Consider the following 55811-nt stretch of genomic DNA (forward strand, 5'->3'; position numbering starts at 1 on the left):
CCCCCCCCCCCCCCCCCCCCCCCCCCCCCCCCCCCCCCCCCCCCCCCCCCCCCCCCCCCCCCCCCCCCCCCCCCCCCCCCCCCCCCCCCCCCGCTTCCGGCTGTCAGCCGAGGGAGGTGACGATGCCGGCGAGCACCTCGGGCATGGAGAGGAACGGCGAATGGGAGGCGTCGAGCGTGACGACGGAGGTCGGGTTGCCGGGGAAGGCCGCGTCGGCCTCGGCGACGAACTTCGCCTGCAGGGCTGGAGTGATCGCCCTGTCCCTGGTGCACGTGACGTACGTGCGCCGCACCGAACCCCAGCCGTCGCGGGTCAGGGTGGTCGTGCCGAGCATGATGCCGGCCGGACCATCGGGCGTCAGCAGGCCGGTGGCGGCGTCGGCGAGGGCACGGTCCACGTCACCGTAGAACGCCTCGTAGAGCCGCTGGCGGTAGACCGGGTCGTCCGTGGCGAAGTCCAGCCGGATCGCCCCTGTCCGGGCGGGGTCGCCCTGCACCAACGGCACGGCCAAGCCGTCTGCGGCCTCCGGCATCTGCGAGTACGCCGCCGCCGGCACGCCGGACGCCGGCATGTACGCGGCCACGTACACCGCGTGCGCGACCAGCTCGGGCCGCTGCTCGGCCACGCGCGTCAGCACGGGGCCGGCCGCGCTGTGGGCCACCACCGTGACCGGCTCGCCGCCGCCGATCTGCTTGAGCTGCGACGTCAGCAACCCGGCCGCGTCGTCGAGGGTCACGTTCGCCACGGGCGAGACCTCCGTGCCGACGGCCTCTGGATCGTAGGGCTGCTCGGTGAACCAGCGGGGCCGGCGGGCGTACAGCCCGTGCCCCGCCATGTCCACCGCGACGGCCAGGCGGCCGGCGGCCACCACGTGGGGGACGACTTCGCTCCAGCACCAGGATCCGTGCCAGAAACCGTGAACGAACAGCAGCGTGGAGGTGGCGGGCATGGATGCTCCCTGGTGGTAGGGCGACGGATACCAGATGCCGGGTGGCCGAGACGCGTGCACCGGATCAGGGCGCGAGCCTGACGGGCAGGGCGCGGTACCCGTTCGAGACGAACGACTCCAGCGGCGGCAACGCGCCGGGCTCGGCGGCCAGGGCGAGATCGGGATAACGCTCGAACAGGGCGGGCAGCGCGATCCCGGCCTCCAGCCTGGCCAGCGGCGAGCCGAGGCAGCGATGCACGCCGTAGCCGAAGGCCAGGTGGTCCTTGACCGGGCGGGTGACGTCGAACCGGCCGGCGTCCGGCCCGTGCACGAGCGGGTCACGCCCGGCGGCGCCGTAGCAGGCGAGGACGGCCTCGCCCGCCCGCAGCGTGACGCCGTCGCCGACGTCGATGTCCTCGACGGCGAAGCGCAGCGGCATGTTCGGCACGGGCGCCTGGTGGCGCAGCGTCTCCTCGATCACGTCGTCCCAGGTGGCGCCCCCGCCGCGGACGAGGGCGAGCTGGCCCGGGTCGGTGAGCAGCGCGACGACGGTGTTGCCGAGCAGGTTGGCGGTGGTCTCGTGGCCCGCGCTCACGAACAACGCCAGCGTGTCCACCAGCTCTTCCTCCGACAGCGGCGAGGTGTCGTCGCGGGCGGCGATCAGGGCCGAGGAGAGATCGTCACCGGGTCGTTCGCGCTTCTCCGCCACCAGGTCCCTGAGAATCCGCTGCAGGCGCGGAAAGGCCGCGGCGCTCTCCTCGGGGGCCTTCCCCACGTTGAACAGCAGGTCCACGCAGCGGGACACCTCCACGCGGGTGGCCTCGTCGGCGATGCCGAACAGCTCGCAGATCACCTTGATCGGCAGCTGGTGGGTGTAGCGGTCGCGTAAGTCAACGGGACCGTCCGCAGGCAGGCCGGCCAGGTCGTCCAGCAGGTCGCCGGTGATCGCCTCGATGCGTGGCCGCAGCGCGGTGACGCGGCGCGCGGTGAAGGCGCCGGCGATCAGCCCGCGCAACCGGCGATGGTCGGGCCCGTACGCCGTGAGCATGTTACGCACGGCCACCCATGGAAACAGCGGCCAGTCCGTGGGGATCTCACCCCTGATCCAGGCCGGCCAGTGCTGGTAGGCGTCCTTGGACACGCGCGGATCGACGAGCAGGCGCCTGAGAAGCCCTTGGTCGCTCACCGCCCAGGCCCGCACACCGCCGGGCATCTCGACGCGGGTGACCGGGCCGAGCGCGCGAATGCGTTCGGCCTCGCCGAGGACGTCGCTACCGCTGGGATCGATGACGAAGGGATCGTTGTCCATGCTTTCCTCCGGAGATTTCGGAAGCGGGCCGCACGGCCACGCAGGAAGCCGGCCACGCCCAGCCGGTTAGAACGACATTCTGATAAGCGTGCCGTTTCATTTCGGCCAGACGCTGGTTCGAGTAAACCCTGCGAATGGCGGCTTCCTCCCGTGCGTGTGACGTAGAACACTCATGCCCTCGCCATGAAATGCGAGAATCATGTGGCGCATGCGACCGGGACCGTGAAGTTTTCGTGAAGCGGTCAGGCGCTGAGGCTGCATGTTCTTTCGCGAGAAGAGACGCTTCACGAAAGCTTCACGGCGTACCCCGCATATGACACACGATCCTTTAGTTCCATTTCGAAGCGTAGGCCGGGAATTCGACTTCGAAAGGCTGGCGAATGGAACGCAGGAGTTTTCTCAGGACATCGGCCGCCGCGACGGGCGCCGCCGCGCTCGGATCGCTGGCGACGCCCGCGGCGTGGGCCGCGTCCCGACCGAAGCGCGAAGGGCCGCTGCGGGTCCAGATCCTGATGTTCGAGGGGGTGGAGGTGCAGGACTTCGCGGGCCCGCTCGAAGTGCTGGGTCTCGTGCAGTCCGGCGGCGGGCCGATGCGGGTCACCCTGGTGAAGCCGGGCGCGCCCGGTCAGGTGACCGCGGCTCTCGGCCTCACGGTCGACGTCGCGACGGCGTGGAACCCGACGGCCGCCGACGTGCTCGTCGTGCCCGGTGGCGGCGGCATCGGCAACCGTCCCGGCATCAACACTTTGATCAAGGACAGGCAGGTCCTCGCGAACGTCGTACGGGCGCACAAGGCAGGGGTGATCATGACCGGTGTCTGCAGCGGAGTCATGCTGCTCTCGGCCGCCGGCCTGACCCGGGGCCGCCCGTGCACGACCCACAGCGCCTCCAAGGCCGAACTCGCCGCCCAGGGCGGAAAGGTCATCAACGCCCGCGTGGTCGACGACGGCGACCTCATCACCTCCGGCGGGATCACCTCCGGTCTCGACCTGGGGCTCTGGCTGGTCACCCGCGAACTGGGCGCCGACATCAGCATCCAGGTCGAAGCCGCGATGGAGTACGAACAGCGCGGCGTGGTCTGGCGACGCTCCTGACGGTGCGGCGGGCCAGCGGCACGGCGCTCGCCGAGGGAGCGGTCCGAGCCGGCTCAGCCGCCGCCGGGCAGGCGGTCGAGCGTGCGGGTGAGGGCGGCGCGGCCGGCGCGCAGAGCGGCGGCGGGGCCGGTCCCGGCCTGGCCTTGCCAGCGGAGCTGGACCATGGTGGTGCCATGGCGCACGCCCACGGCGACGTGCGCGACCCCGTCGAGCGGGGTGGGACGGCCCAGCAGGTCGGTGCGGCGCTGCAGGTCAGGGCCGCTGATGGCGAAGGTTCTCATTTCACCCTTCCACGGCCCCCGGTTGAACGGCTGCAGGACGGGTTCGATGCTGAAGAGCATCCCGCTGCCGGCATGGCAGGGCACGATCTCGCCGTCGTCGTCCGGGAAGCCGCCTCCTTCCCAGCTGAGCGGCTGGGCGCGCGCCTGTTCGGCGGCCTGCTCGTCGGGCAGGAACAGCACGTCCTCGCGGACGGAGACCTCGCCGATCAGGCGGCGGGTGACGGCGGGCGCGCCATCGTAGGCGATCTGCTCGTGGGAGCTGTCCCAGCAGGCCAGTTCGTGCGAGTGGAGCGAGTTCTCCGGACTGGTCCACGTCGTCATGGTCCTGCCGTACGCCGACGGCGGGGGCAGGGCCGCGGCGATCTCGGCGGCAGCCGACCGCGTCGTGGCAGCGGCGGGTGCCGGCCCGGCGCGGTCGCCGCCCACGGCGGCCAGCACCGACGCCGCCTTCACGGTGCCCCGGAGCAGCGGGCGCCGGTCCGGTTCGCCGCCCGGTTCGAACGGCCAGGCCCACGTGACCTCGGCCAGCAGCCCGCCACGCGCGGCCACGATCGTCGCGCCGGCACCCGAGTCGCCGTGCTCCGTCCAGTAATCGGAGGTGACCAGGGCCTGCACGCCGTGCCACCCCCAGCGGTCGAAGTCCGTCACGTCCCTGAGCCTGTCGTCGTCGGAGTGGCCGCACTCCTCGGTGCCGCGGCGGGCCGCGGCCACCCCGCGGGCCGCCTCCTCCGGCGAGGTGATCCAGAATCTCGCCGCCAGCGGCTCGTCCATCTCCGGGAGGAGCAACCTGCCGCTGTAGGCGGGCAGGCCTTCGGGCGGCAGCCGCGCGTCGATGCTCTCCGGCCAGCACCACGGCAGGAGAGGGGTGCCCGGGGTCGTGACATAGGGGGCGTAGGTGACGTCGCCGTCCACGTAGTGGCGCAGGCGCGCGGCGATCTCCTCGACCGAGGCCACCGCCCGCTGCGGCATCGGCAGGACGGGCGTCCTCAGCTGGTCGAAGGCGCCGAGGGCGAATAAAAGGGTGACAGCCGCGACCGCGATACGCAGCCCCCGGCGCCTGGCAAGATCCACATCTGGTACGACGCCGCGCACCCGGCAGTGGTTGGCCTGGGTGCCCTCCTTCGCGATCGCCGGGAAGGTTCGCGGTCGCGATGAGAGCCGTCACCGGCGTGGGGCTCACCCGGCTGCGGGCGCCACCGGTTGCCTGAGCATCGTCCTGGGCCGAGGATCGGTGAAATCGCTCAGGTAGATCTCGTGGTGCAGCCCGTGGGGCACCAGACCATGCCCAGCCATGAACGCTTCCATCACGTCGAGGGACGCCTTCTCCTCGCTGTAGGGCCCCTCGTGGAGCAACTCCACGCACTCGCCTTCGGTGAAGGTGACGACCTGCACGCGGTCGACGGCCGCACCGGACGCGCGGGCCTGCTCGCGCGCCGCCTCGGCCGTCCCCGGCTCGGGTACGTCGGTCAGCGGCAGCGTCAGATGCCACCGCCACTGATCACGCGGCACCTCCAGCGGCGGCCGGGAGGTGTCCTCCACCCACCAGCGTCCCTCCAGCGGCCCCGCCGGGCCGCCCATGGCGGAGGCCACGGCGTACAGGGCGCCGATGGCGGAGACGTGCTCGGCGCCTCCGGGCTCTCCCATCCCGGTGACGTTCAGGCAGGTGACGGGTCCGCAGTGGACCACTTTCGGTGTCACGGCTCCTCCAGAGGAATCATCAGATGGGTGATCAGCCGATCGGGCGGGGTGGTCGCCGGGTCGGACACGTACACCTCGCGGATCGGGCCTCGGACGGGGCAGAGCCGCTCGGCGCACCAGGACAGCAGCGCGTACGCGGTCAGCCCGATCTGGTCGTAGGGACCGACGTGCGTGGCGCGGGCGAACCGGCCGCCTGGCAGCACGTCGAGCTCGGCCCCCGCCACCCGTTCCTCGCTGACCAGGGCGACGGTGATGGTGACGGGCTCGCCGAAGTCGAGCGGGAACAGGCCGATGAGCTCGGGAGCGGCGTCCGGCGGCCGGGCCCGCAGCAGGCCGGCGATGGCGGCCGAGGTGGCCGCGCCGATCTGTGACGGGTCCGCCGCCGCCGTCGTGAGCACCGCCACGCGCCGCGCCGGTTCTGTGACCACCGTGACCGGGGTGGACGGCAGGCCTTCCGCCATGACGCGCTCCAGGGCGGCCAGCGTCGACCGGCGCCTGGCCAGCTCGGCTTCCAGCCGCTCGTGCACCTCCTCCAGGACGCCGGACGTGCCGGACAGCACCTGCGCGATGACGGCGAGCGGGACGTCGAGCGAGCGCAGCAGCCCGATCGACAGCGCGTCACGCGCCTGCTCGTGCCGGAAGTAGCGATAGCCGGTGTGCTCGTCGACGTACGCGGGCACCAGCAGCCCGAGCTGGGCGTAGTGCCGCAGCTGTTTGACGCTCAGCCGGCTGAGCCTGGCGAACTGCCCGATCGGCAGCAGTTCCTCGTCCATGCCCCCAAGCATGGTGTCTCCCCTTGTGGGAGGGTCCACCCGGGCGGGGCGGGTGGTCGGCCTGCGCCGGCACGGCGGGTCGGCGCAGGAGCGGCCGGACCGGTGGTCAGCCGGCGCTTCCTGGGGCGGGTACGGCGTGTTCGGCGGCGCGGCTGACCTGCTCCCAGCCGGCCCAGGTCTCCATCCGCCGGCGGGAGATGTCGAAGGCCAGGTCGTAGACCATGCTGCCGAGCAGCAGCCGCAGCGGCGGGTCCGCGCTGTCGACCAGCTTCATCAGCGCTTCGGCGGCCAGCCGCGGCTCGCTGTCGATCGACCCCTCGGCCCACTGTTTCTCCAGCTCGGCGCGCAACGGGCCGTACTCGGGCGCGGGCGACGTCGTCGTCATGCTGGTGTAGAGGCCGGTCCAGTAGCCGCCGGGCTGGACGATGCTGAGCTTGACGCCGAACGGCGCGGCCTCCATCGCCAGCGCCTCGCTCATGCCCTCCAGCGCGAACTTGCTCGCGCTGTACATCCCCGTGCTGGGGAAGCCGCCCAGGGCGCCGATGCTGGAGATCTGCACGATGTGGCCCGAGGCCTGGGCACGCAGGTGGGGCAGGACGGCCTGGCAGACCCACATCGCCCCGAAGAGATTGACCTCCAGCTGGGCGCGCGCCTCGGCCTCGGTGAACTCCTCGATCATGCCCGAGGACATGGTCCCGGCGTTGTTCACCACGATGTCGAGCCGGCCGAAGTGCCCGACGGCGGTGTCGACGGCGGCGAACACCTCGTCGCGATCGGTCACGTCGAGGGGCAGGGTGAGGAGCCGGTCTCCGTAGCGTTCGTCGAAGTCGTGGCGCGCGATGGTCCGGGCGGCGGCGGCCACGCGGTCGCCGCGCTCCAGCGCCGCGAGGGTGAACGCCCGGCCCAGGCCGCGGCTGGCTCCCGTGATGAACCAGGTGCGGGTGGTGACGGTTTCCGGGGTGTGCATGGGCGGAACTCCGATCGGGGTTGTGTGCTCCGTACGATACGAGACGATCCGTCTCGTCTTGCGAGGACAGTACAGGCTCCCCTCTCGCCGAGTCAATACGGACCGTCTCGTCTCTATTTGTTAGGTTGACGGCATGACGACGCAGCGCAAGTCGCCCTCTCCTGCGCCCCGCCGGAACGAGGCCTCCCGGCGGGCCATCCTCGCCGCAGCCTTCGAGCTGGTGCAGGAGGTGGGATACGCCAAGCTGAGCATCGAGGGCATCGCGGCGCGAGCCGGTGTCGGCAAGCAGACGATCTACCGCTGGTGGCCTTCCAAAGGGGCGGTCCTCTTCGACGCCTTCCTCATGCTCAGCGAGCAGCCGGACGGCGAAGCGAGCGCCCTGCCCGACACCGGCGATCTCGAGGCGGACCTGAAGGCGGTGCTCAGAGCCACGATCGAAGAGCTCAACGATCCGCGCTACGACGAGCCGATGCGCGCCCTCAACACGGAGATCACCCACGATCCCGCGCTCGCCGCCCTCTACGCCGAACGGCTGGACGGCCCGATGAGAGAGCTGAAGAAGGGGCGGCTGCGCAGCGCCCAGCGGGCCGGGCAACTGGCCGAGGACCTCGACCTCGACGTGGCCGTCGACATGATCTGGGGGCCGCTGCTCAACCGCTGGCTCCAGCGCGCCGGAGGGCTGACCCCCGGCTATGCCGACAGCGTCGTCGAGACCGCCCTCAACGGGCTGCGCCCGCGTCGCTGAGTCGTACGCCGTCCGGGACGGGCTCGGCGAGCGGATGGAAGCCGCCGACAGGGTAAGGTCGTCGGCGCGCCAACGTCCGGAGCGAGACGTGAGGTCGGCGGCGCGTCGACGACACGACCGAGGCGGCCGATGACCAGCACCGCACACGAGTCCCTGCCGGGGGCCGAGGGCCGGTTACTGGTGCCCTCATTGATGTTCATCGCCCTGGTCGTCGCAGTGGTGGGCAGCCTGGGGGCACCGCTGATCACCGAGGTGGCGGGTGAGTTCGATGTCTCGCTTGCCGCCGCGCAGTGGACGCTCACCGCCCCGCTCCTGGTGGGGGCGGTCGCCACCCCCGTGCTCGGGCGTCTTGGCGCCGGGCCGCGCAGGCGCCGGGTCGTCCTTTTCACTCTCGCCGTGGTGGTGGCCGGCAGCCTGCTGACCGTGGTGCCGCCCTCGTTCGGCTGGCTGCTGGCCGGGCGGGTCGCCCAGGGCGCCGGCCTCGGCCTGCCCGCGTTGATGATGGGCGTGGCCCGCGACCACCTGCCGGGGCAACGCTCCGGCGCGGCGATCGCGCTGCTGTCGGTGGCGTCCACCGCCGGCATCGGCATCGGCTACCCGCTGGCCGGGCTCCTCACCTCCGTCGCCGGGCTGCGGGTGGCGTACGGGCTCGGCCTGCTGATCACCGCGACCGCGCTGGCCACCGCCTGGTGGGCTGTGCCGCAGCCGCCTCCTGGCCGGTCGGCGGCCGTCGACGTGCCCGCGGCCGCGCTCCTCAGCGCCGGTCTCGTCGCCCTGTCCCTGGCGATCAGCCAGACCACCCTGTGGACCGGGTACCCGGCGCTCGCCGCCGCGCTGCCGGTCGCCGCGGCCGTGCTGCTCACCGCCTGGGTACTGCGCGAACGCCGGTGCGCCGCCCCGCTGGTGGACCTGTCCCTCCTGCGGCACCCCGCCGTGGCCGGCGCCAACGTGATCATGCTTTTCGGCGGGGTCGGCATGTATCTACTGCTCTCCCTGGTCACCCGCTACGTGCAGACACCCGAGCCGGCCGGGTACGGCTTCGGCGTGGACGTCTTCGTCGCCGGCCTGGTGCTCGTGCCGTTCTCGGTGCTGGGCTTCGCGGGCGGCAAGCTGGTGCCCCGGCTGCGCGGGCGGGTCCAGGTCATGACGGTCCTGGCCGGCGGTGGCGGCGTGGTCCTGGCGGCGCTCGTGGTGTTCGCGCTGGCCCGCGGCCAGCTGTGGCTGGCGTTCGCCGTGATGGGCCTGCTCGGGGTGGGCGTCGGCGTCTTCTCCGCCGCGATGGCGGCCACGATCCTGGCCGCCGTCCCGCCGGAGGAGACCTCCAGCGCGATGAGCGTCAACCAGGTCGTGCGCAGCGTCGGCTTCTCCATCGGCAGCGCGCTCGCCGGGCTGGTGCTCGCCGCCCACACCGGCGCCGGCGCCACCTTCCCCGCCGAGACCGGCTACACCACCGCCGCCTGGGCGGGGACGGCCGCGATGGCGTCGGCGATCCTGATCAGCCTGGTGCTACGGCGTGCCGCCAGGGCCCGCCCGACCTGACAAAGACCCCCACGAAAAGACCTGCATTCGCATGACCATGCGGCTCGGAATGCATCCCAAGAAGGACGGCCGCACCTCGCGCGGGCCAAAGGCACGCTCTTCGGTATTTATTTGATCCTAAGGTGTGCAACCGTTTGAGCGAGACGAACGCCTGACGGCGTCGGCATCGGAGCGCTAAAGTTTGGCCAAATGCTTCTCACGGAGGTGGCTGAATGAGCACACGCGCGGATCTTCGTACACCTTGGGGGTTGGGGCGGATAACGGTGAACGGCCCCGAAGAAGGTCCGTGGTACGAAAGAGCAATCCTCGACCCCGCGACCCAGGTCAGTCGCTTCTACAACGCGAACGGGGAAATCCTTCCGCTACACATGGGTACGACTGTCACGAAATCCAAGGGAGGAGGCGGGGACGGCTCGGGTGGTGCTGCCGAGGTCGCCGACGACAGCCAGAACGACAGCTGATCAGGCGGGAAGATGGCGATCTCGTCCAACGTGATCCTGGTGATCACATCGCCGGAAGACGTCACCGCGAACCGGGTCATCGAAGCATTGAATGAGCGGCAGGCACGCGTCGCGCGTGTAGACCCGGCCGACATCGGTTCCGGCCTCATGTTCGGCGCATGCATGGGAGATGGCCGGACGCAGTGGGAAGGACGTCTCCGGACACCGAGCCGAGACATCGCCATGGGCGAGATCGGGGCGGTGTACTACCGCCGCCCCACCCCATACGCCGCCCGCTTCTCCCACCTGCCCCGGCAGGCTCGGGACTTCGCCGCCACCGAGGCTCGACACGGGCTCGGCGGGATTCTGAACAGTCTTCACAACGCTACGTATGTCAACCACCCTGTCTCCGTCACCCGCGCGGACTACAAGCCTGCTCAGCTGCACATGGCCGCTCAAAAGGGCCTATCCATTCCGGTCACTCTGATCACCAATGATCTGGCGCAGGCTCGTAAGTTCGCCACTGAATACAGTCCCGTCATCTATAAATCCTTCCGGGGAGCGCCGAGTCCGGCAGAGGGCAATACGGCCGCTATATGGACGCAGCGCATCGGAGCAGAGGACCTTGACGATTCGGTTTCCCTGACCGCCCACATGTTCCAGCGGGAGGTGAACAAGACAGCGGACGCCAGGGTGACCGTGGTTGGGCGATCAGTATTCGCGAGCCGGATCACCACGCCTGACGGAGCTCTCGACTGGCGGCGCGGCAATTGGGATGAGCTGGTTCACGAACCCATCGCCGTTCCCGAAACTGTCACGAGGGCGCTGCATGCCTATCTCGACGGCTTCGAGCTGGCATTCGGATGTTTCGATTTCGCTCTGGAGCCTGTTGACACGCACGATCCCGCGTCGGAGGGGTGGACGTTCATCGAGTGCAACCCGAACGGGCAGTGGGGATGGTTGCCTGACTCCGACGCGATAGCGCGCGCCTTCGCTGACGTGCTCACGGAAGGATGGTGGCGATGAGCGACACGGCCACGGAACTACGGCTCGCCCTGGCCGCCCGCCTAGGGTCGCCAGGTTGGCGTGAGGCACTGCGGAGGGTGCCCCGCGAGCCGTTTCTCGGTGAGGCCGTATATCGCGCTGATGGGAATCGTGCCGATCGGTGGGTCCCCGTCCGGCGGGCGGAGATGGGTCAGGACGACTGGCTGAGCCTGGCCTACGCCGACCAGACGTGGGTCACCCAGGTCGGCGGGATTCTCGCGGAGAACGCCCCTGACGTCGTGGTCGGGCAGCCGGGTTCTTCCTCCACGCTTCCGAGTCTGGTCGTGCTGATGCTGGAGGCGGCTCGCATCAGTGAGGGTGACAAGGTCCTGGAGATCGGCACCGGTACCGGCTACTCGACGTCTTTGATGTGCGCGCGGCTCGGCGAGAAGGCGGTGACCACGGTCGAATACGATCCCATGGTGGCGGCCAGGGCCGAGAAGGCGATCTCTGCTGTCGGATACGCCCCCACGTGCGTGGTGGGAGACGGTATGAACGGCTACGCCGCGAACGCCGCATACGACAAGGTGATTTCTACATGTTCGGTGAGGATCATCCCGCTGCCGTGGCTGTGGCAGGTTCGAAGCGGTGGGACCATTACCACCCCGATGTGGGGCTGGATGGGCGGGGTCGCCTTCGCGCATCTCACCGTGGCGGACGACGGTACGGCCAGTGGCCGCTTTCTGGAGGACGATCTATGCTTCATGGCCGCCCGCACCCACCTGGCACCGCCGCGCCCGCCAATCATCACCGGCATCGGCCAGGCCCGCCCGTCAAGGATCGACCCTGCGATCCTCCGGAATGACACGGCCCTGTGGGTGGCCCAGCTCGCCGCTCCCCAGGCGCAGTGTTCCTGGGGTGAGGACACCACCATCCTGCTCGATGTGGGCACAGGATCACGGGCTGACACAAAGCCGGCTCCCGCAGGCGGCTGGACGGTCTACCAGCACGGCCCGCTCCGGCTCTGGGACGCGGTCGAGGAGGCGATTCTGACGTGGCAGGGCGCGGGCAGCCCGCACCAGTCCGGCTTCGGTCTCACGGTCAGTACGGACAGTCAGCGCGTGTGGCTGGGGACGCCTGGCGGGCCTGACTGGCGGCTTCCCGCATAGGCCCATGGGCCGGCTGTGCTCGGCGAGCCCTCGACCTGGCCGAGCTGGAGGCGAGGGCGGAGGGACATGACCGTGGGTGGGGACACCGTTCGTGACCCGCGGGAACTCCAGCTTCTCCGCGTCGGCGGAGCCCGCGGCCACCGTGTAGACGACGAGCCGGACGTCGCAGCCCGGGACGGCGAGCACGTCGCAGTCGCACGTCACGCCTCAGGGCCGCGCTCGCCCTGCCCCGGAGCCGGCGGCGCCTAGCCCTCGATGATCCGGTCGAGCCAGTCGCCCAGCAGCTGGCTCTCGGAAGGGCTGAGGACCTTCAGGTCTCCGAGGGCGGCCTTCAGGGTGATGGCGCCAGCCACGACATCGCCCCCGGCCCGCGCGGAGCCGGCCCGCGCGGAATCGGGGGCCGGGGCGGGCTCGGTGATCGCGTGGATGACGGCTTCGCGGACGATGCGGGCGGCCTCCATGTCGCGGTCGGCCTCAGGCGTGGCGATCAGGGCCAGCGCGGTGCCACGGCCGGCCGCGTGGATCACACGTGCCGCCCGCTCCTCCGGGACGCGGAGCCGGCCGGCCAGGGCGACGCGGTGCACCAGCCCGGCGAGGATCTCCGCGGCCTGCTTGGCCCCCTCCGGCTCGGCGCCCGGTCGCGAGCTGCCGTAGATCAGGGAGTAGAGGGCGGGCTCGGCGAGACCGAATCCGATGTGCGCGTCCCAGCCGCGCCGCAGGTCGTCCACGGGATCTCCGCTGGGCGTGATGCGGCGCTTCTCCGCGATGTACGACGTGAGCCCCCGGCTGGCCACGGCGTCCAGCAGGCCCTGCTTGTCGCCGAACAGCCGGTAGAGGATGGGCGCCTGCACGCCGGCGGCCTTGCAGACAGCCCTGGTCGAGACGGCGTCCCTGCCTTCACGCGCCAGCAGGTCCGCTGCGGCGTCGAGGATCGTGTCCCGCTTGCTCGAGCTAGCCATGTAGCGATGCTAACAGGCGTTCACCCTTACCGATAAAACAAGTGCTAACAGCATCTTGTTATCGACTTAGCAACAGTGCTAACTTGTTTCTGTTAGCAGTTGAGCAAGGGGAATGTTCATGGACACCGCATCACGTACCGCCATCGTCACCGGAGGCTCGCGGGGGATCGGCCGCGCCGTGGCCGCCAGGCTCGCCGCGGCGGGCCAGGACGTCGCCGTCCTCTACGCCTCCGACGCCAAAGAGGCGGACGCCGCCGTCGGCGAGATCGAGGCGGCCGGCGCCCGCGGGATCGCGCTCCAGGCCGACGTGGCCGACGAGGACGCGATCGCCGGCGCCTTCGACACCGTCGAGCAGCGCCTCGGCCCCATCGACGTCGTCGTCAACGCAGCAGGGATCATGGCGCTGCAACCGATCCGGGAGCTGGACCTGGCCCAGCTGGACCGGCAGTTGCGCACCAACGTGCGGGGCACGTTCGTCACGGCCAAGGAGGCCGCCCGCCGGATCCGACCCGGCGGCGCCTTCGTCGCCTTCTCCACCAGCGTCACCCGCCTGCACCTGCCGGCCTACGGCGCGTACGCCGCGACCAAGGGCGCGGTGGAGGCGCTCATCCCGATCCTCGCCAGGGAAATGGGCGACCGCGACGTCACGGTCAACGCGGTCGCGCCCGGCCCCACGGCCACGGAGCTGTTCTTCGAAGGCAAGTCCCAGCAGATCATCGACCGGATCGCCGGCCTGAGCCCGATGAACCGGCTCGGCACCCCGGACGACATCGCGGAGCTCGTCGCCTTCCTCGCCGGGCCCGGCCGCTGGATCAACGGCCAGATCGTGTTCGCCAACGGCGGCGCCGCCTGACGTCGCACGCAGCCATCGAGAAGGGACCACCACCGTGGAGACGCACATCAGGACCGCAGCGCAGCACGCCGTGGACCGGCAGGACACCGGCCGGTTCGTCACCTACACCGCCATCGCGGCCGTGGTGGCCGCGGTAGCCGCCTACACCAGCACCGCCCTGGGCCTGGAGGCCTGGGTCATGTTCGCGGGCTGGGTGGCGTGGTTCACCCGGCCGGCCTCGGTCCGCCTCGGCATCCACGCCGTCATCTGCCTGTGGCTCGGCATGGCGCTCGCCGTGCTGGGGCACACGATCGTGGGGCTGGCCACGCCTTTCGCCGGCGCCCTGGCGCTGCCACTCGGGGTCTTCGTCCTGGCCTCCGTCGCGGTCGGCCTGCGTACGACACCCGTCGTCAACAACATGCTCGCGTGGTTCGTGGGCCTGGTCACCTTCTTCGCCGCGGAGCCCGAGCACGTGCTCCCCGGGCTGCTCACCCTGGTCGCGGGCACCGCTCTGGGGGCCGTCGCCGGCTTCACCTGCCAGCGGCTGCAGCACCGGTTCGCCACGTAGCGGCCGCAGCCGGGGGCGGCGTGCCGTCCCCGGCTCGCCGTGCCTGACCGACATGAAGGACGGATCAGCCATGCTCCTCATCCCACGTACCGGCGGGCGCCTCAGAGCCGCCACCGCTCTCCTCTGCGTCATGACCACGCTGCCCGGCTGTGCCCCACCGGAGCCCGGCACCGCGCAGAACAGCGCCTCGCGGAACGGGGCCTCACAGAACAGCGCCTCGCGGAACGGGGCCACTCAGGGCACCACGGCTCGGGTCACGCGCGGGCTCGTCCCCGGCGAGGTCACCGAGATCGCCCGCGGCCTGGCCATGCCCTGGGGCCTGGCGTTCCTGCCGGACGGCTCCGCCCTGGTGTCCGAACGGGCCTCGGCCCGGATCCTGCACCTCCGGCAGGGCCGCAACCCCACGCCGGTCGGCACGGTGCCCGGCGTCGAGGTGAGCTCCGAGGGCGGCCTCCTCGGACTGGCCGTCTCGCCGTCGTTCGAGCGGGACCGCACCGTGTACGCGTACGCGTCCGCCTCGCCCACCAACCGCGTCGTCGCCCTGCGCCTGGCCCCTGACCTGCGCTCCCTGCGCCAGGAGCGGGTGATCCTCGAAGGCATCGAGACCGCCGACCGCCATCACGGCGGGCGCCTGCGCTTCGGGCCCGACGGCAACCTCTGGATCGGCACCGGAGACGCCTTCTCCCCCGAGAACGCGGCCGACGACGAGTCGCTGAACGGCAAGATCCTGCGGATCCGCCCCGACGGGTCCATACCGCCGGACAACCCCTCGGGCACCGCTATCTACTCCAGCGGCCACCGCAACGTGCAGGGCATCGCGTTCGGCCCCGACGGGACCGCGTACGCGTCCGAACTCGGTCACCGGACCTGGGACGAGCTGAACGTGCTGCGCCCGGGACGCGACTACGGATGGCCCGAGTCGGAAGGGCGGGAGGGCTCTCACGGCGAACGCCCGATCTTCACCGTTCATCCCGACGACGCCTCGCCGTCCGGCATCGCCATCGCGGGCGGAGCGGTGTGGATGGGCGCGCTCGGCGGGCAGCGGCTCTGGCGCCTGCCCGTGGACGGACCCCGAGCGGCCGGCGACCCGGTCGCCTACTTCGCCCAGCGTTACGGCCGGATCCGCACGGTGGAGGCGGCACCCGACGGCTCCCTGTGGATCACGACCTCGAACACCGACGAAGCGACGTGGGGCGGCACCGATCCCCGGCCGGGCGACGATCGCATCCTGCGCGTCGAGCTCGTCCGCCCCGCCTCCTGACCCTTGACCAAGAACGGAGAACACGCCATGTCCACCGTCCTCATCACCGGCGCCGCCACCGGCATCGGCAACCTCACCGCCCAGGCGCTCACCCGGGCCGGGCACACCGTGTGGGCCAGCATGCTCGATCCGTACGGGCGGAACGACGTCCACCGCCGTGAACTGCTCGACGTCACCGCCGAGTACGACGGCGCCCTGCGCGTCATCGAGCTGGACGTCACCTCGCAGGAGTCGGCCGACGCGGCGGTGGCCACCGTGCTGCGCGGCGGCGGCGACTTCGACGTCGTGATCCAGAACGCGGGCCACCTGTACGTCGGATACACCGAGGCGTTCACCGCCGACGACGTCACCCGGCTCTTCGACGTCAACGTCATCGGCGCCCACCGGGTGAACCGGGCGGTCCTGCCCCATCTGCGCGGCCGCGGCGGCGGCACCCTGCTGTACGTCGGCAGCACCATCATCGTCACCACGCCGCCCTTCCTCGGCCCGTACGCGGCGTCCAAGGCGGCGTTCGACACCCTGGCGGTGGCCACGTCGTACGAGGCGAACCCGTTCGGCATCGAGACCTGCATCGTCATGCCCGGCGCGATCACCAAGGGCACCCAGCACTTCCCCAACGCCACCCGAGCCGGCGACACGACGGTCGCGGCCGCCTACGCCGAGCTCGACCCGATGGTGGCGCGCAACGAGGAGGTGACCTCCGCGCTGTTCGTGCCCGGGGTCGACCCGAGCCCGGTCGGGGTCGCCGAGGAGATCACCCGGATCCTGGCCCTGCCGCACGGCGCCAAGCCGTTCCGCAGCGTCGTCGACTACACCGAGTCCGGCGTGGACGCGGTCAACGAGGTCGCTCGCGGCACGCGCGAGGGTTTCGTGCACCGCATGGGGTTCGGCGAGTTGCTGACCCCGCGGCCACAGCGGAGCACCGGCACCGAATCCGAGTGACAACCCGCATCGCTCGGCAGGGTCGATGAGTCCACCCATGCTGGGCGGCGGACGTCCTCTGGCGAGTGCTCACGCGGCAGGGGCCGTGCCGAACAGCGGAAACGTCTGGGAAACACGCCCGCCGCGACGATACCGGCCATGAGAGAAACGCTAAGACACCGGGGAAGGTCCGCGACGCGGCGGGCCGCCGTGGCGTCGGCCGGCGTGGCGAGCGCTCTGCTGCTCTCGGGCTGGGCCTTGCCGATGCAGAGCCCCGCCGCGCCCCAGCCGGCCCAGGCGCCCGCCGTCCGAGCCGCCGCGTCCCTGGCGGACGCCTGCACCCCCGGGCAGCCGCCGGAGTCGCCGGAGCTCAAGCCCACCACACCCGAGACGCTGGAACAGGTCTACTACTGCATCCTCGCCAACTCCTACGCGGGTCCGGCGATGGACCATCGGGACCTGCTGGCGGTCGCCTTCACCGCCTTCGCCGAGGAGCTTCACCGGCGCGGCATGGACCAGGCGAACGCCACCACGCCTCCCATGAGCGGCGACCGCGACCGCGACTGGCAGGCGTTCGTCGACGTCTACGAGCGGGTGAAGGCGGACGGCGACACGCAGCAGGCGCTCGCCGCGGCGGTGGTGAACGGCATGGTCGCCAGCCTCGACGACAACCACGCCAAGTGGCGGCGCCCTGAGCGGGACGAGGACGGGCCACGCGGACTCGGCATCTCGGTGTCGGGAGCGCGCAGGACGAACCTCGATCCGGCCGCCACCGAGCCGCTGTTCGTGACCGAGGTGGTCGAGAACAGCGCGGCCGCCAAGGGCGGCGTGCGTCCCGGCGACGTGATCGTCTCGGTCGACGGCGCGCCGCCCTTCCTCGGCGGAACGCTCTCCGAGGGCGTCATCACCCGGCTGAACGCTACCGACGGCGAGCCGGTACGGCTCACGCTGCGGGACCCGGTGAGCGGGCGCGAGCGCAGGGTGTCGGTCGAGTTCGGGCCCCTCGACCCGCCGCCGCTGAAGGCGTCGGGCAAGCTGGTGGACGGCGACGTCGCCTACGTCGAGCTCCCCGGGTTCTACCGGGGTTCGGCCGACGACACGCTGGCGGAGGTGCAGCGGCTGCGGGCGGGCAAGGAACTCCGCGGGCTGGTCCTGGACCTGCGCGGGAACATCGGCGGAGGAACAGACGAGGTCACCCGGCTGCTCGGGGGCTTCGCCCACGGCAAGATCACCAGCTACCAGTGCGACGTCCACGACGAGTGCACCGCCAGCCGCACCGACGACAGCGTGCCGCTGCTGGGCCTTCCCCTCGTCGTGCTGGTCGACCGCGCCTGCGTCTCCGCCTGCGACGACTTCAGCGCCGCGGTCAAGGGGCTGGGCATCGCCCCGCTGGTCGGCACCCGCACCGCGGGCTTCGTGGCCGGCTCGCCGGTGACGTACCCGCTGAACGACGGCAGTGTGCTGGCGATGCCGTCGCTGCACCACCGCGGACCGCATCGGGAACTGATCAACGCCATCGGCGTCCCCGCCGACCACCAGGCCCCGATGACTCCCCGCGATCTGTCCACAGGCCGCGATCCCGCGCTCGCCAAGGCGCTCGCTCTGCTGAAATGAGGCCGCTGCTCAGCAAGCGCAGGTGTCGAGTACTGGCTTCTTCCGGGGTCAGGTGAGCCGGGCGAGGGCCTCCTCTGCGGTCAGGCCGCCCGCGGCGGCCAGGGCCAGGTTGGCCAGGGAGGCACGATGGGCGTCGTCGTCGGCCGCGGCGACGCAGTCGGAGATCACGTGCACGGTGAAGCCGAGGTCGGTGCCGTGCCGGGCGGTCTGCTCGACGGTGAGGTTGGTCGCCACCCCGGTGATCAGGAGCGTGGTGACGCCGCGTGCGGTCAGCCTCTCGGGCAGGCCGTTGCCCGCCAGCCCGGAGAGCCGCTGGTTGTCCACGACGGCGCCCTGACCGGCCTGCGCGGTCATTTCCTGGATGATCCGCGTTCCGGCGGCGTCGGGCCGGAACGCGGCCTGCGCGTCGCCGACCGACCGCATGAACGGGGTGTTGCGGACGAGGGCGCCTTCGTCGTCGGGCACCGTGAAGCGGGTGAAGACGATGGGCACGCCGCGCGCCATGGCCGCCTCGTGGAACGCCGCGGCCCGGCCGACGACGCCGCTGCGCTCGACGGGCTCGGCGAGCATCCCGCCGAAGAACCCGTCCGGTTTGATCACGTTGACCTGCCAGTGCAGGGCCAGGACCGCGGTGGCGCCGAGCAAGAGAGACATGATCAGATTCTGCCCCGCCACCGGCCGGACCGGACAGGTTTCCGCTGGAACCGGTGCTTCATGCTCCGGCGGGCGCGGAGGCGGTGGACGCGCGGTAGACCATGGACACGGGCAGGACGACGTCCTCCGGCGACGTGGACGCGATGCGTTCGAGGAGCAACCGGACGGCGGCCGCCCCGGCGTCGGAGAACGGCATGTGGACGGTCGTCAGCGGCGGGATGGTCCTGGCGGCCACCGGATGGTCGTCACAGCCGACGACCGAGCAGTCATCGGGGACGGAGAGCCCGCGCTCGTGCAGCGCGTTGAGCACGCCGACCGCCATGAGGTCGTTCTGGACGTAGATCGCGGTGATGCCGCGCGCCCGGTCGAGCAGCCGGTGGGTGGCGGCGTAACCGCCCTCGACCTCCCATGCGCCGTCCTCGACGAGGAGAGGGTCGTAGGGCAGGCCGTGCTCGGCCAGCACCTCGCGGTAGACGGCGGTGCGCTGCCGCGCGCTGTGCCGCTGCTGGAAGCCGGTCACCATGGCTATCCGGCGGTGGCCGAGCGAGAGCAGGTGGCGGATCGGCAGCGCCGCGGTGCCCGCGGACTCGGGGGTGACGGTCGGGACGCCGCCGCCGGCGATGTCGTGCAGGCTGACGGCGGGAGGCCCGGCACGCAGCAGCCGCCCGACCTCCTCGTCCTCCTCGGTGGCCGGCGCGTTCATGATGATGCCGTCGACCCGGCGCTCCATCAGCACGCGCAGGTAACGCACGCAGTCGGAGCCGTCCGGCTCGAGGCTGCTGAGGATCACGCTGAGGCCGTGCCTGCGTGCTTCGCGCTCGACGCCGACGAGGGACAGCGCCGGGGTCGCGTTGCTGAAGTCGACGGTGATCACGCCGAGGGTCAGGGAGCTGCGTGACTGCAGGCTGCGGGCCAGCGCGTTGGGGACGTAGCCGATCTCCTCGGCGGCCTCGATGATGCGTTGCCGGGTGGCGGGGGCGACGGCGCCCTTGCCGTTGAGCACCTTGCTCACCGTCTGGAAGCTCACGTTGGCACGCGCGGCGACGTCCCTGAGCGAGGCCACGAGGGGTCACCTCCCGAAGGCGAACGTTCGCATGTGGTGGCGAGACACCACTGCCGGACAGCGACATTCTGCCACATCGCCAGGTCCGGACGGCTGGTGTTGTGGGGGTTGACGGAGGCAGGTGGGGTGACACAGCATAGGCGAACGTTCGCCTAACGATGCGAACGCGCTCGCCCTGTTTGTTCATCGCTCCCGCATCGGTCCCGGCGGGAAGGAGAGGACCTCCATGACGACGTTCGGCCGTCGGCGATTCCTCGGGCTGTCCGGTGCCGCTCTCGCGGGCGCCTTCGGCGTCGCCGGGTGCACCCGCAGCTCGGAGCAGGAGGCCGCCACGGCGGCCGGAGGCGGCGTGCTGCGCTGGTGGGATCACTTCCAGCCGCTGAAACCGCTGCACGAACGCATCTTCGCCGAGTACGGCAAGGCCAACCCGGGCGTCCGGGTGGAGCACGAGGTGTACAACCCGAACGAGATGGGCCAGGCGCTGCAACTGGCGTTCAAGAGCGACCAGATCGCCGACGTGCACACGATCGCCGGCCTCGGATCGTCCGAGGCGTCCCTCGTCGCGAGCGGCTGGTTCGCACCGCTGGCGGGACAGGAGGCGATCCGCGCGAAGCTTCCCGCCGACACCCTGCTCGAAGGGCTGCACGTCTTCGACGGCAAGCTCTACACCTTCCCCTTCTTCACCGCCCGGCAGTACGCCACGCTCAACTGGTTCAACCGCGAGCTGGTCGAGAAGGCCGGCGGCGACCCCGACAACGGCCCGGCGACCTGGGACGAGTTCCGCTCCCTCGCCGCGCGGATCACCAAGGACGGCGGCGGGCAGGCGTACGGCTGGATCCAGGGCCTGCAGTTCCACGAACGGCTGCAGAGCCACGTGATCGAGCTGGCGATGTCCGCCGGCGCCCCGCTCGCCATGACCCCGGGGGCGAACGAGATGGGCCTGGTGGACCCGCGGACCGGCGACTACGCCTACGCGGGCGACCCGTTCGTCCAGACGCTGGAGTTCCTGCTGTCCCTGGTCCGCGACAAGGTCGTGTTCCCCGCGTCGACCTCGCTGGACGCCAGAACCGCCCGGGCCAGGTGGGCCACCGGGGTGGCGGGCATGTTCTTCGACGGGTCATGGAACATCGGCGTCGTCAACGGGCAGTTCAAGCAGTTCCTCGGCAAGGTCGGCGTCGGTCCCGTCCCGTCGCCGGACGGCAGGCCGGTCCTCTACGGCGCGCCAGCCCCCGGCCAGCTGTTCGTGTCCAGCCAGTCCGAGCACGTGGAGGCGGCCTCCGAACTGCTCGCGCGCTTCACCGGCCCCGAGTTCTACAAGGCGCTGGCCACGTACATGGACCAGGTGCCCCTCGACCTGGAGGCCGTGGCGACGGCGGACGTGCACCCCACCTACAAGCGGGCGGTCGAGCTGTTCGGCCAGGCCGTACGGCTCGCGCCCAGCCCCATCGTCCGCAACCCCGCCGTCGCGCAGGTGCTGACCGAGATGAAGGAGCCGCGGCCCACGCTCGGCGAGATCACCCAGGGCATCCTCAGCGGCGAGCTCACCGACATCCGCAAGACCCTGCGCGAGCACACCGGCAAGCTCGCCGCCGAGCGGGAGCGCGCCACGCGGGCCGTCGCCAAGAAGGGCGTGAAGGTGAGCCTGGACGACTGGAAGTTCCCGAACTGGCGGGCGGGCCAGGACTACACGGCTGAGATGTACCGGACGTCATGAGCAGCGTGACACGACAGGCCCCGGCCCGCCGCCGGAGGCTCGCCGCCAGGATCTGGTCGGAGCGGTGGGCCTACGCCTTCCTGCTGCCCACCCTGCTGTTGTTCGGCGCGTACACGGTCTGGCCGATCATCTCCAGCCTGTACTACTCGATGCTCGACTGGAACGGGCTGGGCGCCGAGCGGCCGTTCGTCGGCCTGGACAACTACCGTGAGGCGTTCGGTGACCCGCTGTTCTGGAAGTCGCTCGGCATCACCCTGACGATCATCGGGGTGACCGTGCCGCTGCGGGTGGGACTGAGCCTGCTGATCGCGCTCGTCCTCAACAACCCGAGGCTGCCGCTCGCCAAGCTGTTCAGGACGGCCCTGTTCGTGCCCGCGGTGACGACCACGGCGATCATCGGGGTCGTGATGGGGTTCATCTTCGACCCCGCCGGAGGCCCGGTGAACCAGCTGCTGCTCGACCTCGGGATCGTCGACCAGCCGGTCGACTTCCTCGGCGACCCCGCGTCCTCCCTGTGGACGGTGATGGGCGTCCACATGTGGAAGTGGTTCGGCATCACGCTCGTCTACTGGCTCGCCGCGCTCCAGACGATCCCCACCACGGTCCATGAGGCCGCCAGGACAGACGGCGCAGGGAGCTGGGCGGCGCTGCGCCACGTGACGCTGCCGCTGCTCAGGCCCTTCCTCATCATCATCCTGCTCCTCACCGCCATCGAGACCATGCAGATCTTCGACCTGGTGCTGACGATGACCAACGGCGGGCCGTTCTTCTCCACCCTCGCCACGGAGGTCTACATCTACCAGCAGGCCTTCGCCACCTCCACGCCCCGGCTCGGCTACGGGGCGGCGCTCGGCGTGCTGTTCGGGCTCGTCACGCTCGCCTTCGCCGCGCTCCAGGCCGCCGGCATCCGCTACGCCAACCGCGTCAGGAGCAGCCAGTGAGCGCCCCCCGTGGCCGCCGGGCCACCCGCCGCCGTCTCGGGATCTGGGCACAGGTGGCCGTGCTCGCCGTCATCTGCGCGGTGTGGATCTATCCGCTGCTCTGGATCGTCTCCGCCTCCCTGAAGGACTCGCTGGGCGTCTTCTCCGGAGGGCTCGGCCTGATCCCCGACGCGTTCCACTTCGAGAACTACGCACGTGCCTGGCGGGACGCCGACTTCGGGCTCTACACCGTGAACAGCGTGGTCATCACCCTGGGCACGGTCGCGCTGGTCGTGCTGCGCTGCGCCCTGGCCGGCTACGTCATCGCCCGCAGGACCTTCATCGGCAGGCGCGCGGTCGTCGCCGTGCTGGTCGCGACCCTGTTCGCGCCGCACGGGCTGACCATCATCCCGGTGGTCGAGCTCAGCGACCTCATGGGGCTGCTGAACTCCCGCACCGGCATCGTCCTCGCCCTCGCGGGCACCGGCCACGTCGCCGCCGTCCTGCTGTACGCCGGCTATTTCAGCCGCGTCCCGCGCGAGCTCGAAGAGGCGGCGATCATGGACGGCGCCGGCTTCCTGCGGACGTTCTTCCGGGTCATGCTGCCGCTCGCCGGGCCGGTCACCGCGACGGTGGGCGTCATGACGTTCCTGGCCGCCTGGAACAACTTCTTCCTGCCGCTGGTGTTCACCTTCAGCCGCCCGGACCTTCGTACGCTCTCGGTGGGCATGCTCGCCTTCCGCGGCACCAACTCCACCGACTGGTCCGGCCTGGCCGCCGCGGGCACCATCTCGCTGATCCCGCTGCTCCTCGTCTTCCTCGCGCTCCAGCGTTACTTCGTCGAAGGCATCGCCGGGGCCGTGAAGTCCTGACGCGCCCACCCTCGAATGAGAGCCATGAACCGACCGAACATCCTGCTCATCTGCACCGACCAGCAGCGCTTCGACGCGATGGGCGCCTACGGCAACGACGAGATCGACACGCCCAACCTCGACCGGCTGGCGGAGCAGGGCGTGCTGTTCGACAACTGCTACGTGCAGTCGCCGGTCTGCGGCCCGTCCCGCGCCAGCCTGATGTCGGGCCGGTACGTCCACGCGCACGGCGCCTGGGCGAACGGCGTCGGGCTGCCCGCGCACGAGCGCCTGTTCTCGCGCGCCCTGGCCGACCACGGCTACGACTGCGGCCTGGCCGGGAAGTTCCACATCGGCGGCGCGTGCTTCGGCGGCCGTCTCGAACCGCGGCTGGACGACGGCTTCCGCGTGTTCCGGTGGGCGCACGACCCCTATCCCGGATCGTCCGAGAACGCCTACCACCGGTGGCTGCGGGCCGTACGGCCGGACCTGTACGAGACCGCCGCCCGGGCCGGATCAGGGACCGGCTTCGACACGCTCCCGACGGAGTTCCACTACAGCCGGTGGATCGGCGACGAGACCGTCGACTACCTGCGGCGCTCGCGCGACGCGGACAAGCCGTTCTTCTTCGTGGCCAACTTCTTCGACCCGCACCACGCGTTCGGCGCGCCGCAGGAGTACGTCGACCGTTACCGCGGCAAGACCCTGCGCGGCCCGGTCACCCGTGACGGCGAGCTGGCCGGCAAGCCGCCCGTGCTGACCGAGGCCTCGCACCGCTCCTACGCCGGCCACGCCCGCGGCTACACCGAATACACCGAGTCCGAGCTGCACGACGTCAGGGTCAGCTATTACGCGATGGTGAGCCTCGTCGACGACGAGGTCGGCAGGATCCTCGCCGCGCTCGAGGAGGAGGGCCTGGCCGAGGACACGCTGGTCGTCTTCACCAGCGACCACGGCGAGATGCTCGGAGACCACCAGCTCATGTTGAAGGGCCCGATGATGTACGAGTGCGCCGTCCGGGTCCCGCTCGTCATGCGCTGGCCGGCCGGGTTGCCCGCCGGTGCGCGCCGGGCCGAGCTGGTCCAGTGGATCGACCTGGCCACGACCTTCCTCGCGGCCGCGGGCGCGCCGCCGCTCCCCCGCGGGCAGGGGCTCAACCTCCTGCCGCTGGCCCGCGGCGAGCGGGACGCGCCGGTCAGGGACTGGGCGCTGTGCGAATACCGCAACAGCGGCCACCCGTACGACGAGCCCGTGCACACCACGATGCTCAGGCACGACCGCTGGAAGCTCGTCGTCTACCACGGCGCGCCGTCCACGACCCGGGCCCGCTCCGGCGAGCTGTACGACCTGGGAGCCGACCCGGCGGAGCTGGACAACCTGTGGGACGACCCGGCCCACGCGGTGACCCGGGCCGGGCTGCAGGAGCTGCTGCTCGACGTCCTGGTCGCGACCGAGGACCGCAGCCAGCCGCGGGAGGCGCACTGGTGACGGCCGGCCTGCGGTCGGCCCTGGGGGCTCATGCGGCGCGCTTGGCGACGCGCTCGATGGCCTTGACGGCGGCGTCGGGCTGGTCGGTGTAGATGTAGTGGCCGCTCTTGGCGGCCGTGCTCAGCCTGCTCCTGCTGGAGATCGCGAGCCACCTGCGCTGGCCGGCGCTCCACGCCTTCTCCAGCCGCTTGCCGTAGGTGGGGATGGCCGCGAGGTACGGCCGGCCGTGCTTGATCACCTCGACCGGGATCGTGCCGGCGGAACGGACCTTGCCGTCGGCGATGACGAGCTTCTCGGGGTTCTGGCCGGCGAAGATGGCGAGTTGCTGGGCGCGCACCTGGGCCGCCGGGCCCTCGGCCGACTTGGGGATCACCCGGGCGATGTCGGCGCGCATGGTGGAGGGGGTGGCGTCCATGAGCACCAGGCCCTTGACCCGGTCCTTGTGACCGGGGGCGTAGCGGGCGGCGATGAGCCCGCCGAGCGAGTGGCCGGCCAGCACGACCGGGCGGTCACCGGCGACCTGGTCGAGCACGCCGGTGAGGATCTTGCCGGTGCTCGCGAAGTCCTGCGGGCCCTGCGGCTTGTCGCTGGCGCCCGCGCCGAGCCGGTCGTAGGAGCAGACCCGGTTCTTCCCGCTCAGCGTCTTCTGCAGCGCGGCCATCTTGGTCAGGTCGTCGCCGCCGCCGTGCATCAGCACGATGACGGGCCTGCCGTCGGCCGCCGCACCCGAGCAGGACACGTTCACCCTCTTGCCGGCGACCTCGATCTTCTTGGTCCCGGAGACCAGGTCGGCCTCGATCTGCCGCTCCACGGCGGCGAAGGGGTCCCAGTCCTGCGCCATCGCGCCTCCGCAGGTGACGACTCCCGCGCCGATCACGGTGGTGCACAGGGCGGCCACAACGGATGCCTTGATACCGAACATGACGTCCTCCAGGGAGAGAGCGAGTAGGGGGAGCGGCTTCGAGCGCCGCGGCTACGTCGGTAACGCTACGGATCGGGCAGGTGCCGAGGCGTCCCCGTACGGTGGACATTCGCCGGTAGCTCGCACGGGGGACAAGCCCGCGGCGGCGACGCCTGTCCCCCGTGCGAGCTACCCGGGAGTGTCCACCGGGCGGGGACGACTCCAGGGCGCCGGATCTCTAACGTTGTGCGCACAGCCGCGGCGTTCCGGTCGCGCACGCTCGTGAAGGAGTCGCCATGCGACCGTTGAAGCGGCCCGTGGCCGCCTGCGACCGCTGCCCCATCCCGATCCGGCACAGCGCCAGGGTCGAGACGAGCGCTAGGCTTCCCCGATGATCCATCTCCGGCGGATCGCGGACCTGTGGCGGCGGTGCGACGTCACGCTCCGGGATCTTCCGTTGGCGCTGCTGCTGTTCGCCGGCTCCCTCCTGCCGGAGTTCCAGGGCCACGGAACCCAGATCGGCGTCCTGCCGACCCGCGACTATGACGCGCTGGCCGTCCTGGTGGTCGCGCTGGAGTGCCTCCCGCTCACCGTGCGCCGCCGGTGGCCGGGCGTCTGCATCGTCCTGGTGTCGCTCGGCTTCTCCCTCGACCAGCTCCTCGGCGTCCACGCGATGGCGGGCACCGCCCTGCCGATCGCGCTCGTCAGCGTGGGCGCCCATCTGGAGCGCCACCGCCGCGCCACCGCGATCCTCCTGTCCGTCGCGTTCGTGCCGCTCATCGTCGCGCTCGACCAGCTGGGCTCGGGCGAGCCGCTGGCGGACATCGTGCTGCTCTACGTGGTGCTGGTCCTCGCCTGGGCCATCGGGTCCTGGCTGCGTTCCGCCCGCGCCGCCGAGGCCGAACGGCGCCGCCACGTCGCCGCGGCCACCCGCGCCGCCGAACGCACCCGCATCGCCCGCGAGCTGCACGACGTCGTGACCCACCACGTGACCGCGATGGTCGTCCAGGCCGAGGCCGCACGCTACCTGACCGCCGCACCCGAACGCCTCGACGCGACCCTGAGCGCCGTCACCGACACCGGCCGGCGCGCCATCACCGACCTGCGGCACCTGCTCGACCTGCTCAACCCCGACCACGACACCGACGGCCGGACTCCCTCCGCCGGCGACCTGCACGGCCTCATCGAGCAGACCCGCCAGGCCGGGCAGCCGGTCGAGTTCGACGAGGAGGGCGCGCCGCCGGAGTCGGCGGGCAGCGCCGAGTTCGTGGCCTACCGGGTCGTGCAGGAAGCTCTGACCAACGCTCTCAAGTACGCCCACGGCAGCCGCACCGAAGTGCGCGTACGCCATGCCCAGAAGGAGATCAGCGTGGAGATCAGCACCGACGGTTCCGGATCGCGCACCCGCTCCCCCGGCGGCAGCGGGCGGGGCCTGGCCGGGCTCCGCGACCGGGTCGACGCCCTGGGCGGCGAGTTCGACGCGGGCCCGCGCCCCGACGGCGGCTTCCTCGTACGGGCCCGCGTCCCCGCCGGGAGCCCGTCGTGACCGCGCCGGTCAGGGTCCTGGTCTGCGACGACCAGGCGCTGATCCGCACCGGGTTCTCGACCATCATCGACGCGCAGCCCGACCTCGAGGTGGTGGGCGAGTGCGGGGACGGCCGCGCCGCGGTCGAGCTCACCCGCCAGGTGAACCCCGACATCGTCGTGATGGACGTGCGCATGCCGGTGCTCGACGGCATCGAGGCGACCCGCCAGCTGGCCGGCGCCGGGGTCTCGCAGCCCGTCAAGGTGCTCGTGGTGACGACGTTCAACCTCGACGAGTACGTCTACGAGGCGCTGCGCGCCGGGGCCAGCGGGTTCCTGCTCAAGGACGCCCCGCCCCAGCAGTTGCTGCACGGCATCCGCACCGTAGCCTCGGGAGCCGCGCTGCTGGCCCCCGAGGTCACCAGGCAACTCGTCGGCAGGTACGCGGCGCGGATCCGCCCCGCCGAGAGCACGCCGGACGAACCCGCGCTGACCCCGCGCGAGCTGGAAGTCCTGCGCCTCATCGCCGACGGCCTGTCCAACAGCGAGATCGCCGCGTCGTTGGTGATCAGCCAGGAGACCGTCAAGACGTACGTGTCGCGCATCCTCACCAAGCTCGACCTGCGCGACCGCGTCCAGGCGGTGGTCTACGCCTACCGCAGGGGGCTCGTGACCTGAGTTCACCCGGCGTCGAGCACGGTCATGACGTCGAGGTGGAGCCCGCCGACCGAGACGAGCGCCGGATGGCCGGAGGGGGCCGCACCAGCCGGGCCGGTCAGGCGCCCGAGGGCAGCCAGGTGCGGATCTGGTCCATCAGCGGGACGGGCGCGTCGTACTGCATCAGGTGGCCGGCGCCGTCGATCAGCGCCAGGTCGGCGCCGGGGATCAGGGCCTGCAGCCGGTGGCCGATGTCGCTGGAGAGCCAGGTGTCCTGGGCGCCCCACAGGATGCGTACGGGGATGCCGATGCGGCCAAGCTCGCGCTCGTTCTCTTCGAGGAAACGTTCGTCGTAGCCGGCGATCTGCCGGTAGAAGGCCGGCTGGCCGTCGTCCCCCGTCCAGGGCTGCACCAGCTCGTCGAGGTCGGCGTCGCGCAGGCCGCGGTGGCTGGCGCCCTGGATGTAGGCGCGCAGGATCGCCTCGTGGATGTAGGCCGGCAGCCGGCCGAGCAGGTCGGGGTGCTCTCCGACGTACGTGAAGAACGGCGAACCGGAGGGCGGGATGGCGACGACGTCGACGAGCATGAGCGAACTGTAGGGAACGCCGCCGTGCAGATGGGCCCGGAGCGAGACGGCTCCGCCGAAGTCGTGCGCGATCACGTGTGGCCGGTCGAGGCCCCAGTGCCCGAGCAGGGCCGCGAAGGCCTCGGCCTGCACGCCGAAGTCGACCGGATGCCCGGCTTGTTTCGACGACCGGCCGTAGCCCGGCATGTCCCACAGGTGAACGGTGAAGTCACGGCTCAACGCCTCGGCGAAGGGCCGCCACACCCGCGACGAGAACGGGGTGCCGTGACAGAACACCACGTCGGGGCCGGATCCCGCCCGCCCCCAGGCGATCTGCCGTCCCTGCCAGTCGAAACGCTCAGTCAGCTTCATGCCCACCCACCCTAGTAATCGCCTCGGCCTCGCGGCCAACCGGCGTCCTGGTCACGAATGCTCTGACCAGCCGGCCAGCGGCACGGCCGGGCGTCCGTCCCCCCGATCTCACCCTCAGAGCCCTTGAACCATCACGGGAAGGATCATTAGCCTCGATCCGGCCGGTTCGACTCTCGCAGGATGGCCGTCTGGGGCGCCCAGCGCTGGTTTCCACGCATTGGAGGCACGGTGAAGATCCCCGCGATCGACCACATCTCGGCCGGATACGACCCCGACCCCGCACTGTCGATGTCGTTGCACGCCGACGCCTACACCGATCCGCAGTGGTTCGACGTCGACCAGCGCGCGATCTTCGCTCGTACGTGGCAGTGGTTGTGCCACGTCGAGAAGCTCCGGGAGCCCGGCAGCTATGTGACGGGCACGGTGGCCGGCCTGCCCGTCGTCGCCGTCCGGGACGAGGCCGGCACGCTGCGGGCCTTCTACAACGTGTGCAAGCACCGGGCGCACGAACTGCTGTCCGGCGCCGGAGTCCGGCGCAGCATCGTGTGCCCCTACCACGCCTGGACCTTCGAGCTCAGCGGCCGGTTGCGGCGCGCGCGCAACACCGGCGGCATGCCGGGCTTCGACACCTCCACGGTGCGCCTGGACCAGATCCAGGTCACCGCGTTCGGCGGCATGGTCTATGTCAACCTCGACCCCGAGGCGGCCCCTCTGCTGGAGCGGGCGGCGGGCCTCCATGCGGAGATCGAGGCGAGGGCGCCGGACGTGGCCGGCCTGACCCTGGCCCGCCGGCTCACCTACGACATCGCCTCCAACTGGAAGAACGTCGTCGACAACTTCCTGGAGTGCTACCACTGCCACGTCGCCCACAAGGACTTCGTGTCCCTGGTCGACATGAGCACGTACAAGGTCACCACCCACGGGATCTACTCCAGCCACATGGCGAAGGCCGGCACATCGGAGAACTCCGCCTACGACGTGTCGGGCGCGACGGTCACCGAGCACGCGGTCTGGTGGTTGTGGCCCAACACCTGCCTGCTGCGCTATCCCGGCCGGGGAAACTTCATGGTGTTGCAGATCATCCCTGACGGTCCGGACCGGACCCGCGAGGTCTGGGACTTCTACCTGGAAAGCGCGGAGCCTGACGAAGCCGAACTGGACAGCATCCGCTACATCGACGAGGTCCTTCAGGTGGAGGACATCGCCCTGGTGGAGAGCGTGCAGCGCGGCATGCGCACCCCGGCCTTCACCCAAGGGAAGATCGTTTACGACCCCGGCGAGTCCGGGTTGTCAGAGCACGCCGTTCACCACTTCCACGGCCTCGTTCTCGACGCCTACCGGCACGAGCTCGAACGTTCCTGACCCTCCGGTTCTCGCAGCAGCTAGCTCGGCGGGGGCGGCACCGGCGTGGCGGCGAGCGCCTGGGCGACGGCGTACAGGTTGGACGCCATGGCGCGGGCGGTCTTGTGCGACCACTCGCGGCCCTGCTCGGAGTCCATGTAGTCGGGCCCGGGACCAGGGCCGAGATGCCAGTAGGTCCAGGACTGGCCGGGGATCGTGTAGCCGATGTCGATCAGCGCGCCGGAGATCTCGCTGATCACGTGGTGTGCGCCGTCCTCGTTCCCGGTGACCACCACCCCGGCCACCCGGTTGTAGGCCACCGGGCGCCCGTCGTCGCCGGTCTCCGACAACATGGCGTCCATCCGCTCGATCACCCGCTGCGCCACCGACGACGGGTGCCCCACCCAGGTGGGGGTGGCGACGACGAGGATCTCGGAGCCGAGCAGGCTACGGTGGATCCGCGGCCACCCGTCGCCTTCCCCCATGTCGCTCTGCACCCCCGGCAGGATGTTCTCGTCAACCGCCCGGTACGTCTCGATCTCGACCCCGCGCTCCCGCAGCTCGCCGGCGACGACGTCGGCCAGCGCGCCCGTGTTCGACGGTTCCGGAGCGGGCTTCAGGGTGCAGTTGATGAGAACGGCTCGCATGCGGCGACCTCCGCGGGCTGCTCGGCTCGGACCGGTGCCCATACCCGCGATCAGGGAAGTAAACGGTCATCGCGGCGCTCGTGCCCCGCGCGAGTGGGTCAGGGGCCGTAGTCCTCCAGGTCGATGGCGTTCGCGGCCTGGCTCGCCGCCTTGGTGATGAGGCCCTTCCACGGCATGTACGGCAGCAGCCGGTAGTTGAGGTTCCGCATCCGGATCCAGGTGTCGGACGGCGGGACGAGCCACGTGCCCGCGCCCTCGGCCAGCTTCATGTTGGCGTCGACGTAGCCGCGCATCCGCGACACGTAAGCGGCGAAGGCGGCGTCGTGGTCGCCGCGGGCCCGCGCCAACTCGCCCGCCAGCACGTACGCCCCGACCACGGCCAGGCCGCTGCCGCCCCCGGACAGGGTGGACGCGCAGTAGCCGGCGTCGCCGAGCAGGACGACGCGCCCGCGCGAGTAGGAGGGCAGCCGGATCTGGGTGGTGGAGTCGAAGTAGAAGTCGGGGGCGTTCCGCATCTCCTTCAGCAGCCGGGACGTCTCCCACGCGTCCCCGGCGAACGCCTGCTCCAGGATCTTCTTCTGCTGCTCGTCGTCGCGGTGGTCGTAGGCGAGCGGCGGCGAGGCGAAGTAGAACAGGGCGCGGGCCTCGGTGTTGTCCCGGGCGCTGTACATGCCCGCGAGCCTGCCGGGCACGTTGTGGAAGTGCCCGGTGTACTCGAGGCCGAGGAAGTTCGGCACGGTGAAGATCGACAGGTGGTAGCCGAGGTAGCGGCTGAACCGCGACTCGTCGCCGAAGGCCAGGGAGCGCACGTTGGAGTGCAGCCCGTCGGCTCCGACGACGAGGTCGAAGGTGCGGGCCGCGCCCGAGGCGAAGGTCACCTGGACGCCGTGGTCGCCGGTGTCCAGCGCGGCGATCGAGTCGCCGAAGAGGTACTCCGTGTCGTCGCGCGTGGCGTCGTACAGGATGCGCACGAGGTCGCCGCGGAGGATCTCCACCTCGCCGCTCATGATCTCGGCCGGCAGGGTCGCTCGGTGCCGGCCCCTGCCGTCGACGTAGCTGACCGCGCCCATCGCGGTGCGCGCCCGGTGGATGGCGTCGTAGAGGCCCATGCGCCGGGTCACTTCCAGGGCGGCGCCGCGGAAGTCGACCGCCTGGCCTCCGTCCCGGGGCTTGGGAGCCCGTTCCACCACGGTGGGGGTGAATCCGAAGCGCCGTAGCCAGAAGGCCAGCGCTGGTCCGGCGATGCCGCCGCCGGAGATGAGGATGGTCTGGTTGCGCATCTGTCGTCTCGCTTTCTGTCGGGTGGTGGTCGCTCAGCGGCGGCTGGTGGGGGAAAGACCGCCGGTCGATGCTCCGGCCGTCGCGGGTGCGGCGTGGCGCGGTGCGCGGCGCATGGAGACGGCGGCGATGACGGCTCCGGCGATCAGGGCGAACGCGCCGGCCACCCCGACGACGTTGATCGCCTGCGCGGACGCCTGCCGCGCGGCCTCCGCCAGCGCCGCGCCGGCGCCGCCGGGGAGTTCGGCGGCCGTGGCCAGCGCGGCGCCGATGGTCTCGCGGGCCGCCTCGAGTGCCGCGGCGGGGACCCCCTCCGGGGCCGTGGCGTCCATGCGCATGCTGTACGCGGCGGCACCGATGGAGCCCAGCACGGCCATGCCGAGCGCGGAGCCGAGCTCCTTGCCCGTCTCCGACAGCGCGCCTGCGGCCGCCGCCTTCTCCTGGGGCGCGGTGGCCACCATCGTGTCGGCGACCAGCGCGGTCGCCACTCCGGCCCCGGCGGCGAGCAGGCTGGCCCTCACCATGACGAGCAGCGCACCGGTCCCCGCCGTGACCTGGGTGAGGGCCACCATGCCGAGGGTCGCCACGGCGAAGCCCGCGGTCATCAGGGTGCCCGTACGCAGGCCGCGCTTGGCGAGCAGCGTGGCGCCCGTGATCGCGAGCACCATGACCACCGGCGAGGCGATCTGGACCAGGCCGGCCGCCGCCGGGTCGAGGCCCGCGCCCGCCTGCAGGTATTCCATCAGCAGGGGCGAGAAGCCCATCAGGACGAACATGACGAGCAGGTTGAGCACGATGCCGGCGCTGAAGGTGGGGTGCCGCAGCAGCCACAGGTCGATGAGGGGCCGGTGCAGGGTCAGCTGCCGGGCCACGAACGCGGAGGCGAACGCGCCGCCCGCGAGCACGGCTGCGATGGGCAGGGCGCCGATGCCCGAGCCCGTCATGGTCTTGAGCCCGTACACCACGGGGAACACGGCGCCCACCGACAGCGCGGCGCTGACGAGGTCGAACGGAGGCGCGTCGGGGTTGCGGACCTCCGGCAGCAGGAACCAGCCGAGGACGAGCAGCGCGACCATGCCGGGAACGCTGATCAGGTAGACCGACGTGGGCCGGGCCGTGACGGCCAGCAGCACGCCGCCGACCAGCGGGCCCACGGCGGAGCCGACGGTGACGCCGGCCACGGTCGCGGCGATGGCGGCCCTGCGCCGCTCCGGCACGTGGAACATGCCCCGGATGAGCCCGAGCGTGGAGGGCATCAGGGTTGCCCCCGCCACGCCGAGCGCCGCCCGGGCGGCGATGAGCAGACCCGCGGACGTGGCGAACGCCGCGACGAGCGAGACCGCGGCGAAGCCCGCGGCGCCCAGCATCAGCAGCCGGCGGCGGCCGATCCTGTCGCCCAGCCCTCCCATGGCGACCAGGAGGCCCGCCATGACGAACGTGTAGACGTCCTGGACCCACAACTTCTGCGTGGCGCTCATGTCGAGCTGCCGGGTGAGCTCGTTCACGGCTAGGAGGTTGGCTCCCAGGTCCACGCCGGCCAGCGTGCACGCGAGGAGGAGGACGGCCAGGCCGGCCCGTTCTCTGCCTGTCGCTGTCGTGTTGAGCTGTTTCATGCCTCGTCACCATATAAACGTCTAAGACAAATGTGCAAGACATTGTCTCAGACCTTCGTTTGATAGGGTCTGCGGGCATGGGGAACCGTGAAGACTTGCTCGCCGGAGCCAAGCGCTGCCTGCTCGAGAAGGGGTACGCGCGCACCACGGCTCGCGACATCGCGGCCGCGGCGGGGACGAGCCTCGCCGCCATCGGCTACCACTTCGGCTCGAAGGAACAGCTGCTCAACGCGGCGCTCTACGATGCGACCGCGGAAGGGCTGGGCGAGGAGTTCGGTCGCGCCCTGCGCGCCGCCGCCTCCAAGGAGGACACGACCGAGAGGTTCGAGGCGACCTGGAGTCACATGATCGACTCCTTTCCGCAACACCGGCAGGTGATCGTGGCCGCCCTGGAGAACCTCGGCCAGCTCGCGCACGTGCCGGAGCTGCGGGAGACGTTCGCCCAGGCCCAGGCCGACGCCATCGACGAGTTCACCCACCGCTACCGGCAGGCCGAGAACAGCGTCGACAACGCGTCGGCGCGCGCCGTCGCCACGCTCTACTACCTGCTGATGAACGGCCTGATCGTGCAGTGGATGACCGACCCGGCCGGCGTTCCCTCCGGCAAGGACCTCGCCCTCGCGGTGCGGACCATCGCGGCCGGCAAGGAGTCCACTCCCGACTGAAGGCCTAAGACGATCGTACTAGACGTCCATGTGAGACGTATGTACCATCGCCGAGCATGAGAGGCCCGTGATCACCGGCCGGCCGGAGTCCGATCACCACCGGAAAGGAATCTCCAGAAGATGCCACAGCCGACCTTCGTGTTCATCCACGGCAACTACGCATCGGCGCATTACTGGGCCTGGACGACGCAGGAGCTGGCGCTGCGCGGGCACCGCGCGCTGGCGGTCGACCTACCCGGCCACGGGACCGAAGCCCACATCCCCGGTTCCTTCTTCTCGCAGGACCTCGAGGCCTTCGCCGCCGAACCCTCGCCGACGGCCGCCATCACCGCGGACGACTACGTGACGCACGTCGAGGACATCGTCCGGCGGGCCCATGCCCACGGCCCGGTCATCCTGGCCGGCCACGCCTCCGCCGGGGTCGTCCTCAACCTGGTCGCCAACCGCGTGCCGGACCTGCTGGCCCGGCTCGTCTACCTCAGCGCGTTCTGCTGCACCGACCTGCCGAGCATGTCGGCCTACACCCCGGGCGCGATCGAGACCGAGGAGCACCGGATCTTCAGCGAGCTGGTCGACCTCCGCGACATGATCGAGCGGCTCGGCGTGATCAGGATCAACTGGGCCCGCGACGATCCCCGGCAACACGCGGCCTTCAAGGCGCTCAACGCCCACACCTCATCCGACGCCGAGGTCCGTGCCCTGCGGAACCAGCTCCAGCCCGACGAGCCCGCGAGCTTCGTCGTCACCGACGCGCGCGGGAACCCGGACACGTGGGGACGGGTGCCGCGCACCTTCATCCGCTTCGCCCGGAACCGGTTCCTTCCCCCCGAGCTGCAGGACCGGTGGATCGCCGAGGCGGACCGGCTCACCCCCGGCAACCCCTTCGACGTGCACACCGTGGACGTCCCGCACTTCGCGCCGCGCTCCCAGGAGGTCGTCGACATCCTGCACGGCCTCGCCACACGCTCTTGACAACCTCACCGGACCGGAGAGGCTGACCATGCGCGAGCGGATCGCGGCGTTGTCCCGGGCGGTCGGCCGCGACATCGTTCTCGTCCCGATCACGCATGAACAGGCCGTCGAGAGGCTGATGGCCACCGGAGCGTCCCGCGAGGACGCCGACTATGTCGTCGGCTGGTACGCCGCTCCCGACGAGGTCGCCACGACCGTCGACGACACCGTCGAGCGCGTGCTCGGCCGCCCGGCGCGCACGTTCGCCCAGTGGGTGGCCGAGCACGCGGACCGCTTCAAGGAACCGGCGCGCTGAACAGCGCACCGAGCCGGCGCCCCGAGCATCCTTGGACAACGCGATGCTCGAGGCGCCGGCTCCGTCACTCGGTGGGCCGCCCGCCCTCCGGCGGCGCCCATCTCATGGTGAACAGCTCGTATCCAGGGGCCTGGCCTGTCAGCGGCCCCGCCGGTGCGGCCCGCAGGCCGTCGAGCGCGATGGCGACGATGCGCTCGCGCGCGTTCAGCGCGGCGTCGTACAGCTCCGTCCGGCCCTGGCGCTGCAGCTGCTCCTGAAGGGGGGACTTCGAGAGCTGTTCGATGAGCAGTTCGAGGTCGACCGCGGTCACCCCGGCGCGGAGCACCCCGGCCCTGCGCGCGCGTTCGACGAGCTCGGCCACCGCGCGATCGCCCCGCTCCGCCAGCTCGGTCATCTCGTCGGAGACGTCGAAGGTGCCGGCGACCGGCGCCAGCGATCCCGGGCCCGACCGGATGGACGCCATCGCGTAGTGGATCAGGCCCTCCCACGGGTCGCCCATGGCCAGGCCCTCGTTCGCCGCGTCGAGGTATTCCCGCAGGGCGATCAGGCACAACCGCTGGAACAGCTCCTGTTTCGTACGGTAGCGCCGGTAGAGCGAGCCCACTCCGACGCCCGCCCGAGCCGCGATCGCCGCCACCGACGCGTGGGCGCCGTCCACCGCCAGGACCTCGCGGGCCGCTTTCAGCAGCGCCCGGTCGTTTCTGGCGACCTCCTCGCTGCGCCATGAACGCGTACGTGTCATGGCGGCAGTCTACCCATTTGCGGAGTGATTCGCTCCGCGTCTATGGTTCAGTGCGGAGCGAATCGCTCCGCATCTGAAGGAGGCACCCATGGCCACCGGCACATCGGACATCGAGGACAGCGAGCCGGCGCCCCGGCGCGGCCGGCTGCCCCGGCCCCTCCGGCCGTTCCGCACGGGTCACTACCGGCTCCTCGCGACGTCGCTCGCCCTGAGCCTGGCCGGCAGCGGCATGTGGGCGGTCACGGTGGCGTGGCAGGTGATCGCTTTGGGGGCCGGCCCGGCAGAGCTCTCCCTGATCGCCGCCGCGAGCGGCATCGGACTGGTCGGTACGGCCCTGCTGGGAGGTGTCGTCGCCGACCGAGCGTCCCGGCGGCGCATCATCCTGATGACCCAGATCGCCAAGGCGGTGGCCATCGGCTCGGCCACGGTCACCGGCTTCATGGGCCTGCTCACCCCGGCGCAGCTCATCGCGGTCGCCGCGGTCCTCGGGATCGCGGACGGGTTCTTCTATCCCGCCTACTCGGCGCTCGTTCCCGCCGCGGTCGCCGAGGACGATCTGCTCGCGGCCAACGGGATCGAGAGCATGTTGAGGCCGACGCTGATGCACGTGGCCGGGCCCGCCGCCGCCAGCGCGCTGATCAGCCTCTTCGCACCGAGCATGGCCCTGGCGGGAATCGCCGGCGCGCATCTCCTCGCCGCGGCGTGCGCGATCGGCATGCGCCGTTTCGAGCCGCGCACGACGACCGGGCGCGGACCGGAGGCGCGCGCGACCACCGAACCCGAGACACGCGCGGCCGCCGGACCCGGGCCGGGGAAGACCTCCCGCCTGGCGCGCGCAGGTGGTCACGTCCGGTCGGCGGCGGGCGACCTCCGCACCGGGTTCGCCTACCTTCTCTCGACGCCGTGGCTCATCGCGACGCTCGCGTTCGCCGTCACGTTCGTCCTGCTCACCAACGGGCCTGTCCAGGTCCTGCTGCCGTTCGTCGTCCGCGACCAGGGAATGGGCGGGCCGCAGGAGTTCGCTCTCGCCCTCGCCTTCCGAGGTCTCGGCGGGGTGGTCGGCTCGCTCGCGATGTCCGCGCTGCCCCTCCCCCGCCGCTACCTGTCGGTCATGCTGCTGGCCTGGGCCGCGGGCTGCCTTCCGCTCCTGGCTCTCGGGTCGACCGACCAGCTGTGGATCATGATGGCCGCGCTCTTCGTCCACGGCACCCTGACCTCCGGCGCGATGGTCATCTGGGGGACGCTCCTGCAACGCCGGGTGCCGGCCGCCATGCTCGGCCGGGTCTCCAGCCTCGACTTCTTCGTCTCGCTCAGCACGGCTCCCCTGTCGATGGCCCTGGCCGGGCCGGCGGCGGCCGCCTGGGGAAACCAGTGGATCTTCCTGGTGGCGGGCGTCGTCCCCATGGGGGTCGCCGTACTGGCCGTCACGCTCGCCCGCCTCCCGCGCGACGAGATCGATCAGCCGCTCGGCCGTGCGAGGTGACCGTCCGCGGAGGCGCGGGGCGCTCAACCAGGAGTGCCGCCCGTCAGGTCCGTGCCGTCGCGCAGCGCGCCGCCGCCCTCTGGGCGTCACGGGCGCTGCTGAGCGCGCTCCCGGACACGCGCGAAGATCCGAAATCCGCCTAGACTGGGCCTCGGCATTTCTCGCCTGTAGAAGGATTGATCATGGCTGACGAGAGCCTGAGTGAACACAAACTCCAGCCGCACGTGCCCCACACGGCACGGATCTGGAACTACTGGTTGGGCGGCAAGGACCATTTCCCCGTGGATCGGGAGGTCGGTGACCGGGTCAAGAAGATCTTCCCGGTGGTGGTCGAGCTCGCGCAGGCCGACCGGCTGTTCCTGGGGCGGGCCGTACGCTTCCTGACCGCCGAGGCGGGCATCCGGCAGTTCCTCGACATCGGCACCGGGCTGCCCACCCAGGACAACACGCACGAGGTCGCGCAGGAGATCGCTCCCGAGACGCGGGTCGTGTACGTCGACAACGATCCGCTGGTGCTGGTGCACGCGCGAGCCCTGTTGACCAGTTCGGAGGAGGGCGCCACCTCCTACATCGACGCCGACGCGCGTGACCCGTCCTTCATCCTGCGCGAAGCGGCCAAGACGCTGGACTTCTCCCAGCCGGTGGCGATCATGCTGCTGGGCATCATGCACTTCATCAACGACGACGACGAGCTGCAGCGCATCATCGACGAGCTGATGGCCGCGGTGCCGTCCGGGAGCTACGTGGCGGTGGCCAACACCACCACGGCGGTCAACGGCGAGACCACGGCCGAGGCGGTGCGCGTGTGGAACATCGACGCCCAGCCGAAGCTGAAGCTGCGCACCCCTGAGCGGATCGCCGAGTTCTTCTCGGGCTACGACATGGTGGAGCCGGGCTGGGTCTCCTGCTCGCGGTGGCGTCCCGAGCCGGAGTGGGACGGCAGCCTGCCGGTCGAGGTCGACCAGTGGTGCGGGGTCGTCCGCAAGGCGTAGCCACCGCCCGTCCTTCATCGGGCGACGAGGAAGGGGCCAAGCTCAGCTCACCGGCATACCCGCGCCATACCGGGTGCTCCTACTTTTGGCGGCGTGTCTCTCAACAGATTATGGACGAGGACGTCAGCCGCGTTGGCTCTGGCCGCTCCGCTGCTCGTGCTGGGTCCGCCGGCCGCCGCGGACTCCCTTTCGGATGTGGAGTTCTTCGGCAGGTGGAGCGACGGCGCCTGGGAAGTGGGGCCGCGGTTCTCCTACGCCCACGCGGGCCTCGAGAGCGTGCAGAGCGCCGTCAAGGCCGGCGACTACGCCCTGGCCAAGCGGAGGTTGCTCGACTACTACCGCGCGCGTCCGGCCGCGTCGGCGGGCCGCTTCTCGCACACCGCCTGGCCGGGTGTCCTGGAGTTGACACCCGACCACATCTGGACGCTGGACACCGGCGAAACCTACATCACGACGCTGACGGTCGGCCCTGAGGAGACGACGGTCACGGCCGACGTGACGGGCAGCGTCACCGGCGGGAGAACCGGGTTCTTCCTGATGAGCCGGTACAAGGACGCGGTCGTCGCGCGCTTCAACAGCAAGTCGAAGGGGTCGGGCAAGCCCACGCTGCGCCTGACGCTGGCCGACGGCTCGGTGAAGACCCTCCACCCGTCGCACGACACCTACATCTGGGCGGGCAACCCCGACACCGCGTACGGCGACAAGTACCTGATGCAGGTCAGCGACCAGGGCACGGGCCCGTTCAGCGCGGCGACGCGCAAGGCGTACCTGCAGTTCGACCTCGCCGGCCTGCCCGAGGTGACGAAAGCGGAGCTGTCGCTGACCGGCTCGGCCGACGCGAAGAAGGACGTCATGCTGTACGGCAACGGCGACACCTTCACCGAGGCCTCCCGCACCTGGTCCAACACCGTGCAGTACACCTACTCCTGGCAGGGCGACCCGGGAGGTTTCGACTGGAAGCAGCCGGCGGGGGCCGACAAGGAATATCTGGTGCAGCTGCCCCGCTTCTTCTTCGCCGGGCCGTTGGCGGTGGCCTACCGGGAGACCGGTGACGAGAAGCACGCGAAGGCACTCATCGGCCTGATGACCGACTTCGTCAAGGACGCCGACGCCTACGATTCCGACGAGGGGGCGGGATCGTACCCGAACAGCCTGTCCGTGGCGCGCCGCGTGCAGAACTGGATCGCGGCGTACGAGATCCTGCGCACGAGCCCGTCGCTGACGCCCGAGGCCAACACCGAGATCCTCAGGGCACTGAACAGATCCGGTGTGCACCTCGAGGAGAGCGAGCAGGGCGCCCCCAACTGGAAGCAGACCCAGAAGGTCGCGCTGCTGCACACCGCCGTGTACTTCCCGGAGTTCTTCAGGGCGCCGAAGTGGCGCGCCAACGCGGTCGCCTCTCTGGAGGGACAGCTCCACGACTCCACCCATCCCGACGGGGGCTACTGGGAGGCGACGGACGGCTACGCCCGCGCCTACGCCTCCCAGTACGTGGACACCGCCCTGTTCATGCGGGAGCACGGGATGGAGTTCAGCAGCACGACCAGGGCCAGGCTCCGCAAGCTGGCCCGGTTCCTCATGGACCAGACCTTCCCGAACGGCTACGGCCCTGTGTACGGCGACAGCGAGCCCAAGGACCAGCGCTCGACCCTCAGAAGGCTGGGAGAGCTGCTCGGCGACGAGGAGCTGATCCATGTCGGCACCTCCGGAGCCTCGGGGCGGGAGCCCGCGCACACCTCGTCGCTGTATCCCGACACCCGCGTGGCGGTGTCCAGGTCCGGCTGGGCGGCCGAGGATTCCTACCTGCGGCTCAACGCGGATCGCGGCAACCACAGCCATGCTGACGAGCTGGCGATCACCGCCTACGCGTACGGCAGGCCGCTGCTGCCCGACATGGGGACGTTCAACTACAGCTCGGACCCGCGCGCGCAGTGGCTGCGGAAGAGCACGGAGGCACACAACACCATCGAGATCGACGACCAGGCGCAGGACTCGAAGGCCGCCGGGGCGATCACCCACTGGATCTCCAACCCTGCCTTCGACCTGATCGGCGCGCACACCGAGGCTTCCGAGGGGGCGCTGCACGAACGGTCGGTCCTGTCGCTGCCGTCGGGCCTGTGGGTGGTCTCCGACCGGTTGAAGCCCTCGGACGGCGCGGCGCACCGCTACGAGCAGAACTGGCACTTCGCCTCGGAGGCGAACCCCTCGCTCAGGTCCGGGCAGAAGGCGGCGGCCACGGCCTTCGGCGACGGCGCGAACATCAGCGTCGTGCCCGCCGACCCGGGCAAGCTCTCCGCCTCGTTGAGGGACGGCTCCTACGCCCCGGCCATGTACCGGGTGGAGGACGCGAGATACGCGTCCTATGTCAAGACGGCCGCGGGCAGGACGACCTTCGACACCCTCCTGCTGCCGTCCCGGGGAGCGGCGGACCCCTCCGTGGCGGTGGAGCGCATCCCGGTCGGCTCCACCCCGACGCACCAGGCGACCGCGCTGGGCCTGGGGCTCGGCGAGCGGGGCGACGCGGTCTACTACAAGTCATGGACGACGCCGGCATCGCGCTCGTTCGGGTCGTACACCTTCGACGGGAAGCTGCTCTACGCCCACACCGGCACCGCGGGCCGGTCGATCGTGATGGTCGACGGCACGTCGATCGAACGTGACGGCGAGAGCCTCGTCACGTCGCCGGAGCCGGTGAAGGACCTGGCCGTGTGGGTCGGCGCGGACGGCACCGTACGCGTCGACGGCAGCGGACTGACGGCGAGCGTCGATCCGGCGAGGGCCATCGCGATCGCCGCACCGGACGCCGCCGAGGTCGTGCTGAACGGCACGCCGGTGCCCTTCCACCGGGACGGCCGGCTCATCTACGCGGCGGCGGCAGCCTGATCAGCCACCGCACTTCCCTCGTGGCCGCCGTCATGGCGGCCACGAGCTCGGACTGGTGCTGCCCGCCAGGGTCGCCGGACGGGCGAGGTCATGTGGGGCGCCGGCGGGCCTGCTTCTGTTCGCGGACGATCGCGCCGGTGTCCGCGACAGGGCCCAGGTGCCCGAGCTTGTCTGGATTGACCAACGAGCGGATGGTCTGGATGCGTTCGTCGAGGATGTCGAGGGCCCAGGCGGTGATGATCCTGCCGTCGCGGTCGCGGACGATCGCGCCCGGCTGGCCGTTGACCTCGCGCGGCTCCACCACGGCGCCGATCTGGGTGATGAACGACGGCACGGCGGCGGCCAGCACCCTGATGACCTTGTCCGTGCCGGTGACGCGGCGCGGCCCACCGACCTTGCCGCCGCCGTCGTTGACCAGCTGAACGTCGGCGGCGAGCAGCTCGCGCAACCGGTCGACGTCCCCTTCCTTGAGCGCGTCGAAGAAACGTCCGGCGAGCTCCTCGCGCTTCCTCCGGTCGGCCTCGAACCGGGGCTGCCCCTCCTGCATGTGACGGCGTGCCCGCGACACGAGCTGCCGGCAGGCCGCCTCAGAACGGCCCACCGCCGAGGCGACCTCCGCGAACTCGAACCTGAACACGTCCCTGAGCACGAAGACGGCTCGTTCGAGCGGGCTGAGCCGCTCCAGCAGGAGCAGCGCCGCCATCGACACCGAGTCGGCCAGTTCCGCGGAGCGTTCCGGGTCGTCGTAGGGGTCGGCGAGCAGCGGTTCCGGGACCCACGGCCCGACGTACTCCTCCCGGCGGACGCGGGCGGAACGCAGGACGTCGATCGAGAGCCTGGTGACCGTCGCCGACAGGAACGCCTTGGTGGATCGCGGCTGCGACGAGGAGGTCGCGAAGCGCAGCCAGGTCTCCTGGACGGCGTCCTCGGCCTCGGTCACGCTGCCCAGGATCCGGTAAGAGATCGAGAACAGCAGCGGTCGCAGCTCCTCGAATTCCTGCTCTCGCGTCATCATGATCCACTTCGTGCTCGGCTTCGGCGTGGGGCCTCGTACATGAGACGAGAGGGCCGGCCCGATCTGTGACATCGCAGCGTGGGGCCGCTCACCAGTGTCACAGCCGCGCGGGCTACATCGTCCCAGAGGGCATGACGAACACGGAAGGGACCTCGGTGTTGATCACCGGAGGCAACAAGGGACTCGGTTTCGAAGCGGCCCGGCGGCTCGGCGAGCGGGGCTGGACGGTCTTTCTCGGCTCGCGTGACGAAGGGCGGGGACGGGAGGCCGCCGCCAGGCTCACCGCCGGTGGCGCGAACGTGGTCATGGTTCCGCTGGACGTGACCTCGGACACGTCGGTGGACGACGCCGTACGGCTCGTCAGGAAGCACACCGACCGGCTGGACGTGCTGATCAACAACGCCGGCGCGCCGGGAAGGATCATCGCGCCGGCGGACGCGACAGCCGAGGAGATTCATTCCGTCTACGACACCAACGTGTACGGACCGGTCAGGGTCACGCACGCGTTCCTCCCCTTGCTGAGGGCGGCGGACCATCCGCGGGTGGTGATGGTGTCCAGCGGCGGCGGTTCCTTCGGGGTCGTGACGGACCCGGAGCAGCCCGTGTCGAAGATGCACGAGCTCGCCTACAGCTCGTCGAAGGCGGCACTGAACATGATCACCGTCCGGTACGCCCAGGCGCTCCCGCAGATCAAGTTCAACGTCGCCACTCCCGGAGAGGTGGCCAACCGCAAGTTCGCCGCGACCGACATGAACCGTCACACCGGCGAGCTGACGGTCACCGAGGGCACCGACTCGATCGTCAGGCTCGCGACGGTCGGGCCCGACGGGCCGACCGGGATCTTCGTCGATCGTCTCGGCCCTGTGGCCTGGTGAGGGCGGCGCGCCGGCGCGGGCGGGCGGAAGGCGCCGGCGGCTGAGCGTTCCCCCGGATTCGTGATTCATCCGAGAAAGTTTCAGACGCAACGATATTCGGTAGCCTGTCGCCATGACCGCCGATGTTCCCGATACCCCGCGCGCGACCGACCGCCCCGGCGACACCTCACCCTTCGCCCTCGGCCTGCTCCTGCGCCAGGCGCACTGGCGGGCCGGCACGGTGATGGCGGAGGCGCTCCGGCCGCTCGGCATCGAGTTGCGGCACTTCGCCGTGCTGATCGTGCTGATGAACCGCGGGCCCACGGTTCAGCGCGACCTGGCGGCGGCGACAGGCTCGGACAAGGCCGGAATCATGCGGGTCGTGGACGACCTGGAGCGCAAAGGGCTGGCCGTGCGCAGGGCGGTTCCCGGCGACCGGCGGGTGCGGGCGGTGGAGATCACCCCGCAGGGCGTCGAGCTGTTCGACGCCGCCCACGTGGCGGCGGAGCCGCAGGCCGAGCGGCTGGTCGCCCATCTGGAGCCCGGCGAGGCCGAGCAGTTGAAGGAGTTGCTGACCCGGATCGCCTATCCCGGGGGCACGTGAGCACCGCCCGCATATCGTATTGAATGAGACTGTATCGTTTGATACAATCGTAGATGTAACCAAGAGAGCCGAGGGAGCGGCGATCATGGATGTCTACGAAACCGTCACGAGCCGGCGGGCGGTGCGCGGCTTCACCGACCAGCCCGTCCCGATGGAGGCGCTCAGGCGCGTGTTGTCAGCCGCCGCCTGGGCGCCGTCCGGGTCGAACCTCCAGCCCTGGCACGTCTACGTGGTGACCGGCGAGCCACTGGCCGAGATCAAGAGGCGCGCCGGCGAGCGTCTGGCCGCCGGCGACCCCTGGGACGAGCGGGAGTACGAGATGTACCCTCCCGCACTGAAGTCCCCCTACCGCGAGCGCCGATCCGCCTTCGGCCGCGAACGCTACGGCGCGCTCGGGATCGGACGCGACGACTGGGAGGCGCGCCAGCGGGCCGCGGCCGAGAACTGGGACTGCTTCGGCGCGCCCGCCGCCCTGTTCTGCTACATCGACCGCGACATGGGCCGGCCGCAATGGGCCGACGTCGGCATGTACCTGCAGACCGTCATGCTGCTGCTCCGGGCCGAAGGGCTGCACAGTTGCCCGCAGATGGCCTGGTCGGTCTATCGCGAGACCGTCGCGGAGGTCCTGCACCCTCCGGACGGGCTCATCCTCTTCTGCGGCGTCTCCATCGGCTTCGAGGACGTCACGGTCGATCACGTCCGCACGGGCCGCGCGCCGATCGAGGAGACGGTCACGTTCGTCGGGGGCTCCAGCGCGCCGCCACGGCCGATCCGCGCGTACGAGCAGCTCAGGGCAGCGCACATCCGCTGCGGCGAGCCGCTCCGAGGCCGGCCCGGCCTGCCCGGGCAAATCCCATCACACCACTTGGAGAGAGATGACCGGCCACTTCCTGCTCGGCGGCGACCTGACGGTCGGGCGGCTCGGCCTCGGCGTCATGCGCCTGCCCCAGTCCCGTCCGGGTGAGCCGGCCCGCGATCCCGGGACCGGCCGCGCCGTCCTGCGCCGCGCCGTCGAACTCGGCGTCGACCACATCGACACGGCCGGCTTCTACCGCAGCCAGGACGGCTCCGTACACGCCAACACCCTGATCCGCGAAGCCCTCGCCCCCTACCCGGACGACCTCGTCATCGCCACCAAAGTGGGCCCCGTACCCGGTCCCGGCGGTCTCGGCGAGGGCAGCTCCGCCGATCTGCGGCCTCAGGTGGAGGCCGACCTGCGGAGTCTCGGCCTCGACCGCCTCGACCTGGTCTACCTCCGCATCGGCACCACGACAACGCCCCACGGCGAATCGCTCGCCGAACGCTTCGAGACGCTCGCCGCCCTGCGCGAAGAAGGCCTGATCCGCCACCTGGGCGTCAGCAACGTCGACGCCCACCACCTCGCCGAGGCCCGCGCGATCGCTCCCGTCGCAGCCGTCCAGAACCACTTCAACATCGCCGGCCGCGACGACGCGGCCCTCCTGGACACCTGCGCCCAGGCCGGCATCGCTTTCGTCCCCTTCTTCCCTCTCGGGGGTGGAAAGACCGAGATCGATCACTCCGCCGTGGCCAAGGTCGCCGGACGCCACAACGCCACCGTCCACCAGATCGCCCTCGCCTGGCTCCTGGCCAGGTCCCCCGCGATTCTGGCCATCCCCGGCACCGGCTCGGTGGCCCACCTGGAAGCCAACCTCGCCGCCCGAGCCATCACCCTCACCGAGGAGGACCTCGCCGACCTCACCTGACGCCCAGGACGGGCGCGCGCGGAAGGCGGGAGCTCCCCGTCGTCAGGAGACCTTCTCGCAGATGCGGTAGGTCATCATCACGCAGATGCGGTGGAGCTGGCGGCACAGGCCGAGGAAGTCCGCGTGCGGGGGCGCCGGAGGGCTGGGGTAGGCGTCGAGCCTGGCCGCGAACTCCGGGTCCAGCCCGCCGGCCCACGGGTCGGTGCAGCGGGCGTAGACCTCGTCGATCGGGACGCCTGCCTGGTGGGCGGTGCTCACCTCGTCCTGGAGGCGTTCGAGGTAGGCGAGCAGCGCGTCGATCGCCTGCGGCCCGTCGCCGATCGGGCCGTGGCCGGGGACGATGGTCTCCAGCTCGGGCAGGCCCGCCTTCAACGCGCGCAACCCCTGGATGTAGGGCACGGGACCGCCCTGCAACATCATGTGCGCCGATCCGGCCGCGCACAGGTAGTTGCCGGTCCAGGCGGTACGCGCCGATGGGACGTAGACGATCGTGTCGCCGGGGCCGTTGCCGGGACCGAAACGGTGCAGCTCGACGGTGGTGCCGCCCAGGTCGATCTCGGCGTGGGTGTCGAAGACGACGTCCGGCAGCCGCCAGGTGGTGAAGGCGTCGAACTCGGCCTCGGCGCCGTACATGTTCTTGGAGCGCATCTCCTTCTCGTAGGCCAGGTCGTGCATGTTGTCGCGGTTCTCCCGCGAGGTGATCACGGTCACGTCGTCGGGAAAGGCGATGTTCCCGAACGTGTGGTCGCCGTGGTAGGTCGTGTTGGCGAGGTAGCGCAGCGGCCGGCCGGTCACCTCTTTCGCCGCGCGCTGGACCTGCGCGCCGACCGCCGGGGTCACGCCGGAGTCGATGATCAGCGACGCCTTCGTGCCGGCGACGACGCCGTTGTTGTCCTTGGGCGGGACGGTGGCCATGAGCGCGTGCACGCCCGCGCCCAGTTCCCGCGCCCGGAATTCCAGGCCGACCGGGCTGAGGTTGGGGCCGTAGTAGTCCGGCGGGCGTTCCTTGGTCTCGCGGTCGAGCAGGTGGTGGGAGAGCTCGGACATGAACGGGACTCCTGTCCTCGTGGCCACCGCGGACCGGTGGCGTACCCCTCGATATTAAGCAAACGATCGATTGATTTACAACCGAGAATCGAGAGGTCTCCAGGCACCCGCTCCGGCGTACCGGGCGACGAGCACGCCGGACGGCCGTACTAGCTAGCTGGAGAACTCCATCCGGGGCACCGAGGCCACGAGTGCCCGCGTGTACGGGTGGCCGGGCCGCGTGAAGACCGCCTCGGTGTCGCCCTCCTCGACGATCCGGCCGTCCTTCATGACCAGCACGCGGTCGGCGACGTGGCGGACGACGCCCAGATCGTGGGAGATGAACACCATGGCGGTGCCGTACTCGGCCTGGAGGTCGGCGAGCAGGTCGAGGACCTGGGCCTGGACGGAGACGTCGAGCGCGGAGACCGGCTCGTCGCAGACCAGCACGTCGGGGCGGGGGCCGAGGGCACGCGCGATGGCGGCGCGCTGGCGCTGCCCGCCGGACAACTCGCGCGGGTGCCGGGCGGCGGTCCCTGGCGGCAGGCCGACGCGGGACAGCAGGTCGAGGACCCGCGCGTGGCGTTCGGCCCTGGGCAGGCGCAGGGGCTCTGCGACCAGGCGGCCGACGGTGTGGCGAGGGTCGAAGGAGTCGAGCGGGTTCTGGGAGACGAGCTGGATGCGGGGGCGCAGGGGACGGCGGGCGCGTTCGCGCTGGCGGCTCCATGGCCGCCCGTGGAGGGTGACCTGGCCGTCGTCGGGTTCGAGCAGGCCGAGGGCGAGCCGGGCGAGCGTGGTCTTGCCCGATCCCGACTCCCCCACGACGCCGAGCGTCTCGCCGCCGTGCAGGGTGAAGGAGACGTCGTCCACGACGCGGCGCGGGCCGTACGAGCGGAACAGCCCGGCCCCGGCGAGGACGGGGGCGGACAGGTCAGGAGTGGTGCGCTCGCGCGGGACGCCGGTGGTGAGGCGGGTGCCGCGCGAGGCGGCGGACGGCACGGCGGCCAGCAGCGCGTGGGTGTAGTCGTGCGCGGGCGCGGCCAGCACCTCGCGTGCGGGCCCCGCCTCCACGATCTGGCCGTCCTTCATGACGAGGATGCGGTCGGCGATCGAGGCGACCACGGCCAGGTCGTGGCTGATCAGCAGCAGCGCGGTCCCCGCGGCCTTGCGCTCGGCGAGCAGCCGCAGGATCTGGGCCTGGACGGTGACGTCGAGCGCGGTGGTCGGCTCGTCGGCGATGATCAGCTCGGGGTCCGCGGCGATGGCGGAGGCGATCAGCGCCCGCTGGCGGAGCCCGCCGGAGAGCTGGTGCGGAGGTTGCCCGGCGCGGACCGCCGGTTCCGGCACGCCCACCTCGTCCAGCAACTCCAGCACCCGCTCCGGGCGGCGGGCGCGGGGCACCACGTCGTGGACGGCGAGCACCTCGGCGATCTCCGCGCCCACGGTGCGCAGCGGGTCGAGCGAGACCAGCGCGTCCTGCAGGACGAGGCCGGCGAACCCGCCGCGCAACCGCCGCCAGTCAGCGGGGGCGAAGGCGAGGGCGGCCCGGCCGCCGACGCGGAACGCCGCCGCCCGCACCTTCGAGCCCGGACCGGCCAGGCCCAGCAGCGTACGTGCGGTGACGCTCTTGCCCGAGCCGGACTCGCCGACGATCGCCACGCACTCGCCAGGGGCCACCGACAGCGAGACGCCGTGCACGACTTCGGTACCGGCGAAGCTCACGTGCAGGTCCTCCACGGTCACCAGCGAGGTCATGGGGTCCTCCCCTCGAAGTGGCGTTGCAGGCGGCGTCCTGCGACGGTCAGGCAGACGACGGTGAGCGTGATCGCCAGGCCGGGGAAGAACGCCTCCCACCAGGCCACCCGCAGGTAGTTGCGGGCCTCGCTGAGCATCGCCCCCCACTCCGCTGCGGGCGGCTGCGGCCCCATGCCGAGGAAGCTGAGGCCCGAGCTGGCGATGACGGCCTGGCCGAGGCCGATCGTGGCCAGCACGGGGATCGGGCCGAGCACGTTCGGCAGCACGTGCCCGGCGTTGATCGCCAGGCGGGAGCGGCCGAACGTGACGGCCTGCTCCACGTAGCCCGAGTGGCGGACGACGAAGGTCTGGGCGCGGATCACCCGGGCGTAGTTGGGGATCTGGGCGATGGCGATGGCGACGATGACGTTGCCCGTGCCGGGGCCGGTGATCGCCACGACGAGGAGGGCGAGCAGCAGCTCGGGCAGCGTGGACAGCACGTCGAACGAGCGGGCCAGGGCCTCGTCCAGCCATTTCGGCGACAGCCCGGCGGCCAGGCCGAGCAGCACGCCCGACGTGACGGCCGCGACGGTGGCGGCCACGCCGATGCTGAGGGAGTGGCGGGCGCCGGACACGACCCTGGACAGCACGTCACGGCCGAGGTGGTCGCTGCCGAACCAGTGGTCGCCGCCCGGCGGTGCGAGCGCGTTCACCGGGTCGGCGGCCAGCGGATCGGCGGCGGTCAGCAGGCCGGGCGCGGCGACGGCGACCGCCAGCAGGGCAAGGAAGGCGACGGGAACGATCGCGGCGGCCTCGGGAGCACGGGACGACGAGGGGCCGCGGGCGAGACGGCCCGCGGACCCGGACCGGCCGCGGGCGAGCACGCGCATCGCCGGATCAGCCCCTGATCCGCGGGTCGATGGCCCGGTAGGCCAGGTCGAGCAGCGTGCTGGCGGTGACGTACACGACGGCCGACAGCAGCACGACGGCCATGACCACGGGCATGTCCCTGCCGGTCACGGCCTGCATGGCCACCTGGCCGAGCCCTGGCCGCCCGAACAGCACCTCGGTGATCACCGTGCCGCCCAGCAGCGCCCCGGTGAACCACCCGGCCAGCGTCACGGCCGGGATGAGCGCGTGGCGCAGCGCGTGCCGGGCGACCAGAGCGCGTTCGGTGAGCCCGCGCGCCCTGGCCGTCACCGCGAACGGCTGTTCCAGCGCCCGCTCCAGCCCGCCGCGCAGCACCTGGCCGAGCACGCCCGCGAGGGGCAGGCCGAGCGCGAGCGCCGGCAGCACCAGCGCGGAGGGCCCCTGCGCCCCCGAGACCGGGAACCAGCCGAGCGTGAACGAGAACACCGACAACAACACGATCCCGATGAGGAACGGCGGCACGGACACCGACACCAGTTCGGCCGCCGACGCCGCGCCGCGCAGCCACCGCCCGCGACCGGCCGTGACGATCGCGATGACGACCGCCAGGGTCACGCCGGTGGCCGCCGCCGCGAGCGTGAGCTGCGCGGTCGGCCCGATCTGGGTCGCCAGGATCTCGCCGACGCCCCGCTGCAGCTGGTACGAGCGGCCGAGGTCGCCGTGGAGCAGCCGCCACAGGTAGGACAGGTACTGTACGACCTCCGGCCGGTCGAGCCCCCACTCCGCGACGATCCGGGCCCTGATCTCCGGCGTGTCCGGGCCGTCGCCGACCAGGATGTCCACCGTGTCGCCAGGCGCCAGCAGCAGCGCCACGTAGGAAGCGGTGGCGGCGGCCCAGAGCACCGCCAGCCCGGTGCCGAGTCGCTTGATCATGTGCCGATCCGCACGTCGTACGCGCCGGCCGGGGTGCCGGAGGCCGGGTCGAAGCCGAGGCCCTGGACGCTCTTCCGCGCGGCGATCTGGTCGGCCGGCACGTACAGCGGGAACACGATGGCGTGCTCCGCCACCGCCGCCCGCTGCACCTTGGCGTAGAGCTCCCGGCGTTCGGCCTGGTCGGAGGTGTCCGAGGCGGTGGCGAGCCACGTGTCCACGTCGGGGGCGGCGAAGTGGGTGCGGTTGATGGCCGCCTTCTCCGGCAGGATGAGGTTGAGCGCGGCGCCTGCGTCGGAGTCGCCGCGCGAGTTGCCGAACAGCTCGTACGCGTTGTCGTCCAGAGCCTTCTGCGCGCTGCCCTGGTCCACGATCCTGACCTGGAAGTCGATGCCGGCGTTCTGCTTGACCTGGGCCTGGACGGCTTGGGAGAGGACGTCGCGGCGGTCGCGCACGTACGGCGCCGAGGCGACCTCGCGCACAGTGAGCCGCCTGCCGTCCTTGACCCGGAACCCCTCGGCGTCGCGCTCCTTCCAGCCGGCCGCGTCGAGCAGGGCGTTGGCCCTGGCGACGTCGCCGCCGAAGGTCTTCTCCAGCGTCGCGTCGTAGAAGGGGCTGCGCCTGCCGACGACGCTCCACGCCCTGGTGGCGGTGTCCCGGTAGACGGATCGCAGCACCGCGTCGACGTCCACGGCCTCGCGGAACGCCTCGCGTACCCGCTGGTCGTCGAAGGGGGCGTGGGAGGTGTTGAAGTAGTAGGAGTAGGCGGTGCCGGAGTTGAGCGCCGTCCGCAGGGTGAGCGCCGGGTCCTTCTCGATGAGGGCGACCTCCGTGGCCGGGACGCCCTCGATGACGTGCACCTGGCCGGAGGTGAGCGCGCCGACCCTGACCGCGGCCTCGGGCAGGAACCGGTAGGTGATCTCGGACAGGTGGGCGGGGCCCTGGTGGTCGGCTCCGGCGGGCGGCCACGCGTAGGCGGGGTTGCGGCGGTAGTGGATCTCCTGGCCCTGGACGTACCGGTCGAGGATGAACGGCCCGGTGCCGACCAGGTCGGGCCCGCCGAATTTGAGGTCCCCGGCACTCTTCAGCGACTTCGGCGAGACCTGCCCGGCGTACGGAGAGGAGAGGAAGTCGAGGAACAGCGCGTCCGGCTCCTTCAGGGTGATCTTCACCTGGTAGGGGGAGACGACCTCGGCCCTGTCGAAGGCCGCGAGCTGGATCGCGGCCACCGACGGGTTGTAGCCGGGCACCAGGAACTGCTCGAGGTTGGCCTTGACCGCTGCGGCGTCGAACTTCACGCCGTCGTGGAACGTGACGTCGTCGCGCAGGTCGAGCGTGTAGGTCAGGCCGTCGTCCGACACCTTCCACGCCGTGGCCAGCCACGGACCGAACGATCCGTCCTCGGCCTTCGACAGCAGCGCGTCGAACTGGTTGAACACCAGCAGCCGTACCTTGTTCTGCGACCACAACTGCGGGTTCAACGTGATCGGCTGGGTCTCGATGGCCCAGGTCAGCGTGATGGTCCGGGCGGTCTGGGCGGGCTGGGCGCCGCACGCGGCGACGGCCAGCAGGAGGGCGGGGGCGAGGCGCTTCACGGGCGGTCCCAGGCTTCGGCGAGCAGCTCGTACGAGCGCACGCGGTCGGCGTGATCGTGGGTGATGGTGGTGATGAGCAGCTCGTCTGCCCCTGTCACGCGGCGCAGCACGCGCAGCCGCTCCACGACCTGCTCGGGCGAGCCGACGAACCGGGTGTCGACGCGGTCCTTGACCAGCTCCCGGTCGGCGTCGGTCCAGACGTGGGCGTCGGCCTGCGCGGCCGTGGGGTACTCCACCGCGCCGGCCCCCGTCCTGATGCTGCGGACCCAGAGGTCGTAGCCCTTGGCCGCCGCGCGGGCCGCGGACTCGTCGTCGGCGACGACCACGTCCGCCGAGACGATCACGTACGGCTCGCCCGGCGGTTTGAAAGCGCTTCGGTAGGCGTCGACGGCCTCCAGCACGTTGGACGGGCTGACGTGGTAGTTGGCGGCGAACGGCAGCCCCCGCTCCCCCGCGACCTGGGCGCTCTGCCCGCCGCTGCTGCCGAGGATCCACACCTGCACGCCGGCGCCCTCGCCGGGGACGGCGCGCGCCTCGTGGGTGCCGTTGACGAAGGCGAGCACGTCGTCGATCTGGTCGGCGAAGTCGGGCGTCCGGGCGCCGGGCTGCTGGAGCAGCGTGGCGTGGTGGACCAGGTGGGGATGCCCGGCGAGGCGCGAGAAGTCGAAGGGCGGCGGGATCAGCAGCCCGTCCACGTTCCTGGCGTCCGCCCGCGCCGGAGGCCCGGCCTTGGTGGCGGGCTCGGTGGCGGACTCGGTGGCGGACTCGGTGGCGGGCTCGGTGGCGGGCTCGGTGGCGGGTTCGGCGCGGCGCTGCCCGGACCGGCCGATGCCGAGGTCGATCCGGCCCGGATGGAGCGCGTCGATCAGTCCGAACTGCTCGACCACCGAAAGGGGCGTCTGGTGCCCGAGTTGCACGGCTCCCGACCCCACCCGGATCGTGGAGGTCGCCGCCGCCACAAGCGCGGTCAGCACGGCCGGGGCGGAGCTCGCGACGCCGGGCGCGAAGTGGTGCTCGGCCAGCCAGTAGCGGCGGTAGCCGTACGCCTCGGCCCGCCGGGCGAGGTCGAGGGTGTTGCGCAGCGCGTCGGACGCCGTTCCTCCCGAAACGATCGGGGCGAGATCGAGAATGGACAACGTCACGCGGCACCTCCGGGGAACGGTCTGCTGGGAATCTCCGCGCGCAGCACGGGCGCGATCTCGGCCTGGAACAACTCCATCGCGTCCCGGTGCTGCTTCGCGGTGAGCCCGTCCGCGTCGGCGTGCAGGTGCATGACCTCGTGGCCGAAGCACTTGTGATAGCGCAGCACCTTGTCGACGATCTGCTGCGGGCTGCCGACCAGGATGGAGCTGCGCTCGATGGCGTCCTCCAGGGTGGGGAAGACGATCGGCAGCCCGAGCCGGCGCTGGAACGCCACGCGGGCCTCGAAGATCGGCCGGTAGGTGGCGATGGCCTCCTGCGAGGTCCTGGCGGCGTAGTAGCCCGCGGTCCCGGCGCCGACCAGCGCGTCCGCCGGGTCGTGGCCGTGCTGCGCCCAGCGCTCGCGGTAGTGGTCGATCAGCTCGGCGTAGGGGTCGATGGGGTTGGTGACGTTGGCGGAGAACAGCGGGTCGCCGTGGCGCGCGGCCAGCTCCACCGACTGCTTGCTGGTGGCGCTGCCGTGCCAGACCCTGATCGGCCGCTGCAGCGGGCGCGGCCAGGTCTCGGCGTCGGTCAGCGGCGGCCGGAAGCGGCCCTCCCAGGTGACCCTGTCCTCCCGCCAGAGGCGGCGGAACAGCTCGTACGACTCCCGGTTGCGCTCCCACTGGTCCTCGGCCGTGACGTCGAACAGCTGGGCCTGCGCGGCCCCGTTGCCCTTTCCGACGATCAGCTCGAGGCGGCCTTCCGACAGGTGGTCGAGGGTGGCGTAGTCCTCGTACGCCCGCACCGGGTCGAGCAGGCTGAGCGTGGTGACCGCGGTGAACAGCCGGATCCTGGACGTCTTCGCCGCGATGTGGCCGAGCACGACCGGCGGCGAGGAGGAGATGAACGGCCGCTCGTGCCGTTCGCCCACGCCGAACCCGTCGAAGCCGAGTTCCTCGGCCATGACGGCGTTCTCGACGACCTCGCGGAAACGTTCGGTGGGCGATCGGTCGTCGGTGTGCGTGATCAACGTGATGGCCAGAAATTTCATGACACCTCCGCGTAGCGGCTGGCCGGGCGAGGCAGGCCGAGCAGCCCCCGGAGCGTGGCGGCCTCGTACGCGTGCCGGAAGGCGCCGCGCCCGCGCAGCTCGGCGGTCAGCCCGCGCGCGATCTGCTCCAGGTCGTACGGGATCGCGCCGGGCCGCAGCCGGAATCCCTGGATCCCGGCCCGCCGCCACTCCAGCAGCGTGTCGGCCAGCTCCGCCGCGGTGCCGGTGAAGACGGCGGCGTCGGAGGTGAGCTCGGCCCCGTCCAGCTCGTCGAGGCGCGCCTTGCGCCGGGCCGCGCGCTCGCCCAGGAAGACGACCAGGTCGGCGAAGATCTTCAGCTCGCCGGACAACGACCTGACCTCCTCGACGACGGCACGGGCCTGATCGGCCGAGTGCGGCGTGACGTACACGACGTCGGCGGAGCTCGCGGCGAACGCGTACGGCAGGCTCGCGTGCGCGAGCGCGGTCACCACCGGCCGGCCCTGCGGCGGGCGCGGCGTGATCGACGGGCCCTTCACCGAGAAGAACCGCCCGGCGAAGTCGATGGGATGGAGCTTGTCCCGGTCGATGAAGCGGCCGGTGGCCACGTCGCGGATCTCGGCGTCGTCCTCCCAGCTGTCCCAGAGCCGCCGCGCCACCTCCACGGCGTCGGCGGCCTCGGCGAACAGGTCGCGCACGTGCGGGTCGGCGGACAGGTCGACGCCGCCGGGCCGGTTCAGCACCAGGTCGAGAGCCGGGAAGTCCCGGCGGCCGAAGTGGCGCGCCTCAGAGGCGCGGGCGGAGATCTGCGGCCGCCACCCCGCGCGGCCACCGCTGACGTGGTCGAGCGTGGCGATGCCGATGGCCACGTGGAACGGCTCGGTGTGCGTGGTCGTGGCCGTCGGCACCAGCCCGATCCGGCTGGTCAGCGGCGCCAGCCGGGCCGCGAGCAGCACCGCGTCGAACCGCCCGCGCACCTGGTCGGTCCGCTCGTCCTGGCCGTCGGGCAGCGTGGACTGCAGGCCGAGCGCGTCCTCGATGGTCACGAAGTCGAGCAGCCCCCGTTCGGCCTCGGCCACGAGCCCCGCCCAGTGGCGCGCCGAGAAGACGTCCGCCGGCGTCTCGCGCCAGGCGGCGGGGTGCCAGCCTCCGGCGTCGAGCGCCACGGCCAGGTGCAGCGTCATGTGAGCTCCAGGTGTTCTCGCAGGGTGGAACCGGTGTAGTCGGCGCGGAAAGCGCCCCGTTCCTGCAACAGCGGCACCACCCGGTCCACGAACTCGTCCAGCCCGCCGGGCGTCAGGTGCGGGACGAGGATGAACCCGTCGGCGGCGTCCGCCTGCACGTGCTCGTCGATCTGCCGGGCCACGCTCTCGGGGGTGCCGACGAACGTCTGGCGTCCGGTCACCTCGATGACGAGTTCCCGGATCGTCAGGCCCTTCTCCCCTGCCAGGGCCCGCCACTTGGCGGCCACGGCGGCGCGGTCCTTGATCGGCACCCGTCCCTGCGAGACGCCCTCTGACAGGTCCGGCTCGACGTCCGGCAGCGGACCTTCTGGGTCGTAGGCCGACATGTCACGACCCCACACCTGCTCCAGGAACGCGATCG

At 71.2% G+C, this 55811-nt stretch carries 53 protein-coding genes (1 of these 53 running past the window's edge); 28 read left to right on the plus strand and 25 right to left on the minus strand.

Annotated features, from left to right (window positions below):
* Positions 1-103: 103 nt before the first annotated feature.
* Together ACZ6SA_RS41640 and ACZ6SA_RS41645 are read right to left on the minus strand one after the other, a co-directional pair.
* The gene (locus ACZ6SA_RS41640) at positions 104-949 is read right to left on the minus strand and encodes an alpha/beta fold hydrolase (RefSeq protein WP_347649312.1); all 846 of its coding nucleotides are present in this window, start codon (positions 947-949) and stop codon (positions 104-106) included.
* Between the two features lie 64 nt (positions 950-1013).
* Complete coding sequence (locus ACZ6SA_RS41645) at positions 1014-2237, minus strand: cytochrome P450 family protein (protein WP_465834522.1); 1224 nt, start codon at positions 2235-2237, stop codon at positions 1014-1016.
* Positions 2238-2617: 380 nt separating this feature from the next.
* Between ACZ6SA_RS41645 and ACZ6SA_RS41650 the strand changes: the two genes are divergently transcribed.
* Positions 2618-3331, plus strand: a complete 714-nt coding sequence (locus ACZ6SA_RS41650) for a DJ-1/PfpI family protein (RefSeq protein ID WP_465834524.1) — start codon at positions 2618-2620, stop codon at positions 3329-3331.
* 53 nt (positions 3332-3384) lie between these two features.
* On the opposite strand, the gene ACZ6SA_RS41655 is transcribed toward ACZ6SA_RS41650, so the two are convergent.
* From ACZ6SA_RS41655 to ACZ6SA_RS41670, 4 genes are all read right to left on the minus strand, one after another.
* Complete coding sequence (locus ACZ6SA_RS41655; RefSeq protein WP_465834526.1) at positions 3385-4683, minus strand: hypothetical protein; 1299 nt, start codon at positions 4681-4683, stop codon at positions 3385-3387.
* Positions 4684-4788: 105 nt separating this feature from the next.
* On the minus strand, positions 4789-5310 hold the full coding sequence (locus ACZ6SA_RS41660) for a hypothetical protein (RefSeq protein WP_347649316.1): 522 nt from the start codon (positions 5308-5310) through the stop codon (positions 4789-4791).
* On the minus strand, positions 5307-6083 hold the full coding sequence (locus ACZ6SA_RS41665) for a MerR family transcriptional regulator (RefSeq protein WP_465834528.1): 777 nt from the start codon (positions 6081-6083) through the stop codon (positions 5307-5309). The genes ACZ6SA_RS41660 and ACZ6SA_RS41665 overlap by 4 nt, the downstream gene beginning before the upstream one ends.
* A 106-nt stretch (positions 6084-6189) precedes the next feature.
* Positions 6190-7050, minus strand: a complete 861-nt coding sequence (locus ACZ6SA_RS41670; protein ID WP_347649318.1) for an SDR family oxidoreductase — start codon at positions 7048-7050, stop codon at positions 6190-6192.
* A gap of 133 nt (positions 7051-7183) precedes the next feature.
* On the opposite strand from ACZ6SA_RS41670, the gene ACZ6SA_RS41675 reads away from it, so the two are divergent.
* The 5 genes from ACZ6SA_RS41675 to tgmC all read left to right on the plus strand — a co-directional run bounded on the left by ACZ6SA_RS41675 (position 7184) and on the right by tgmC (position 11927).
* On the plus strand, positions 7184-7795 hold the full coding sequence (locus ACZ6SA_RS41675) for a TetR/AcrR family transcriptional regulator (RefSeq protein ID WP_347649319.1): 612 nt from the start codon (positions 7184-7186) through the stop codon (positions 7793-7795).
* Between the two features lie 129 nt (positions 7796-7924).
* Positions 7925-9334 carry an MFS transporter gene (locus ACZ6SA_RS41680; protein WP_347649320.1) on the plus strand — a complete coding sequence of 470 codons (1410 nt, stop codon included), beginning with the start codon at positions 7925-7927 and terminating at the stop codon, positions 9332-9334.
* A gap of 212 nt (positions 9335-9546) precedes the next feature.
* Complete coding sequence (tgmA, locus tag ACZ6SA_RS41685; RefSeq protein ID WP_465834531.1) at positions 9547-9795, plus strand: putative ATP-grasp-modified RiPP; 249 nt, start codon at positions 9547-9549, stop codon at positions 9793-9795.
* 12 nt (positions 9796-9807) lie between these two features.
* A complete protein-coding gene (tgmB, locus tag ACZ6SA_RS41690; protein ID WP_465834533.1) occupies positions 9808-10800 on the plus strand; it encodes an ATP-grasp ribosomal peptide maturase in 993 nt (330 codons plus the stop codon).
* Complete coding sequence (gene tgmC / locus ACZ6SA_RS41695; RefSeq protein ID WP_465834535.1) at positions 10797-11927, plus strand: ATP-grasp peptide maturase system methyltransferase; 1131 nt, start codon at positions 10797-10799, stop codon at positions 11925-11927. Before tgmB ends, tgmC begins: the two co-directional genes overlap by 4 nt.
* 245 nt (positions 11928-12172) lie before the next feature.
* Here tgmC and ACZ6SA_RS41700 read toward each other — a convergent pair whose 3' ends face one another.
* Positions 12173-12886 carry a TetR/AcrR family transcriptional regulator gene (locus ACZ6SA_RS41700; RefSeq protein WP_465834537.1) on the minus strand — a complete coding sequence of 238 codons (714 nt, stop codon included), beginning with the start codon at positions 12884-12886 and terminating at the stop codon, positions 12173-12175.
* Between the two features lie 118 nt (positions 12887-13004).
* Between ACZ6SA_RS41700 and ACZ6SA_RS41705 the strand changes: the two genes are divergently transcribed.
* From ACZ6SA_RS41705 to ACZ6SA_RS41725, 5 genes are all read left to right on the plus strand, one after another.
* Positions 13005-13739 (plus strand): SDR family oxidoreductase, encoded by a 735-nt coding sequence (locus ACZ6SA_RS41705; protein WP_443156676.1) that lies wholly within the window; start codon positions 13005-13007, stop codon positions 13737-13739.
* Between the two features lie 34 nt (positions 13740-13773).
* Positions 13774-14286, plus strand: a complete 513-nt coding sequence (locus tag ACZ6SA_RS41710) for a DUF1097 domain-containing protein (RefSeq protein ID WP_465834539.1) — start codon at positions 13774-13776, stop codon at positions 14284-14286.
* A 70-nt stretch (positions 14287-14356) separates the two neighbouring features.
* Positions 14357-15547, plus strand: a complete 1191-nt coding sequence (locus ACZ6SA_RS41715; RefSeq protein ID WP_465834541.1) for a PQQ-dependent sugar dehydrogenase — start codon at positions 14357-14359, stop codon at positions 15545-15547.
* Between the two features lie 27 nt (positions 15548-15574).
* Positions 15575-16489 (plus strand): SDR family NAD(P)-dependent oxidoreductase, encoded by a 915-nt coding sequence (locus ACZ6SA_RS41720; RefSeq protein ID WP_465834543.1) that lies wholly within the window; start codon positions 15575-15577, stop codon positions 16487-16489.
* A gap of 138 nt (positions 16490-16627) precedes the next feature.
* Positions 16628-18082: a S41 family peptidase gene (locus ACZ6SA_RS41725; protein WP_347649329.1), complete on the plus strand. Its 1455-nt coding sequence runs from the start codon at positions 16628-16630 to the stop codon at positions 18080-18082.
* Positions 18083-18130: 48 nt separating this feature from the next.
* Here ACZ6SA_RS41725 and ACZ6SA_RS41730 read toward each other — a convergent pair whose 3' ends face one another.
* Together ACZ6SA_RS41730 and ACZ6SA_RS41735 are read right to left on the minus strand one after the other, a co-directional pair.
* Positions 18131-18736 carry a cysteine hydrolase family protein gene (locus tag ACZ6SA_RS41730; protein WP_465834545.1) on the minus strand — a complete coding sequence of 202 codons (606 nt, stop codon included), beginning with the start codon at positions 18734-18736 and terminating at the stop codon, positions 18131-18133.
* Between the two features lie 58 nt (positions 18737-18794).
* On the minus strand, positions 18795-19799 hold the full coding sequence (locus tag ACZ6SA_RS41735; RefSeq protein ID WP_347649331.1) for a LacI family DNA-binding transcriptional regulator: 1005 nt from the start codon (positions 19797-19799) through the stop codon (positions 18795-18797).
* Between the two features lie 226 nt (positions 19800-20025).
* Here ACZ6SA_RS41735 and ACZ6SA_RS41740 point away from each other — a divergent pair, with 226 nt between their 5' ends.
* From ACZ6SA_RS41740 to ACZ6SA_RS41755, 4 genes are read left to right on the plus strand one after another with little or no spacing between them, the layout of a single operon-like run.
* Entirely contained in the window at positions 20026-21513 is a 1488-nt protein-coding gene (locus tag ACZ6SA_RS41740) for an ABC transporter substrate-binding protein (protein ID WP_347649332.1), read from the plus strand.
* Positions 21514-21518: 5 nt separating this feature from the next.
* Complete coding sequence (locus ACZ6SA_RS41745; RefSeq protein ID WP_347649333.1) at positions 21519-22454, plus strand: carbohydrate ABC transporter permease; 936 nt, start codon at positions 21519-21521, stop codon at positions 22452-22454.
* Complete coding sequence (locus ACZ6SA_RS41750; RefSeq protein WP_347649334.1) at positions 22451-23305, plus strand: carbohydrate ABC transporter permease; 855 nt, start codon at positions 22451-22453, stop codon at positions 23303-23305. The genes ACZ6SA_RS41745 and ACZ6SA_RS41750 overlap by 4 nt, the downstream gene beginning before the upstream one ends.
* A gap of 24 nt (positions 23306-23329) precedes the next feature.
* Positions 23330-24772: a sulfatase family protein gene (locus ACZ6SA_RS41755; RefSeq protein ID WP_465834548.1), complete on the plus strand. Its 1443-nt coding sequence runs from the start codon at positions 23330-23332 to the stop codon at positions 24770-24772.
* 28 nt (positions 24773-24800) lie between these two features.
* Here ACZ6SA_RS41755 and ACZ6SA_RS41760 read toward each other — a convergent pair whose 3' ends face one another.
* Entirely contained in the window at positions 24801-25694 is an 894-nt protein-coding gene (locus ACZ6SA_RS41760; protein ID WP_465834550.1) for an alpha/beta fold hydrolase, read from the minus strand.
* A 370-nt stretch (positions 25695-26064) separates the two neighbouring features.
* Here ACZ6SA_RS41760 and ACZ6SA_RS41765 point away from each other — a divergent pair, with 370 nt between their 5' ends.
* Positions 26065-27219 carry a sensor histidine kinase gene (locus ACZ6SA_RS41765; protein WP_347649337.1) on the plus strand — a complete coding sequence of 385 codons (1155 nt, stop codon included), beginning with the start codon at positions 26065-26067 and terminating at the stop codon, positions 27217-27219.
* Positions 27216-27875 carry a response regulator transcription factor gene (locus ACZ6SA_RS41770; protein ID WP_347649338.1) on the plus strand — a complete coding sequence of 220 codons (660 nt, stop codon included), beginning with the start codon at positions 27216-27218 and terminating at the stop codon, positions 27873-27875. Before ACZ6SA_RS41765 ends, ACZ6SA_RS41770 begins: the two co-directional genes overlap by 4 nt.
* Positions 27876-27972: 97 nt before the next feature.
* Here the strand turns inward: ACZ6SA_RS41770 and ACZ6SA_RS41775 are convergent, their stop codons facing one another.
* A complete protein-coding gene (locus ACZ6SA_RS41775; RefSeq protein ID WP_465834553.1) occupies positions 27973-28791 on the minus strand; it encodes an alpha/beta fold hydrolase in 819 nt (272 codons plus the stop codon).
* Positions 28792-29019: 228 nt separating this feature from the next.
* On the opposite strand from ACZ6SA_RS41775, the gene ACZ6SA_RS41780 reads away from it, so the two are divergent.
* Positions 29020-30153, plus strand: a complete 1134-nt coding sequence (locus tag ACZ6SA_RS41780; RefSeq protein WP_465834555.1) for an aromatic ring-hydroxylating oxygenase subunit alpha — start codon at positions 29020-29022, stop codon at positions 30151-30153.
* 20 nt (positions 30154-30173) lie between these two features.
* On the opposite strand, the gene ACZ6SA_RS41785 is transcribed toward ACZ6SA_RS41780, so the two are convergent.
* From ACZ6SA_RS41785 to ACZ6SA_RS41795, 3 genes are all read right to left on the minus strand, one after another.
* On the minus strand, positions 30174-30779 hold the full coding sequence (locus tag ACZ6SA_RS41785) for a flavodoxin family protein (protein WP_465834557.1): 606 nt from the start codon (positions 30777-30779) through the stop codon (positions 30174-30176).
* Positions 30780-30877: 98 nt separating this feature from the next.
* Complete coding sequence (locus ACZ6SA_RS41790) at positions 30878-32059, minus strand: FAD-dependent monooxygenase (protein ID WP_465834559.1); 1182 nt, start codon at positions 32057-32059, stop codon at positions 30878-30880.
* 33 nt (positions 32060-32092) lie between these two features.
* A complete protein-coding gene (locus ACZ6SA_RS41795; protein WP_465834561.1) occupies positions 32093-33670 on the minus strand; it encodes an MFS transporter in 1578 nt (525 codons plus the stop codon).
* A gap of 77 nt (positions 33671-33747) precedes the next feature.
* On the opposite strand from ACZ6SA_RS41795, the gene ACZ6SA_RS41800 reads away from it, so the two are divergent.
* The 3 genes from ACZ6SA_RS41800 (at position 33748) to ACZ6SA_RS41810 (ending at position 35602) form a co-directional block, all read left to right on the plus strand.
* The gene (locus ACZ6SA_RS41800) at positions 33748-34335 is read left to right on the plus strand and encodes a TetR/AcrR family transcriptional regulator (RefSeq protein WP_465834563.1); all 588 of its coding nucleotides are present in this window, start codon (positions 33748-33750) and stop codon (positions 34333-34335) included.
* Between the two features lie 120 nt (positions 34336-34455).
* On the plus strand, positions 34456-35307 hold the full coding sequence (locus ACZ6SA_RS41805; RefSeq protein WP_465834565.1) for an alpha/beta hydrolase: 852 nt from the start codon (positions 34456-34458) through the stop codon (positions 35305-35307).
* Between the two features lie 28 nt (positions 35308-35335).
* Positions 35336-35602 carry a hypothetical protein gene (locus tag ACZ6SA_RS41810; RefSeq protein WP_465834567.1) on the plus strand — a complete coding sequence of 89 codons (267 nt, stop codon included), beginning with the start codon at positions 35336-35338 and terminating at the stop codon, positions 35600-35602.
* A 64-nt stretch (positions 35603-35666) separates the two neighbouring features.
* On the opposite strand, the gene ACZ6SA_RS41815 is transcribed toward ACZ6SA_RS41810, so the two are convergent.
* Positions 35667-36344, minus strand: coding sequence for a TetR/AcrR family transcriptional regulator (locus ACZ6SA_RS41815; protein WP_465834569.1), 678 nt, complete (start codon positions 36342-36344; stop codon positions 35667-35669).
* Positions 36345-36432: 88 nt separating this feature from the next.
* Here ACZ6SA_RS41815 and ACZ6SA_RS41820 point away from each other — a divergent pair, with 88 nt between their 5' ends.
* The 3 genes from ACZ6SA_RS41820 to ACZ6SA_RS41830 all read left to right on the plus strand — a co-directional run bounded on the left by ACZ6SA_RS41820 (position 36433) and on the right by ACZ6SA_RS41830 (position 41702).
* Complete coding sequence (locus ACZ6SA_RS41820) at positions 36433-37827, plus strand: MFS transporter (protein WP_465834571.1); 1395 nt, start codon at positions 36433-36435, stop codon at positions 37825-37827.
* 182 nt (positions 37828-38009) lie between these two features.
* A complete protein-coding gene (locus ACZ6SA_RS41825; RefSeq protein ID WP_347649346.1) occupies positions 38010-38819 on the plus strand; it encodes an SAM-dependent methyltransferase in 810 nt (269 codons plus the stop codon).
* 93 nt (positions 38820-38912) lie between these two features.
* A complete protein-coding gene (locus ACZ6SA_RS41830; protein ID WP_465834573.1) occupies positions 38913-41702 on the plus strand; it encodes a heparinase II/III family protein in 2790 nt (929 codons plus the stop codon).
* Positions 41703-41790: 88 nt separating this feature from the next.
* On the opposite strand, the gene ACZ6SA_RS41835 is transcribed toward ACZ6SA_RS41830, so the two are convergent.
* The gene (locus tag ACZ6SA_RS41835) at positions 41791-42717 is read right to left on the minus strand and encodes an RNA polymerase sigma-70 factor (protein ID WP_347649348.1); all 927 of its coding nucleotides are present in this window, start codon (positions 42715-42717) and stop codon (positions 41791-41793) included.
* Between the two features lie 131 nt (positions 42718-42848).
* Here ACZ6SA_RS41835 and ACZ6SA_RS41840 point away from each other — a divergent pair, with 131 nt between their 5' ends.
* The 4 genes from ACZ6SA_RS41840 (at position 42849) to ACZ6SA_RS41855 (ending at position 45899) form a co-directional block, all read left to right on the plus strand.
* Positions 42849-43592 carry an SDR family oxidoreductase gene (locus tag ACZ6SA_RS41840; protein WP_347649349.1) on the plus strand — a complete coding sequence of 248 codons (744 nt, stop codon included), beginning with the start codon at positions 42849-42851 and terminating at the stop codon, positions 43590-43592.
* A 112-nt stretch (positions 43593-43704) separates the two neighbouring features.
* Entirely contained in the window at positions 43705-44175 is a 471-nt protein-coding gene (locus ACZ6SA_RS41845; protein ID WP_465834576.1) for a MarR family winged helix-turn-helix transcriptional regulator, read from the plus strand.
* A gap of 85 nt (positions 44176-44260) precedes the next feature.
* Positions 44261-45139, plus strand: a complete 879-nt coding sequence (locus ACZ6SA_RS41850; protein ID WP_465834578.1) for a nitroreductase — start codon at positions 44261-44263, stop codon at positions 45137-45139.
* Positions 45051-45899 (plus strand): oxidoreductase, encoded by an 849-nt coding sequence (locus ACZ6SA_RS41855; RefSeq protein WP_465834580.1) that lies wholly within the window; start codon positions 45051-45053, stop codon positions 45897-45899. The genes ACZ6SA_RS41850 and ACZ6SA_RS41855 overlap by 89 nt, the downstream gene beginning before the upstream one ends.
* Positions 45900-45941: 42 nt before the next feature.
* On the opposite strand, the gene ACZ6SA_RS41860 is transcribed toward ACZ6SA_RS41855, so the two are convergent.
* From ACZ6SA_RS41860 to ACZ6SA_RS41900, 9 genes are all read right to left on the minus strand, one after another.
* Positions 45942-46946 (minus strand): MBL fold metallo-hydrolase, encoded by a 1005-nt coding sequence (locus tag ACZ6SA_RS41860; protein ID WP_465834582.1) that lies wholly within the window; start codon positions 46944-46946, stop codon positions 45942-45944.
* A gap of 153 nt (positions 46947-47099) precedes the next feature.
* The gene (locus ACZ6SA_RS41865) at positions 47100-48680 is read right to left on the minus strand and encodes a dipeptide ABC transporter ATP-binding protein (RefSeq protein ID WP_465834584.1); all 1581 of its coding nucleotides are present in this window, start codon (positions 48678-48680) and stop codon (positions 47100-47102) included.
* Positions 48677-49549, minus strand: a complete 873-nt coding sequence (locus ACZ6SA_RS41870) for an ABC transporter permease (RefSeq protein ID WP_465834586.1) — start codon at positions 49547-49549, stop codon at positions 48677-48679. The genes ACZ6SA_RS41865 and ACZ6SA_RS41870 overlap by 4 nt, the downstream gene beginning before the upstream one ends.
* A 7-nt stretch (positions 49550-49556) precedes the next feature.
* Positions 49557-50462: an ABC transporter permease gene (locus tag ACZ6SA_RS41875; RefSeq protein ID WP_465834588.1), complete on the minus strand. Its 906-nt coding sequence runs from the start codon at positions 50460-50462 to the stop codon at positions 49557-49559.
* Entirely contained in the window at positions 50459-52054 is a 1596-nt protein-coding gene (locus ACZ6SA_RS41880; protein ID WP_465834590.1) for an ABC transporter substrate-binding protein, read from the minus strand. The genes ACZ6SA_RS41875 and ACZ6SA_RS41880 overlap by 4 nt, the downstream gene beginning before the upstream one ends.
* Entirely contained in the window at positions 52051-53196 is a 1146-nt protein-coding gene (locus ACZ6SA_RS41885) for an LLM class flavin-dependent oxidoreductase (RefSeq protein WP_465834592.1), read from the minus strand. The genes ACZ6SA_RS41880 and ACZ6SA_RS41885 overlap by 4 nt, the downstream gene beginning before the upstream one ends.
* Entirely contained in the window at positions 53193-54227 is a 1035-nt protein-coding gene (locus ACZ6SA_RS41890) for an LLM class flavin-dependent oxidoreductase (RefSeq protein WP_465834594.1), read from the minus strand. Before ACZ6SA_RS41890 ends, ACZ6SA_RS41885 begins: the two co-directional genes overlap by 4 nt.
* Positions 54224-55390: an LLM class flavin-dependent oxidoreductase gene (locus tag ACZ6SA_RS41895; RefSeq protein WP_465834596.1), complete on the minus strand. Its 1167-nt coding sequence runs from the start codon at positions 55388-55390 to the stop codon at positions 54224-54226. Before ACZ6SA_RS41895 ends, ACZ6SA_RS41890 begins: the two co-directional genes overlap by 4 nt.
* Positions 55387-55811 carry the end of an NtaA/DmoA family FMN-dependent monooxygenase gene (locus ACZ6SA_RS41900; protein ID WP_465834598.1) on the minus strand. Its footprint extends 895 nt past the window's final position, so the window shows 425 of its 1320 coding nt (coding positions 896-1320); the start codon falls outside the window, past its right edge — the gene reads right to left on this strand; the stop codon is at positions 55387-55389. Before ACZ6SA_RS41900 ends, ACZ6SA_RS41895 begins: the two co-directional genes overlap by 4 nt.

Source organism: Nonomuraea sp. NPDC049378 (assembly GCF_055586745.1).

Excerpts from the sequence above, each read along its gene's own strand:
- ACZ6SA_RS41640 (WP_347649312.1), bottom strand. The coding sequence starts at position 949 with ATGCCCGCCACCTCCACGCTGCTGTTCGTTCACGGTTTCTGGCACGGA.
- ACZ6SA_RS41645 (WP_465834522.1), bottom strand. The coding sequence starts at position 2,237 with ATGGACAACGATCCCTTCGTCATCGATCCCAGCGGTAGCGACGTCCTC.
- ACZ6SA_RS41650 (WP_465834524.1), top strand. The coding sequence starts at position 2,618 with ATGGAACGCAGGAGTTTTCTCAGGACATCGGCCGCCGCGACGGGCGCC.
- ACZ6SA_RS41665 (WP_465834528.1), bottom strand. The coding sequence starts at position 6,083 with ATGGACGAGGAACTGCTGCCGATCGGGCAGTTCGCCAGGCTCAGCCGG.
- ACZ6SA_RS41670 (WP_347649318.1), bottom strand. The coding sequence starts at position 7,050 with ATGCACACCCCGGAAACCGTCACCACCCGCACCTGGTTCATCACGGGA.
- ACZ6SA_RS41675 (WP_347649319.1), top strand. The coding sequence starts at position 7,184 with ATGACGACGCAGCGCAAGTCGCCCTCTCCTGCGCCCCGCCGGAACGAG.
- ACZ6SA_RS41680 (WP_347649320.1), top strand. The coding sequence starts at position 7,925 with ATGACCAGCACCGCACACGAGTCCCTGCCGGGGGCCGAGGGCCGGTTA.
- tgmA (WP_465834531.1), top strand. The coding sequence starts at position 9,547 with ATGAGCACACGCGCGGATCTTCGTACACCTTGGGGGTTGGGGCGGATA.
- tgmB (WP_465834533.1), top strand. The coding sequence starts at position 9,808 with ATGGCGATCTCGTCCAACGTGATCCTGGTGATCACATCGCCGGAAGAC.
- tgmC (WP_465834535.1), top strand. The coding sequence starts at position 10,797 with ATGAGCGACACGGCCACGGAACTACGGCTCGCCCTGGCCGCCCGCCTA.
- ACZ6SA_RS41700 (WP_465834537.1), bottom strand. The coding sequence starts at position 12,886 with ATGGCTAGCTCGAGCAAGCGGGACACGATCCTCGACGCCGCAGCGGAC.
- ACZ6SA_RS41705 (WP_443156676.1), top strand. The coding sequence starts at position 13,005 with ATGGACACCGCATCACGTACCGCCATCGTCACCGGAGGCTCGCGGGGG.
- ACZ6SA_RS41715 (WP_465834541.1), top strand. The coding sequence starts at position 14,357 with ATGCTCCTCATCCCACGTACCGGCGGGCGCCTCAGAGCCGCCACCGCT.
- ACZ6SA_RS41720 (WP_465834543.1), top strand. The coding sequence starts at position 15,575 with ATGTCCACCGTCCTCATCACCGGCGCCGCCACCGGCATCGGCAACCTC.
- ACZ6SA_RS41725 (WP_347649329.1), top strand. The coding sequence starts at position 16,628 with ATGAGAGAAACGCTAAGACACCGGGGAAGGTCCGCGACGCGGCGGGCC.
- ACZ6SA_RS41730 (WP_465834545.1), bottom strand. The coding sequence starts at position 18,736 with ATGTCTCTCTTGCTCGGCGCCACCGCGGTCCTGGCCCTGCACTGGCAG.
- ACZ6SA_RS41740 (WP_347649332.1), top strand. The coding sequence starts at position 20,026 with ATGACGACGTTCGGCCGTCGGCGATTCCTCGGGCTGTCCGGTGCCGCT.
- ACZ6SA_RS41755 (WP_465834548.1), top strand. The coding sequence starts at position 23,330 with ATGAACCGACCGAACATCCTGCTCATCTGCACCGACCAGCAGCGCTTC.
- ACZ6SA_RS41760 (WP_465834550.1), bottom strand. The coding sequence starts at position 25,694 with ATGTTCGGTATCAAGGCATCCGTTGTGGCCGCCCTGTGCACCACCGTG.
- ACZ6SA_RS41765 (WP_347649337.1), top strand. The coding sequence starts at position 26,065 with ATGATCCATCTCCGGCGGATCGCGGACCTGTGGCGGCGGTGCGACGTC.
- ACZ6SA_RS41775 (WP_465834553.1), bottom strand. The coding sequence starts at position 28,791 with ATGAAGCTGACTGAGCGTTTCGACTGGCAGGGACGGCAGATCGCCTGG.
- ACZ6SA_RS41785 (WP_465834557.1), bottom strand. The coding sequence starts at position 30,779 with ATGCGAGCCGTTCTCATCAACTGCACCCTGAAGCCCGCTCCGGAACCG.
- ACZ6SA_RS41790 (WP_465834559.1), bottom strand. The coding sequence starts at position 32,059 with ATGCGCAACCAGACCATCCTCATCTCCGGCGGCGGCATCGCCGGACCA.
- ACZ6SA_RS41795 (WP_465834561.1), bottom strand. The coding sequence starts at position 33,670 with ATGAAACAGCTCAACACGACAGCGACAGGCAGAGAACGGGCCGGCCTG.
- ACZ6SA_RS41800 (WP_465834563.1), top strand. The coding sequence starts at position 33,748 with ATGGGGAACCGTGAAGACTTGCTCGCCGGAGCCAAGCGCTGCCTGCTC.
- ACZ6SA_RS41805 (WP_465834565.1), top strand. The coding sequence starts at position 34,456 with ATGCCACAGCCGACCTTCGTGTTCATCCACGGCAACTACGCATCGGCG.
- ACZ6SA_RS41810 (WP_465834567.1), top strand. The coding sequence starts at position 35,336 with ATGCGCGAGCGGATCGCGGCGTTGTCCCGGGCGGTCGGCCGCGACATC.
- ACZ6SA_RS41815 (WP_465834569.1), bottom strand. The coding sequence starts at position 36,344 with ATGACACGTACGCGTTCATGGCGCAGCGAGGAGGTCGCCAGAAACGAC.
- ACZ6SA_RS41820 (WP_465834571.1), top strand. The coding sequence starts at position 36,433 with ATGGCCACCGGCACATCGGACATCGAGGACAGCGAGCCGGCGCCCCGG.
- ACZ6SA_RS41825 (WP_347649346.1), top strand. The coding sequence starts at position 38,010 with ATGGCTGACGAGAGCCTGAGTGAACACAAACTCCAGCCGCACGTGCCC.
- ACZ6SA_RS41835 (WP_347649348.1), bottom strand. The coding sequence starts at position 42,717 with ATGATGACGCGAGAGCAGGAATTCGAGGAGCTGCGACCGCTGCTGTTC.
- ACZ6SA_RS41840 (WP_347649349.1), top strand. The coding sequence starts at position 42,849 with ATGACGAACACGGAAGGGACCTCGGTGTTGATCACCGGAGGCAACAAG.
- ACZ6SA_RS41845 (WP_465834576.1), top strand. The coding sequence starts at position 43,705 with ATGACCGCCGATGTTCCCGATACCCCGCGCGCGACCGACCGCCCCGGC.
- ACZ6SA_RS41850 (WP_465834578.1), top strand. The coding sequence starts at position 44,261 with ATGGATGTCTACGAAACCGTCACGAGCCGGCGGGCGGTGCGCGGCTTC.
- ACZ6SA_RS41855 (WP_465834580.1), top strand. The coding sequence starts at position 45,051 with ATGACCGGCCACTTCCTGCTCGGCGGCGACCTGACGGTCGGGCGGCTC.
- ACZ6SA_RS41860 (WP_465834582.1), bottom strand. The coding sequence starts at position 46,946 with ATGTCCGAGCTCTCCCACCACCTGCTCGACCGCGAGACCAAGGAACGC.
- ACZ6SA_RS41865 (WP_465834584.1), bottom strand. The coding sequence starts at position 48,680 with ATGACCTCGCTGGTGACCGTGGAGGACCTGCACGTGAGCTTCGCCGGT.
- ACZ6SA_RS41870 (WP_465834586.1), bottom strand. The coding sequence starts at position 49,549 with ATGCGCGTGCTCGCCCGCGGCCGGTCCGGGTCCGCGGGCCGTCTCGCC.
- ACZ6SA_RS41875 (WP_465834588.1), bottom strand. The coding sequence starts at position 50,462 with ATGATCAAGCGACTCGGCACCGGGCTGGCGGTGCTCTGGGCCGCCGCC.
- ACZ6SA_RS41890 (WP_465834594.1), bottom strand. The coding sequence starts at position 54,227 with ATGAAATTTCTGGCCATCACGTTGATCACGCACACCGACGACCGATCG.
- ACZ6SA_RS41895 (WP_465834596.1), bottom strand. The coding sequence starts at position 55,390 with ATGACGCTGCACCTGGCCGTGGCGCTCGACGCCGGAGGCTGGCACCCC.